Origin of the sequence: Cytobacillus oceanisediminis (assembly GCF_007830235.1) — a bacterium.
GTDB lineage: Bacteria > Bacillota > Bacilli > Bacillales > Cytobacillaceae > Cytobacillus > Cytobacillus oceanisediminis.
On sequence record NZ_VLKI01000005.1, the window covers coordinates 287,748 to 339,570 of the forward strand.

Annotated in this window: 53 protein-coding genes, 1 tRNA gene, 4 pseudogenes and 1 riboswitch (1 of these 59 running past the window's edge); of the genes and pseudogenes, 44 read left to right on the forward strand and 14 right to left on the reverse strand. The window is 38.0% G+C overall.

Annotated features, from left to right (window positions below; genetic code table 11):
* The 5 genes from miaA to IQ19_RS11660 form a co-directional block, all read left to right on the forward strand.
* Positions 1-201 carry the end of a tRNA (adenosine(37)-N6)-dimethylallyltransferase MiaA gene (gene miaA, locus IQ19_RS11640; RefSeq protein WP_144542577.1) on the forward strand. It extends 762 nt beyond the left edge of the window, so the window shows 201 of its 963 coding nt (coding positions 763-963); its start codon lies off the left edge, out of view; its stop codon occupies positions 199-201.
* 27 nt (positions 202-228) lie between these two features.
* Positions 229-462 (forward strand): RNA chaperone Hfq, encoded by a 234-nt coding sequence (hfq, locus tag IQ19_RS11645; RefSeq protein ID WP_026583335.1) that lies wholly within the window; start codon positions 229-231, stop codon positions 460-462.
* A 565-nt stretch (positions 463-1,027) separates the two neighbouring features.
* The gene (gene spoVK, locus IQ19_RS11650; protein ID WP_144542578.1) at positions 1,028-1,978 is read left to right on the forward strand and encodes a stage V sporulation protein K; all 951 of its coding nucleotides are present in this window, start codon (positions 1,028-1,030) and stop codon (positions 1,976-1,978) included.
* Between the two features lie 112 nt (positions 1,979-2,090).
* A complete protein-coding gene (locus IQ19_RS11655) occupies positions 2,091-2,324 on the forward strand; it encodes a glutaredoxin family protein (protein ID WP_144542579.1) in 234 nt (77 codons plus the stop codon).
* Between the two features lie 267 nt (positions 2,325-2,591).
* Entirely contained in the window at positions 2,592-3,023 is a 432-nt protein-coding gene (locus IQ19_RS11660; protein ID WP_144542580.1) for a VOC family protein, read from the forward strand.
* A gap of 47 nt (positions 3,024-3,070) precedes the next feature.
* Here IQ19_RS11660 and IQ19_RS11665 read toward each other — a convergent pair whose 3' ends face one another.
* Entirely contained in the window at positions 3,071-3,676 is a 606-nt protein-coding gene (locus tag IQ19_RS11665) for a trimeric intracellular cation channel family protein (RefSeq protein ID WP_144542581.1), read from the reverse strand.
* 573 nt (positions 3,677-4,249) lie between these two features.
* Here IQ19_RS11665 and hflX point away from each other — a divergent pair.
* The 4 genes from hflX to glnA all read left to right on the forward strand — a co-directional run bounded on the left by hflX (position 4,250) and on the right by glnA (position 8,974).
* Positions 4,250-5,506, forward strand: coding sequence for a GTPase HflX (gene hflX / locus IQ19_RS11670; RefSeq protein WP_144542582.1), 1,257 nt, complete (start codon positions 4,250-4,252; stop codon positions 5,504-5,506).
* Between the two features lie 13 nt (positions 5,507-5,519).
* Positions 5,520-6,791 carry a methionine gamma-lyase family protein gene (locus tag IQ19_RS11675; RefSeq protein WP_144542583.1) on the forward strand — a complete coding sequence of 424 codons (1,272 nt, stop codon included), beginning with the start codon at positions 5,520-5,522 and terminating at the stop codon, positions 6,789-6,791.
* Positions 6,792-7,189: 398 nt separating this feature from the next.
* On the forward strand, positions 7,190-7,597 hold the full coding sequence (locus tag IQ19_RS11680) for a MerR family transcriptional regulator (RefSeq protein ID WP_110065595.1): 408 nt from the start codon (positions 7,190-7,192) through the stop codon (positions 7,595-7,597).
* Positions 7,598-7,639: 42 nt separating this feature from the next.
* A complete protein-coding gene (gene glnA / locus IQ19_RS11685; RefSeq protein WP_144542584.1) occupies positions 7,640-8,974 on the forward strand; it encodes a type I glutamate--ammonia ligase in 1,335 nt (444 codons plus the stop codon).
* Positions 8,975-9,090: 116 nt separating this feature from the next.
* On the opposite strand, the pseudogene IQ19_RS11690 reads toward glnA, so the two are convergent.
* A pseudogene (locus tag IQ19_RS11690) lies at positions 9,091-9,461 on the reverse strand (tyrosine-type recombinase/integrase); the annotation flags it as partial.
* 350 nt (positions 9,462-9,811) lie between these two features.
* Between IQ19_RS11690 and IQ19_RS11695 the strand changes: the two are divergent.
* The 7 genes from IQ19_RS11695 (at position 9,812) to IQ19_RS28955 (ending at position 12,270) form a co-directional block, all read left to right on the forward strand.
* On the forward strand, positions 9,812-10,204 hold the full coding sequence (locus IQ19_RS11695) for an HK97-gp10 family putative phage morphogenesis protein (protein ID WP_144542585.1): 393 nt from the start codon (positions 9,812-9,814) through the stop codon (positions 10,202-10,204).
* Positions 10,205-10,513: a DUF3168 domain-containing protein gene (locus IQ19_RS11700; protein ID WP_144542586.1), complete on the forward strand. Its 309-nt coding sequence runs from the start codon at positions 10,205-10,207 to the stop codon at positions 10,511-10,513.
* Between the two features lie 82 nt (positions 10,514-10,595).
* The gene (locus IQ19_RS11705) at positions 10,596-11,117 is read left to right on the forward strand and encodes a major tail protein (RefSeq protein ID WP_144542587.1); all 522 of its coding nucleotides are present in this window, start codon (positions 10,596-10,598) and stop codon (positions 11,115-11,117) included.
* 83 nt (positions 11,118-11,200) lie between these two features.
* Positions 11,201-11,536 (forward strand): hypothetical protein, encoded by a 336-nt coding sequence (locus IQ19_RS11710; protein WP_144542588.1) that lies wholly within the window; start codon positions 11,201-11,203, stop codon positions 11,534-11,536.
* 35 nt (positions 11,537-11,571) lie between these two features.
* Positions 11,572-11,880, forward strand: a complete 309-nt coding sequence (gpG, locus tag IQ19_RS11715; RefSeq protein WP_199749448.1) for a phage tail assembly chaperone G — start codon at positions 11,572-11,574, stop codon at positions 11,878-11,880.
* A gap of 108 nt (positions 11,881-11,988) precedes the next feature.
* Positions 11,989-12,111, forward strand: a complete 123-nt coding sequence (gpGT, locus tag IQ19_RS29275) for a phage tail assembly chaperone GT (RefSeq protein WP_415801894.1) — start codon at positions 11,989-11,991, stop codon at positions 12,109-12,111.
* Positions 12,112-12,147: 36 nt separating this feature from the next.
* Positions 12,148-12,270, forward strand: coding sequence for a hypothetical protein (locus IQ19_RS28955; protein ID WP_277875326.1), 123 nt, complete (start codon positions 12,148-12,150; stop codon positions 12,268-12,270).
* 454 nt (positions 12,271-12,724) lie between these two features.
* On the opposite strand, the pseudogene IQ19_RS28460 reads toward IQ19_RS28955, so the two are convergent.
* A pseudogene (locus IQ19_RS28460) lies at positions 12,725-13,000 on the reverse strand (tyrosine-type recombinase/integrase); the annotation flags it as partial.
* A gap of 186 nt (positions 13,001-13,186) precedes the next feature.
* The gene (locus IQ19_RS11725; protein ID WP_144542589.1) at positions 13,187-13,999 is read right to left on the reverse strand and encodes an FkbM family methyltransferase; all 813 of its coding nucleotides are present in this window, start codon (positions 13,997-13,999) and stop codon (positions 13,187-13,189) included.
* Positions 14,000-14,465: 466 nt separating this feature from the next.
* On the opposite strand from IQ19_RS11725, the gene IQ19_RS28960 reads away from it, so the two are divergent.
* Both IQ19_RS28960 and IQ19_RS28965 read left to right on the forward strand, forming a co-directional pair.
* The gene (locus tag IQ19_RS28960) at positions 14,466-14,600 is read left to right on the forward strand and encodes a hypothetical protein (RefSeq protein ID WP_277875327.1); all 135 of its coding nucleotides are present in this window, start codon (positions 14,466-14,468) and stop codon (positions 14,598-14,600) included.
* A gap of 343 nt (positions 14,601-14,943) precedes the next feature.
* Positions 14,944-15,678: an exosporium glycoprotein BclB-related protein gene (locus IQ19_RS28965; protein WP_144542590.1), complete on the forward strand. Its 735-nt coding sequence runs from the start codon at positions 14,944-14,946 to the stop codon at positions 15,676-15,678.
* 803 nt (positions 15,679-16,481) lie between these two features.
* Positions 16,482-16,568, reverse strand: a riboswitch (cyclic di-GMP riboswitch).
* 146 nt (positions 16,569-16,714) lie between these two features.
* Here the strand turns inward: IQ19_RS28965 and IQ19_RS11735 are convergent.
* Together IQ19_RS11735 and lexA are read right to left on the reverse strand one after the other, a co-directional pair.
* On the reverse strand, positions 16,715-16,999 hold the full coding sequence (locus IQ19_RS11735) for a DUF4257 domain-containing protein (RefSeq protein WP_110067949.1): 285 nt from the start codon (positions 16,997-16,999) through the stop codon (positions 16,715-16,717).
* Between the two features lie 472 nt (positions 17,000-17,471).
* Complete coding sequence (gene lexA / locus IQ19_RS11745; protein WP_110067950.1) at positions 17,472-18,095, reverse strand: transcriptional repressor LexA; 624 nt, start codon at positions 18,093-18,095, stop codon at positions 17,472-17,474.
* Between the two features lie 157 nt (positions 18,096-18,252).
* Between lexA and yneA the strand changes: the two genes are divergently transcribed.
* The 10 genes from yneA to IQ19_RS11790 all read left to right on the forward strand — a co-directional run bounded on the left by yneA (position 18,253) and on the right by IQ19_RS11790 (position 28,844).
* Positions 18,253-18,585, forward strand: a complete 333-nt coding sequence (gene yneA / locus IQ19_RS11750) for a cell division suppressor protein YneA (RefSeq protein ID WP_144542592.1) — start codon at positions 18,253-18,255, stop codon at positions 18,583-18,585.
* 15 nt (positions 18,586-18,600) lie between these two features.
* Entirely contained in the window at positions 18,601-19,248 is a 648-nt protein-coding gene (locus IQ19_RS11755; RefSeq protein WP_144542593.1) for a YneB family resolvase-like protein, read from the forward strand.
* Between the two features lie 141 nt (positions 19,249-19,389).
* Positions 19,390-19,623, forward strand: coding sequence for a DUF896 domain-containing protein (locus tag IQ19_RS11760; protein ID WP_144542594.1), 234 nt, complete (start codon positions 19,390-19,392; stop codon positions 19,621-19,623).
* Between the two features lie 394 nt (positions 19,624-20,017).
* Complete coding sequence (gene tkt / locus IQ19_RS11765) at positions 20,018-22,024, forward strand: transketolase (protein ID WP_144542595.1); 2,007 nt, start codon at positions 20,018-20,020, stop codon at positions 22,022-22,024.
* 516 nt (positions 22,025-22,540) lie between these two features.
* Positions 22,541-22,672 carry a hypothetical protein gene (locus IQ19_RS28970; RefSeq protein ID WP_277875328.1) on the forward strand — a complete coding sequence of 44 codons (132 nt, stop codon included), beginning with the start codon at positions 22,541-22,543 and terminating at the stop codon, positions 22,670-22,672.
* A 292-nt stretch (positions 22,673-22,964) separates the two neighbouring features.
* A complete protein-coding gene (sirA, locus tag IQ19_RS11770; RefSeq protein ID WP_144542596.1) occupies positions 22,965-23,402 on the forward strand; it encodes a sporulation inhibitor of replication protein SirA in 438 nt (145 codons plus the stop codon).
* 86 nt (positions 23,403-23,488) lie between these two features.
* Positions 23,489-23,704, forward strand: a complete 216-nt coding sequence (locus IQ19_RS11775) for a YneF family protein (RefSeq protein ID WP_026583317.1) — start codon at positions 23,489-23,491, stop codon at positions 23,702-23,704.
* 1,043 nt (positions 23,705-24,747) lie between these two features.
* Positions 24,748-25,188: a DUF6376 family protein gene (locus tag IQ19_RS11780; protein ID WP_242020964.1), complete on the forward strand. Its 441-nt coding sequence runs from the start codon at positions 24,748-24,750 to the stop codon at positions 25,186-25,188.
* A gap of 109 nt (positions 25,189-25,297) precedes the next feature.
* Positions 25,298-27,046, forward strand: coding sequence for an ABC transporter transmembrane domain-containing protein (locus IQ19_RS11785; RefSeq protein WP_144542597.1), 1,749 nt, complete (start codon positions 25,298-25,300; stop codon positions 27,044-27,046).
* 4 nt (positions 27,047-27,050) lie between these two features.
* Positions 27,051-28,844 carry an ABC transporter ATP-binding protein gene (locus IQ19_RS11790; protein WP_144542598.1) on the forward strand — a complete coding sequence of 598 codons (1,794 nt, stop codon included), beginning with the start codon at positions 27,051-27,053 and terminating at the stop codon, positions 28,842-28,844.
* 77 nt (positions 28,845-28,921) lie between these two features.
* Here IQ19_RS11790 and IQ19_RS11795 read toward each other — a convergent pair whose 3' ends face one another.
* From IQ19_RS11795 to IQ19_RS11805, 3 genes are all read right to left on the reverse strand, one after another.
* A complete protein-coding gene (locus IQ19_RS11795) occupies positions 28,922-29,152 on the reverse strand; it encodes a hypothetical protein (RefSeq protein ID WP_144542599.1) in 231 nt (76 codons plus the stop codon).
* A 10-nt stretch (positions 29,153-29,162) separates the two neighbouring features.
* Entirely contained in the window at positions 29,163-29,531 is a 369-nt protein-coding gene (locus IQ19_RS11800) for a DUF4181 domain-containing protein (protein ID WP_144542600.1), read from the reverse strand.
* Between the two features lie 288 nt (positions 29,532-29,819).
* Positions 29,820-29,990 carry an aspartyl-phosphate phosphatase Spo0E family protein gene (locus IQ19_RS11805; RefSeq protein ID WP_144542601.1) on the reverse strand — a complete coding sequence of 57 codons (171 nt, stop codon included), beginning with the start codon at positions 29,988-29,990 and terminating at the stop codon, positions 29,820-29,822.
* 668 nt (positions 29,991-30,658) lie between these two features.
* On the opposite strand from IQ19_RS11805, the gene IQ19_RS11810 reads away from it, so the two are divergent.
* The 3 genes from IQ19_RS11810 to IQ19_RS11820 all read left to right on the forward strand — a co-directional run bounded on the left by IQ19_RS11810 (position 30,659) and on the right by IQ19_RS11820 (position 32,915).
* Positions 30,659-31,366: a cytochrome c biogenesis CcdA family protein gene (locus IQ19_RS11810; protein ID WP_144542602.1), complete on the forward strand. Its 708-nt coding sequence runs from the start codon at positions 30,659-30,661 to the stop codon at positions 31,364-31,366.
* A 295-nt stretch (positions 31,367-31,661) separates the two neighbouring features.
* A complete protein-coding gene (locus IQ19_RS11815) occupies positions 31,662-32,021 on the forward strand; it encodes a response regulator (RefSeq protein WP_144542603.1) in 360 nt (119 codons plus the stop codon).
* Between the two features lie 402 nt (positions 32,022-32,423).
* Positions 32,424-32,915: a CcdC family protein gene (locus IQ19_RS11820; protein WP_144542604.1), complete on the forward strand. Its 492-nt coding sequence runs from the start codon at positions 32,424-32,426 to the stop codon at positions 32,913-32,915.
* Positions 32,916-32,965: 50 nt separating this feature from the next.
* On the opposite strand, the gene IQ19_RS11825 is transcribed toward IQ19_RS11820, so the two are convergent.
* Both IQ19_RS11825 and IQ19_RS11830 read right to left on the reverse strand, forming a co-directional pair.
* Positions 32,966-33,460 (reverse strand): DinB family protein, encoded by a 495-nt coding sequence (locus IQ19_RS11825; protein WP_144542605.1) that lies wholly within the window; start codon positions 33,458-33,460, stop codon positions 32,966-32,968.
* A 295-nt stretch (positions 33,461-33,755) separates the two neighbouring features.
* Positions 33,756-34,184, reverse strand: coding sequence for a DUF2621 domain-containing protein (locus tag IQ19_RS11830; protein WP_144542606.1), 429 nt, complete (start codon positions 34,182-34,184; stop codon positions 33,756-33,758).
* Positions 34,185-34,307: 123 nt separating this feature from the next.
* Here IQ19_RS11830 and IQ19_RS27735 point away from each other — a divergent pair.
* The 6 genes from IQ19_RS27735 (at position 34,308) to IQ19_RS11855 (ending at position 41,562) form a co-directional block, all read left to right on the forward strand.
* Positions 34,308-34,404: transfer RNA gene (locus IQ19_RS27735), tRNA-Sec, on the forward strand.
* Positions 34,405-34,546: 142 nt separating this feature from the next.
* A complete protein-coding gene (locus IQ19_RS11835) occupies positions 34,547-35,518 on the forward strand; it encodes a tyrosine-type recombinase/integrase (protein WP_144542607.1) in 972 nt (323 codons plus the stop codon).
* A 615-nt stretch (positions 35,519-36,133) separates the two neighbouring features.
* Positions 36,134-38,080, forward strand: coding sequence for a hypothetical protein (locus IQ19_RS11840; RefSeq protein WP_144542608.1), 1,947 nt, complete (start codon positions 36,134-36,136; stop codon positions 38,078-38,080).
* A gap of 337 nt (positions 38,081-38,417) precedes the next feature.
* Positions 38,418-39,134, forward strand: a complete 717-nt coding sequence (locus IQ19_RS11845; RefSeq protein WP_144542609.1) for an HNH endonuclease family protein — start codon at positions 38,418-38,420, stop codon at positions 39,132-39,134.
* A gap of 489 nt (positions 39,135-39,623) precedes the next feature.
* Positions 39,624-41,327: an S-layer homology domain-containing protein gene (locus IQ19_RS11850; RefSeq protein ID WP_144542610.1), complete on the forward strand. Its 1,704-nt coding sequence runs from the start codon at positions 39,624-39,626 to the stop codon at positions 41,325-41,327.
* Positions 41,314-41,562 (forward strand): DUF3006 domain-containing protein, encoded by a 249-nt coding sequence (locus IQ19_RS11855; RefSeq protein WP_144542611.1) that lies wholly within the window; start codon positions 41,314-41,316, stop codon positions 41,560-41,562. Before IQ19_RS11850 ends, IQ19_RS11855 begins: the two co-directional genes overlap by 14 nt.
* A 33-nt stretch (positions 41,563-41,595) precedes the next feature.
* On the opposite strand, the gene IQ19_RS11860 is transcribed toward IQ19_RS11855, so the two are convergent.
* Positions 41,596-42,201, reverse strand: a complete 606-nt coding sequence (locus tag IQ19_RS11860; protein WP_144542612.1) for a restriction endonuclease — start codon at positions 42,199-42,201, stop codon at positions 41,596-41,598.
* Between the two features lie 294 nt (positions 42,202-42,495).
* Here IQ19_RS11860 and IQ19_RS11865 point away from each other — a divergent pair, with 294 nt between their 5' ends.
* From IQ19_RS11865 to IQ19_RS29280, 3 genes and pseudogenes are all read left to right on the forward strand, one after another.
* A complete protein-coding gene (locus IQ19_RS11865; protein WP_144542613.1) occupies positions 42,496-43,638 on the forward strand; it encodes a hypothetical protein in 1,143 nt (380 codons plus the stop codon).
* Between the two features lie 95 nt (positions 43,639-43,733).
* Entirely contained in the window at positions 43,734-44,078 is a 345-nt protein-coding gene (locus tag IQ19_RS11870) for an HNH endonuclease (RefSeq protein ID WP_242020965.1), read from the forward strand.
* 143 nt (positions 44,079-44,221) lie between these two features.
* A pseudogene (locus IQ19_RS29280) lies at positions 44,222-44,404 on the forward strand (DnaJ domain-containing protein); the annotation flags it as partial.
* 951 nt (positions 44,405-45,355) lie between these two features.
* On the opposite strand, the gene IQ19_RS11880 reads toward IQ19_RS29280, so the two are convergent.
* Both IQ19_RS11880 and IQ19_RS11885 read right to left on the reverse strand, forming a co-directional pair.
* Positions 45,356-46,081, reverse strand: coding sequence for a hypothetical protein (locus IQ19_RS11880; RefSeq protein WP_144542616.1), 726 nt, complete (start codon positions 46,079-46,081; stop codon positions 45,356-45,358).
* A 249-nt stretch (positions 46,082-46,330) separates the two neighbouring features.
* Complete coding sequence (locus tag IQ19_RS11885) at positions 46,331-46,543, reverse strand: hypothetical protein (RefSeq protein WP_144542617.1); 213 nt, start codon at positions 46,541-46,543, stop codon at positions 46,331-46,333.
* 260 nt (positions 46,544-46,803) lie between these two features.
* Here IQ19_RS11885 and IQ19_RS11890 point away from each other — a divergent pair, with 260 nt between their 5' ends.
* The 4 genes and pseudogenes from IQ19_RS11890 to IQ19_RS11905 form a co-directional block, all read left to right on the forward strand.
* On the forward strand, positions 46,804-48,774 hold the full coding sequence (locus IQ19_RS11890) for a DUF262 domain-containing protein (RefSeq protein WP_144542618.1): 1,971 nt from the start codon (positions 46,804-46,806) through the stop codon (positions 48,772-48,774).
* Positions 48,775-49,190: 416 nt separating this feature from the next.
* The gene (locus IQ19_RS29110; protein ID WP_144542619.1) at positions 49,191-50,486 is read left to right on the forward strand and encodes an HNH endonuclease; all 1,296 of its coding nucleotides are present in this window, start codon (positions 49,191-49,193) and stop codon (positions 50,484-50,486) included.
* A 75-nt stretch (positions 50,487-50,561) separates the two neighbouring features.
* Complete coding sequence (locus tag IQ19_RS11900) at positions 50,562-51,500, forward strand: hypothetical protein (protein ID WP_144542620.1); 939 nt, start codon at positions 50,562-50,564, stop codon at positions 51,498-51,500.
* 133 nt (positions 51,501-51,633) lie between these two features.
* Positions 51,634-51,823: pseudogene (locus IQ19_RS11905) on the forward strand (IS21 family transposase); the annotation flags it as partial.

Genomic DNA, 51,823 nt, shown 5'->3' on the forward strand with positions numbered 1-51,823 from the left:
GTTTCCCTTGAAGACGCCATAGGAAATCTGAAGCAAAATTCACGAAGATATGCAAAAAGGCAGCTAACCTGGTTTCGAAACAAGATGAATGTGGAATGGTTTGATATGTCCGATACAGCAGACCCTCTTGAGTTTGAAAAAAAATTCGCTGAAATTTCTTCTCATATTGAAGGAAAGCTGAAAATAAAATCGAATACATAATGATAGAGATAAAAGAGGAGGATTATTATGAAATCAGCAATCAATATTCAAGATCAGGTTCTAAACCAGCTACGCAAAGACAATACAAATTGTACCGTATTCCTATTAAATGGATTCCAAATTAGAGGCCAAATTAAAGGCTTTGATAATTTCACCGTTTTATTTGAGTCTGAAGGCAAGCAGCAGCTTGTTTATAAGCATGCAATTTCTACATTCGTTCCACAGCGCAATGTTCAGCTGGACTTGGATAACCAGCAATAATATACCCCGTATCAAAAAGAAAGCCTGCTTCGATGGAAGCGGGCTATTTTTATTTTTACAACTGCAGTTTAAGTCAAAAACTTTTAATGAAATGCTGATAGCTTGAATACATATAGATATGGGAATGTATAGCTGTTAAGAGGCGGACCTCTGTCCGGGCTCAAAGGCTTCATTTCACTTTATCCCGCATATTAACAGGCAGTAAGTCCCCCACTTAAGTGTTTGAGGCCAAAGATAATGCTAAGTGGGGGGATCAACTGCACATAAAAGCCCGATTAAAAGAACTCAGACTAAAGACGCCACATCCATGTGGCAACGTCTGAATGACCCGCATCCTGCGGGCCTCAACTAACCATCAGTGGGGAAAAACCTCTACTGATGGAAGTTTCACCTTATTTCTCGGGAAACCGCATGAAACGACATCCCCGTATCAATCGTTGCTGAAAAGAGCGGGAAATTGTCGTTAATTAGCCTTAAAACCGTAATCTGGCGGAAACATATAGGCTTTTTTCACAACGATTACTTCTAAGCGTATACTGTGCCTAAGAATGTGAGGTGATAGCTTTTGGACCAGCCGATTCGCTTGAAAAATAACGGACAAATCAGCATCGTCCTAAATTCACAGAAGCGAAAAACATACACAAAAGAACTTCCAGAATCTCAAGTGGTTCCAAAGGCCATTCCGCCTGAGCATGCAGCCCTGAAAGAAATTGAGGAAGAACTTGGTGCTCTTGTAGGAATGGAAGAGATGAAGAAGATGATCAAGGAAATTTATGCATGGATTTATGTTAATAAAAAGAGGGAAGAAGCCGGCCTGAAAGCAGGAAAACAAGCACTCCATATGATGTTTAAAGGAAATCCGGGAACTGGGAAAACAACGGTTGCCCGATTAATAGGAAGGCTTTTTCAAAAAATGAATGTATTATCAAAAGGGCACCTGATTGAAGCCGAGCGGGCAGATCTCGTCGGCGAATATATTGGGCATACGGCTCAAAAAACGAGGGACCTGGTGAAAAAAGCAATAGGGGGTATCCTTTTCATCGATGAAGCCTATTCTTTGGGCAGAGGCGGGGAAAAGGATTTCGGCAAGGAAGCAATCGACACACTTGTGAAACACATGGAGGACCGCCAGCATGAGTTCATCCTTATCTTAGCTGGGTATTCAAGGGAAATGGATTATTTCCTCACTTTAAATCCAGGTCTCCACTCCCGTTTTCCGCTGGTAGTTGATTTCCCGGACTACTCAATCGAGCAACTGTTGGAAATTGGACAGAGAATGCTGAAAGAGCGGGAATATACGTTAAGCCATGAGTCTGAAAAGAAGATGAGGGAGCATTTGCATTTTGTAAAAAATACTCTAAGTCCAAACAGCTTTTCAAATGGCCGCTATATCCGCAATATCATTGAAAAATCAATTCGGGCACAGGCAATGCGCCTGCTCATGCAAAACAGCTATGACCGCCACGATTTAATGACAATCAGAAGCAATGATTTAGTGTTTGAAGAAGATGAATAAGGGAACAAAGATCAATAAAAAGACAGTGTCATACAGTGTTGACATTGTTTTTTTATTGAGTTATTATACCATTAGGGGTATAAAAGAAGTGGTTTAGAGGAGGAATTTAATAATGAACGATATTACTGTTTACACAACTAATACATGTCCTTATTGCACAATGGTGAAAAACTTCCTGGATCAGCAAGGTTTATCTTACAAAGAGGTAAACGTCCAGCAAGACCAAAGAGCGGCGCAAAAGCTGGTTGAAACTACTGGCCAAATGGGCGTACCGCAAATCAATGTTAACGGCAAATGGGTACTTGGTTTTGACCCTAACAGCATTATGGCAAATGTAAAGCAATGATCGAAAGAGAAAGGCCTGTTCACAACGTGAGCAGGCCTTTTTTGTAGAGGTAATTGTGAACTATCAGAATAAACGGTGATAACTTGCGAACAACTGGCCCGAATTTACGAATAACAGGAAATTTAGCGAACAAATAGGCCAAACTTGCGAACAACTGGATGAATCTAGCGAATCACACGGAGGTGCAATCCCCAGATCTTCCTAAAAATAAAGGAAAAAATATTCTTAAGCCGAATACATACAAAAAACAATCCAGGAGGTATCAATATGGTTCCGCAAAGAGTTAGTTTAGTAACGGTAGGCGCATTTAATTTGCCTGCATTAAGAAGCTTTTATCAAAAGCTGGGCTGGGAAGAAACAAGCATCAGTTCGGATCAGTATGCTGTCTTTAAAACAGCGGGTGTCCTGCTGTCATTATTCCCGGTTGAGGAATTGGCTAAGGATGCAGGAGTTGAAATTAAGCCTTCATCAGGTACCTACAATAATATTACGCTGGCTATCAACGTAAATTCTCCCGAAGAAGTCGATTCCACAATGGAACTGATACGGGAAGCCGGCGGAAAAATTCTTCGTGAACCAAGTGACGCATTTTGGGGAGGGCGCACAGCTTATTTTACAGATCCGGAAAATAATTTATGGGAGCTGGCCTGGAATCCGGATTCCATTTTTGACGAACGGGGAGCAATGCTGTCTTTCTAAAATAAAATAAAAAGCATCGGCGCAAAGCCGATGCTTTAATCTAATCCTTATCTGATTCCCAGCCTCTTAACCGGAAGCTTCCATTTATATGTGTAGGATAAAACCCTTAACGCGGTAATAATGACAAACAATGAGTATAGCTCAGCTGAAGAAACCGCAATTCCCAGCCCGATGGCTGCGCCGCAAAGGATGGCCCAGACAGCATAAATCTCTGATTTCAGTACCAGCGGGTTTCTGCGTGCAAGCAGGTCGCGGATGATTCCGCCGCCGCTACCTGTTAGGACAGCAGCCACGATGACCGCGCTTAATGGATGGTTCATTTGAGTTGCGTACAGCGCTCCTTGAATGGCAAATGAGGATAACCCGATTGCATCAAAGAAATTGCCCCATCTTTGCCAGTGTTTAAGCAGGTTATTTGGGAAAAGCATTACTGCTGTGATGGACAAAAGAGCAATTTGAAAAAATAACCCCTGTTCCCAAAGGGCAGAGACCGGTACGCCTATTAATAAATTCCGGATGGCTCCCCCGCCGAAAGCGGTGACGATTCCGAGAATGTATATACCTAAAATATCGTATTCTTCTTCCATGGCCACGATTGCGCCGCTGACCGCGAAAGCAATGGTGCCAATCATACTTAAAACTTCCCAAGTCATAGCCATTTCTCCTCTTGATGAATATCTCGCACTCTATCTTATTTAAACCCTATTAATATAGGTAAATTCTTTTCAAACAATATGATTTTAACACGGAAAATTAGAAATACAACCCTTTTGTTCTGCATGTGTAAGCTTTTTTACAAAGAAGCCCCAAAAGGCTTTAGGAAAGCCGTAAAAATTAGTATTTACAAAATTTTTTTGATATGATGTTATCAATCAGAAAGCAGAAGCACAGCTGATCGGAACGATTGGCTTCCCGGCTTCTTTTTAATATCAAGCTTATAATTGAATTTAGATAACTGTCTAGCTTCAGGCCCCGTCGGCTCGAGGTCTTTAAGCCATTCGCTCCTGAAGGCAAAGAACGCCTTCTGTCAGCGTATGTCTTAAGCTTTAGGCTCGCAGGACAAGAAAGGCTGCGTCAGCAAATTCATCGCACGACCAAAAGCGTCAGCTTTTGGGAGGATGCGGGTCATGCAGACGTTGCCACAGGACGTGGCGATTTTAGTCTGCGCTCCTCGTTGGCGGGGCGCCTTGCGCTTTTCTAATACATGTATGAAAGAGGGATGCTGATTGGAACAAAAGCCAGAATACGAAAAAGTTATTCTTGTCGGCTGCCATACAGAAGAAGATGACCAGCGCTTTGAATATTCCATGGAAGAATTGGAGTCCTTAACGGAAACCGCCAATGGAAAAGTATTAGCTTCCATTACACAAAAAAGAGAACGGATTCATCTGTCTACATATATCGGCAAAGGGAAAGTGGAGGAACTGGCTGCTCTCCAGGAGGAATTGGAAGCAGATATCATCATTTTTAATGATGAGCTTTCACCAAGCCAGGTGCGAAATCTTTCGAATGAACTGGATGCCAGAATCATTGACCGCACTCAGCTGATTTTGGATATTTTTGCACAAAGGGCACGCTCCAAAGAGGGGAAGCTGCAGGTCGAACTTGCGCAGCTCCAGTATCTCCTGCCTCGTCTGTCCGGACAGGGTATCCAGCTTTCAAGGCTTGGAGGGGGAATTGGCACAAGAGGTCCGGGTGAGACGAAGTTGGAATCTGACCGCCGCCATATCCGCCGGCGCATTGATGATATTAAGACACAGCTAACTGTCATTGTTCAGCACCGCGACAGATACCGTGAAAGAAGGAAGAAAAATAAAGCCTTCCAAATTGCACTTGTCGGTTATACGAATGCAGGCAAATCAACCATTTTTAACAGACTTTCAGAAGCTGAGTCCTATGAGGAAAACCAGCTATTTGCGACACTTGACCCGATGACGCGCAAGCTGATTTTGCCTAGCGGGTTTATGACGCTTGTGACAGATACCGTTGGGTTTATTCAGGACCTGCCAACGACTTTGATCGCCGCCTTCCGTTCAACTCTTGAAGAGGTGAAGGAAGCGGATCTCCTTCTGCATGTCGTGGATATGTCGAATCCTGATTATTTCCAGCATGAGCAAACGGTCAATAAACTAATAGAAGATTTGGAAAATGATAAAATACCGCAATTGACAGTATATAATAAGAGAGATTTAAGGCACCCTGATTTTGTCCCGACAGCCAAGACGGAAACCATTCAAATCAGTGCCTTTGAGGTAGAGGACCGCAATGAGTTAAAACGGAAAATTGAGCAAATGATTCTGGGTATGATGAAGCACTACCATGTCGAAGTGCCTTCAACAGAAGGGAAGCTTCTTTCCCAGCTCAAGAATGAAACCATTTTGCGCGAATTGTCGTTCCATGAGGAAAAGGAATTGTATGTTTGCAAGGGCTATTACCTCGAGGATCACCAAATATCAGGGCCTTTAACGAAATATACCGTATAGTTAGGAGAACACCATGTTTCAACAGTTATCACAAGGGGAAAAGCTCCAGCCGATCGTCAGGGAAGTGGAGCAGCAAATTTCACATGTACTGCAAAGTATTGACCAGAGAATTGATGATAATCAATTCCGTGTCCTAAACAGTTTTCAATATTTTAAAGTAAGCGATTCTCATTTTACCCCATCGACTGGCTATGGATACGATGATATTGGCCGAGATACGCTTGAGGAGATATACGCGGAAGTGTTTGGAGGGGAAGCGGGCTTAGTCCGGCCGCAAATCATTTCTGGCACTCATGCCATTTCCATCGCCCTTTTTGGGGTTCTGCGACCAGGTGACGAATTGCTATATATCACTGGCAAGCCTTACGACACACTGGAAGAGATTGTCGGGATACGCGGAACAGGAAATGGCTCATTAAAAGAATTTGGCATCGGCTACAATAGTGTGCCGCTAATGGAAGAAGGAAGCATTGATTACCCAGCAGTGGAAAAAGCAATCAAGCCGAACACAAAAATGATTGGCATTCAGCGCTCCAAAGGGTATGCAACAAGGCCTTCTTTTACAATTGAACAAATCGAAGAGATGATAAGATTTGTAAAAGAAATTAAGCCTGACGCAGTAGTTTTTGTAGACAATTGCTATGGAGAGTTTGTAGAAGACCGGGAGCCATGCCATGTTGGGGCGGATCTGATGGCAGGGTCGCTTATTAAAAATCCAGGCGGTGGCATTGCCAAGACGGGCGGCTATATTGTCGGAAAAAAGGAATGGGTCGAGGCCTGCTCATACCGGATGACATCCCCGGGGATCGGGGCGGAAGCCGGCGCATCCCTATATAGCCTTCAGGAAATGTACCAGGGCTTTTTTCTGGCTCCGCATGTGGTTGGCCAGGCACTTAAAGGAGCGGTTTTTACAGCAGCGGTGCTTGAGCGCCTTGGTATGAATTCCTATCCAAAATGGAATAGCAAAAGAACCGATCTTATTCAGTCCGTTCAATTTGATGATAAAGATAAAATGGTGGCATTTTGCCAGGCGATCCAATTTGCCTCGCCTGTCAATTCCCATGTCACAGCTTACCCAGCATACATGCCGGGCTATGAAAATGATGTAATCATGGCTGCAGGTACATTTATCCAGGGAGCCAGCATTGAATTAACGGCTGACGGGCCAATCAGGCCGCCATATGTTGCGTATGTGCAGGGCGGGCTTACTTATTCCCATGTGAAAATGGCAGTCTGCATTGCTTTAAACCGTTTGCTGGAAAAAGGTTTAATTGAAATAGAATAGGTGAATATAAAGAAGGACAGCTACCTAGTTAGTTGTCCTTTTCTGTTTGAAGCTTGCTGTTTTGGTAATCTGTTGATTGGAGCGAAGGCACGAGCTCCTCGTAAATGCATTTGCATTTCCTTTGTGCGGTGTTTATTCAAGGATGCTTGTTCAAAGTCCTGCGGGAGAAGCGAGTCAAAGGGAGACCCAGCAGACGCGTAGCGTCGAGGAGGCTTCCGGACCGCTCGCGTTCGCTGATTGCCTATAGGGGGAAATCAACAGACAAGGTAAAAGAGCATAAAAAAACAAAAGCAAAAATTTTTTGAAAAAAACATGTAATAAAAGCTAACATCCAGTTGACAGATTATCTTACATTACATATAATAATCTCAAGAAGTAATAAAAAGGGGGAGAAATAGTTGACTGGAAGTGAAATTCGACGCTCCATGCCGCTTTTCCCAATTGGTACTGTCATGCAGCTAACCGATCTGACCGCTAGGCAGATTCGCTACTATGAAGAACACCAATTAATTTCTCCAGCTAGAACAGACGGAAATAGAAGACTTTTTTCCTTAAATGATATTGATGTCCTTTTAGAGATTAAAGATTTGATTGACCAGGGTGTCAATATGGCCGGGATCAAACAGCTATTTTTCGTAAAAGAACAGCAAGCAATATCAGAAAATATGAAGAAGCAAGAAGATAAAGCGAGACGCGATCTTTCTGATGAAGAAATTCGGAAACTCCTTCGCAAAGAAATTGTGCAGGCTGGCCGATTTAATCGTTCATCACTGCGTCAAGGCAACATGCACCGCTTTTTCCATTAATAAATAAAAAACACTCATGTAAATTTAAGGGAGGAAATACCATTGGCAAAGTTCACTAAAGACGATATTAAACGCATTGCAGAAGAAGAAAACGTAAAATTTGTCCGTTTACAGTTTACGGATATTCTAGGAACAATCAAAAACGTTGAAATTCCAATCAGCCAGCTTGAAAAAGCGCTTGATAACAAAATGATGTTTGACGGATCTTCCATCGAAGGCTTCGTACGTATTGAAGAATCAGATATGAATTTATATCCTGACCTTGATACATGGGTGGTATTCCCTTGGACAGCGGAAAAAGGAAAAGTTGCGCGTTTGATCTGTGATATCTACAATCCGGATGGAACTCCATTCCTTGGTGACCCTCGCAGTAACTTAAAACGTATTCTAGGTGAAATGGAAGAGTTAGGCTTCACAGATTTCAATCTTGGACCTGAACCAGAATTCTTTTTATTCAAGCTTGATCCTGCTGGAGAGCCAACTCTAGAGCTAAATGATAACGGAGGATATTTCGACCTTGCTCCAACAGACCTTGGTGAAAACTGCCGCCGCGATATCGTGCTTGAGCTTGAAGAAATGGGCTTTGAAATTGAAGCGTCCCACCATGAGGTTGCACCTGGACAGCATGAAATCGACTTTAAATATGCGGATGCCTTAACAGCTTGTGACCAAATCCAGACGTTCAAGCTTGTTGTTAAAACAATTGCCCGCAAGCATGGCCTGCATGCGACATTCATGCCAAAGCCATTATTCGGTGTAAACGGATCAGGTATGCACTGTAACGTTTCATTATTCAAGGATGGAAAAAATGCATTCTTCGAAGAAAATGGCGATTTGCAATTAAGTGATACTGCCCGTCAATTCATCGCAGGTATTGTAAATCATGCGACTGCGTTTACAGCAGTAACAAACCCAATCGTTAACTCATATAAGCGTTTGGTTCCTGGTTATGAAGCACCTTGCTATGTTGCATGGTCTGCTCAAAACCGTTCACCGCTAATCCGTATCCCGGCTTCCCGCGGCATTAGTACACGTGTTGAGGTCCGCAGTGTTGACCCTGCTGCAAACCCATACCTTGCAATGGCTGTATTATTAAAAGCTGGCCTTGATGGAATTAAGAACAAAATGACTCCTCCAGCACCAGTTGACCGCAACATCTATGTAATGAACAAGCAAGAGCGTGTAGAAGAAGGAATCAAGGATCTTCCAGCTACATTGGCAGCTGCCCTTGATGAACTTAAGAATGACGAAGTAATCGTTTCTGCTCTTGGGGATCACATCTTCGAACACTTCATTGAAGCAAAAGAAATCGAGTGGGATATGTTCCGTACGCAAGTGCATCCATGGGAGCGCGAGCAGTACATGAGCATGTACTAAAAAAGTAAACCCCTTGACACCATTGGTGTTGAGGGGTTTTTGTTTTCGGGCAGAAATTTTAAAAAAGTTATGTTTTTTGCTTTGGCCGAAAAATGCCCGATTTTAATGCAAAAAAATTATTCAAGGACATTTTTCATGTATTCCTCGAATTTACTCATTCTTTCAGTTTCAATCTTTTTACTAATAGGCGAATAAACATCTGCAGTTATTTGAATACTTCCATGCCCCATCTCTCTTGGATGTATTTCATGTCTGCCCCTGCTTCTAATTGGAGAACCGCATGAGTGTGTCTTAATGAGTGGATTGGTAAAGAGGGAAGATCACACTTCTTCAGTATCCTAGAAAATGAGTTAAATAAACTGAACTTTGGCATGTAATTTCCATCATTCCTACATAAAACTAAATTTAAATCAAAGTGATAATTATCATTTAATGCAGTCTTATTTTGATTCTGATATTTCTTGTGGAAGTTTAGATCGTTTGCCATTTAAATATAAGCCACCTAGGGTTAATTCCGGGGATTTGCGTACGCCAGTACGTTTTTACGAGTTCGCTCCTAATGATGGCCCTGAACCAGGGGAGAATGAAAAGAGATTATTAGTTGGGATATAATCATCCTGCGATTCACGTATTGTGATCGTCAAATCAGATAATGTCCCATTTGCTTTAGCTGTCTCTAAATCTCTTAACCAAACACTATCTAGATTTGCCCAAGCTTCATATAATGTATTTGTCTATTGATCATCCAATTTATCAAAATAAACGGTACAACGTCAAAAGTGTTCAGCCTAATATGCAAAACAAGGACTTTATCACTGTTGTTGCGGGGCTGACAGAATGAGCGTAAATGTTAGAGGACAAAGGGAACTGATAGCTGACCTGGAGCGTCGTTTAGGGAAAGAGCGGACGCAACAAATAAGTGACAGGGCTTTAAAAAAAGGAGCACAAGTCTTTGTCAGGGAGTTAAAGAGTCAATTTGAGGCCTTTAAAGATACAGGGGCATCCATTGAAGAAATAACTGTTTCGAATCCAATGTCGGTTGCTGGTGTTCGAACGATTAAAATCCACTGGCGAGGACCTAAAGGTAGATTTCGAATCATTCATTTAAATGAATGGGGAACAGTGAAAAATCCAAATCCACGAGGTAAAGGGGTTATAGCGAGGACAATGCGAAATGCTGAAAATGCATATCGTCAAGCCGTTATACAAGCTATAAGGGAGGGGGTTTAAGTGGATATGCTAGATAAAATTTATCAGGAATTAATAACTGACGAATATATTAAAGAGCAAGCTTCTGGACGAATCAAGTTTTATGAATATCTGGCTACTGGTAATGTGACCGGTCCATATATCGTTATTGATCCCTTAAGCCCTCCCATCCCTTCCGATTACGGAGATAATGAGCCTATTTCTGATGAATACCTTTACCAGGTGGATGTTTGGACCAAAAATCGAAAAACAACTAAAGAAATTGCCAAAAGAGTTCAGGCAGTCATGCGGTCACTTTGGTTATGGCATTTATGGTGGCGGTGTGGATGAATATGATAGAGATACCGGCATCTTTCGAGATGCCCGGCGTTATAGGGGAAAAGATTATTTAATTTAGAGGAGTGGAATGAGCATGGCAAAAGAAAAAGTTTATAGAGCATCCACAGGAGTAGATGAATTTTACTACGGTGAAATTGGGGATGGGATTACTGCAGCATATATCGAGAGAGTAAAGTTTTTACAAAATATCAATATAGAAATGCCACAAGAAGTGGTTCGTGCATATGGTGACAATAGGACCGCCGAAATGGCTGTTTCGAATGGTGACATTTCAGTCACTTCAGCGTTCCATAAAATCCCGATTGAAGATAAACAAAAGCTATTGGGTTTGGAAACAGTTGAAGGCCTTACTGCTATGGGGAGTACAGACAATCCATCATATGTAGCGGTAGTCTTTGCAAAGACATATGAAGATGGTTCAAAGGAGTATGTGGGTCTTCCGAAAGGATTATTTACTCGTCCCAACATTGCAGGACAAACAAAACAGGATGGAGTGGAATTTTCAAATGAAGAAATCTCTGCACAATTTATGGACCGTGAAGTAGAAGGTTTTTCAGATGAAAAATCTGTTGTCTTTGCTTACGACAAGAAATGAGAAACAAACAATCGTAATGCACTATTCCAAAAGATCTTTGGTATGCCATATCCAGGAACAGTGCCGGAAGGAGCGTAATGTAGATGGCTAAAAAGAAAATAGAAATCCCAGAAGAAAAAATTGAGGACTCAGTAGAGGAAAAACAAGTAGAACAATTAGAGGAAAAACAAGTAGAACAATTAGAGGAAAAACAAGTAGAGCAATTAGAGGAAAAACAAGTAGAACAATTAGAGGTTGAACCACCAAAGAAATATATTGTTGTCCATGATTTTAAGGATCTAAAAGATAATAATGCGATTTACATTAAAGGGGATATTTATCCCAAAGGTGATGATGTTGTCGTTGATGATCAGCGTATTAAAGAATTATCAACAACAAAAAACAAAATCGGAAAAGTACTAATTAAAGAGCAGGATTAACTCCCTGCTCTATTTTTTTTATAGGAGGAATTTTAGTGGTTAATTTAAAACGAAATATGATTGAGCTTGTTAAAGAAATTAAAGAGGGTGAGATTGTTACTGAAAAATATATCACTCCAGTGTTTATTCCATTCTCAGTAGTTTATGAAGCAATCGATATGACACAGGAAATTGATAAAAGCGAAGAAAATAAAACTACTGCCTCTGAAAAAGAGTTAATCGAAAAATTTCTTGATTTTGTTGCAAACAAGATTTACAAAGGTCAATTTACTAAAGAGGATCTGTTCAATGGTCTTCATGCTCCAGATGGAATCCGTGTGCTTCAAGAGCAAATCTATTTGTAGCTCAAGGACGTCAGAATGATGAAACAAAAAAGTTCCTGGCGAAGAAGATTTGAGTGATGCCGACCGCAAAAACAAAAAGAATATATGGACAAGTTAATTATGGCGCTAATGAAAGAGAGCAAGGACATAAGCGAAATTTTAAACATGCCATACCATTTTGTGGTTGAACTCCTTAAAGAGAGAAACAAACCAAGACAAGAAAAATCCTTAATTTCCGTATTTGGAGGTTAAGGATTTTTTTATTGAAATAGAGGGGAGGGTGAAAAAATGCAAAGAATTGAAGGTCTTTCAATTGGACTTGATTTAGATTCCACTTCCCTAAACCGTGGACTTACTGGTTTAAAGGGTAGGCTGAGAACCGTAAACAGTGAAATGAAAGCGAAGGTTTAGGAAAAGGTGTTAATGGAGTCATCGGCGGTGTCAACTGGGTCCTAGGGAAAGTAGGTATTAAAAACCTAGTTCCCTTTTGGACAGTTCCTCAATATGCCAAAGGAACAGACAATCATCCAGGTGGACCTGCAGTTGTAGGAGAAGAAGGAAGAGAGCTTGCTCATGTTCGGATGTTGGATATGCGATGCTTGGGGAGAAAGGAGCTCAATTCTTGAATCTGCCAAAAGGAACTTCTGTCCTCCCAAATAAGAAACAGAATATTTACTGAAAGGTTTCTTTCTGGGCTATGCAAACGGGACGGGGTGGTTGTCTAATGCTTGGAACAATACCAAAAAAGCAGCAAGCAAGATCATTTTACTGGGTCACTCTAGTTTGGTATTAAGGGTTTTTTTATTGTTTAGCCAAAAAAAGGTAATTTTTGGAATCTGATTTATGACCAAATTTTGACCAAACTTTAATCTAATATTTTACTCATACAGGCTTCATATTTGTTTTTGTGTCTTTTTCGATTTTTTACTGATATGTGCATAAACATCTGCTGTAACTAGAACGCTGCTATGACCTAACCTTTCCTGTACGTATATTTCATATCTTCTAACAAGACAACTGCATGTGTGTGCCTTAGTGAATAGATGGGCAGGAGAGGCAGACCAGCTTTTTTAAGAATACGTGAAAAGGCATTAAATAAAGTAGATTTTGGCATGACATTTCCGTCAGTTCTACAAAGCACTATGACTACCTTCTTCATATATCTTTCTATTAATTTAATCAAATTTTTGATATCTAAAACGAATTCATCTTAATCCGGTAAATTCTTTATTGTCAAGGAGGATGATCAAATCATTATCTAAAAAATACATGCTATCCCTTTTTCATAAGAGATGTGCTTGAATTTATGTTTTTAGCACTGGAGTTTCTATAATTTTCCTGTTAGGACAATGTCATAATAGCGAATTGCTGGTGAAAGCACATCAAAATCTGTGATTATTTTCTCCTTGGTAGTCGGGGAAGTTGTATGGGAAGGAAGTTTGCTTATCATACCTGTCTCTGAAAACTGAGCAATGATATTTTTTACATCCTTTTTTGAAGTGCCATGTCGAAGCAAAAGATAGGGACAATATTCAATAATGACCTTGGAATAATGATTCATTAGCGGCAAGCAGGTTTCAAGAATTTCAAAATCTGCTCCTTGCGTATCGATTTTAATCATATCAAAGAATTTTGGGGCCTTCTCCCCTAAACATTGTTTTAGAAACGGCACAACATTTATGGCCTGAACACGTGTTGGCAAGCTGCTAAAACTGTTCAGATCCGAATCTGACTGTAACGGCTTTGATGTACGATGGTCACCATAATTTTTGTTATTCTGATAGAACGAAATAAAATTCTGCTTCTTTCCTAAAGCATAATTGAAAGTATAAATATTCCTAACATTATTCAAAACAATATTGATATTCAATAATGAATAATTGATGGGGTCAGGCTCAAAGCAATAAATCGTTGATGCTGGTTCAAGTTTAGCTAAAATGATGGAAATGGCACCAATATTTGCTCCTGCATCAAGTATGTGACTCTCTGGCTGAATCATGGATCGTAAATAGCTTAAATTATTGGAATCAAAAACTCTTCCAGCCCGTAATTCCTGGCCAATGATTTTGTCCCCTTCATGTGTCATGAATTGAAATGGAATACCAGCATACAATACCTTTGCTATTGTAAAAGGCTTCAATGCATTCTCCTCCTAACTTATCCAAAATGGATTGCTATACCTGTAGCTAGAGCTTTTTAATAACCCCTATTTAACTTAAAAAGCAGTTTATGATTATGATGCTAAACTACGTCTATCGAAAGCTCTTGAAAGGAATAGGCTTTTCCCAAAATGCCTCTCTTTCCTCAAAATATTCAAGAAGAAGAGTATTGCTACACATTCCGTATATAATAGGTGTCTTTCCAGTACTTGGTGCTGCTTGAAAACTATGAAGATAGCAAGTTAAACTTGTTTTTTTATTGCAGGGCATGTACCGCTTCAGATTAAAAAAATTTATTATTTTAAACTATGATTCACTCATTCTGCGTGTAACTGATTTCTACCAAAGAGCTGAGAAAAGTTGGGGCAATAATATTAAACAAGCGGCCAAAGTTGGAAATGTATTTTATCCGATTGCAGGAAATCAGAGTTTTACAAGGTTTAACATGTGCAGTGTATCCACATCAGCGGCAGAGAGATTCAAAAGATATTGCTGCATATCAAGAAGGAGCTCGATGAAAGAAGTGGTTTAACAGAAATGTTTGAAGTGAGTCATGTGGATGAACTGCCAGCCAAACAATAACACTTCATTGGGGAGAATAGAGCTGTGAGAAGGAAATGAAAAAATGTTTTTTTCTAATATCTCCTTAAAATTAGTTTTGGGGAGAGTGGATAATTTTGCTTTTAAAAGGTAAATCACCTTTAATTAGTCGAATCTGTTTAACAAATTCCGTAAATCACTTACTTCATTCCAAGCAACCTCCCTCAATACACTTTGTTGTTATTAAAGAATTATTTTTTTGAGGAAGTTAGCGTTATGTCAGTGCAAAAAAGGGTTCTTAATTATGAAATTATTGGACAAAGATATAAGCAAATATAAAGGAAAAAAATATAATTATATTAGCTTTAAGTATGGAGGTGAAAATATGTCATATGAACACTATTGCTGTCTAGTTTGTCACAGCACCCCTTGTTGTTGTCCAAAGGGCATTCAAAAACTTCCGGGTTTTCATAGTAGTAAGGGACCTAAAGGAGAACGTGGTTTACGTGGAGTACAAGGCCCCCCAGGCCCTCGTGGAGTACAAGGCCCCCCAGGTCCTCGTGGAATTACAGGCCCACGCGGACCCCAAGGGTTACCTGGAATTGCGGGCTCTAGCGCAATAATTCCATATGCATCTGGTACTCCTGTTACTCTTACAGGGATATTGGGTGGAACAGTAAACACTGGAGCCCTCATTGGTTTTGGAATCAGTGCACCTTCAGTTAATATTAGCTCAGGAACCCTTACTCTTGGAGTGGGTGCTGGTAACATTCCAGATTTCGCATTTGTGGTTCCGCGTGCAGGAACGGTCACTTCAATATCTGGTTTCTTTAGTGTTACAGCAGGAGCAAATTTAGCTGAAACTGGAACAGTTATAGCACAATTATGGAGGGCACCTGCCGGCAGCAACACCTTTACACCAACAGGTGCTGAAGTCGAATTAGCACCATCTTTCGGTCCCGGGTTAGTAGGCGTTGGTGACACAGCATTTAATACCGCTGTAACTGCATTGCCTGTAACTGCAGGCCAAAAATTATTAATGGTTTTTTCTTTAGATTCAACTTCCACAGTAGCGGATGTCCTTATAGGGTTTGCAAGTGCTGGTGTGGCTATAAGTTAACGTAATAGTCCTTTGAAAATTCTTTAAACCTGCAAGTTCTATGTCTTAGGACTGTAACCTTAAAGCAAACTAAAAAGCTCCTCTGATTCGAGAGGAGCTTTTGTAATTTTACTTAACGGATATTGACCGAACGAAGACTTACTAAGTGTTGTGTATCCGCCGTTATTATTATCGTTTTTTAAATGTATACTCACAAAAAACCTCTAGAGATCTTCTTGTTTAGTCAAAGGATCTTTTATGTTTTCAATAATTCAAAACTCATTCTTAACACTTTTCACAGTGCCATTCAAAAGGGCAAATCGTCTTTTACTATCGTCTTTATCTATTTATCATCTTCATTGATATTATTTTCCTCATTCTAGATACCTTCTTAAAAATGGTATCCCACTCCCAGATATTTGGATTCACTTGTATGCCTTTATGGAGATCTGCAGAAAACATTAACTTCCAAAACTTCAACCTAGTAGATGAAATCAATAGAGCCTGCTAATCTGTTTATGAGCATTTACTAATAAATAATCAAACTTGGTGTATTGGTGACAGGGCTATTTTTATTAGAAAATAAAATCCATCATATTAGGTACTGATGGATTTGCAGTTCGGACAGGTTATAACCTTTTCCGGCTTAAATTTAATTTTTTTCAAATCTTTCTTAGTGAAGGTGGTAAAGGCATTGTATGTAAATCCGCATACACAGGTGTTTTGATCCTTTACGATGTGCACTAAATTCGACTCCTTGCTTAGTACTGTTGGATAAATCATTTTTCACCCTTCTTATAGTTGAATTAGGCAAATGGTGACCTAAATGCAGCCCGGCTGCCATGACTTTTGAACGTTTTAGGCCCGTGGCTTTGCGTCTCCCACTTTCGTGGAATTTGCCCAGTTGAAATAATATCATAAAATGGATGAAAAAACATACATTGCCGGTATTTGTAATAGAAACACAAAACAGTTTACAATGAGATTTGGTGAAACACAAAAAACCCCGTTCAATGAAGAACGAGGTTTTGTCTATATAAAATCTTTCTGCTCATCTCTATTCTTTATGCCTGATTTTTAAGAATTCGAGACATGTCAGCAGTGCATCTCCTCCAAATCCTGCAATAACAGAAAGGAGTACAACCCTTATGGTAGAATCAGGATCTGAAGAAACGACCAAAAAAACAGCCGCCAAAGCCCCCATGATAACTTCTTCCAAGACCCCCAGATAGATGAATTTCTTTGTCCTCCGAGGTTTTACCATTTTGCCTTCTTTCCGGATATGTCCAACAACACCGACCAGCCCACCAATCAACAAAGCGAAGGTAATGTTCAAAAACATTTGTTCTTCACACTCCTAAAGTCGAGATTTTGGACAAGCGACCTTAGGTTGATTCTCGGTGTATTACCATTATATAGGAATCTGGTATAAATTAGTATGCATAAAAATACCGAATTTTCTGAATAGTAAAATAGTTAAACATTACTGTAACTTCCTTCCAAATGAGAAGTAACTGTTACTATCGTATGATTTTATTCATAGCACCAGGTAATAAGAACTGTTCTTCTATGGGGTTCTGATCTAATTTCCGCTCCAGGCACTCAGCGAACGCGGGCGGTCCGGGAGCCTCCCGCAGGACCTTGAACCAGCTTCCTTGAATATACCCCGCACGAAGGAAATGCGAATGCATTTTCGAGCATCTCGTGCCTTCCACTCCTTTCAAAAGGGTGCTAAAATCAACGACAAGCTTTAACACAGCATTTTTAAAATGGCAAAAAAAGCAAACATAGGATGCTTGCTTTTTGAAAGTCTATTAATGGATATGGCGATATACACCAATTACCTTGCCCAGGATGGATACATTGCGAAGGATAATAGGTTCCATCGTAGAATTTTCAGGCTGGAGGCGTACATAATCTTTCTCTTTGAAAAATCGTTTAACTGTCGCTTCGTCTTCTTCAGTCATGGCAACAACTATATCTCCGTTATTAGCTGTGCTTTGCTGCTTAACGATCACATAGTCACCATCAAGAATGCCTGCCTCAATCATACTTTCTCCCATAATTTCAAGCATGAATACATGTTCGTCAGCTGGAGCCAGCCTTTCTGGAAGAGGGAAGTATTCCTCCACATTTTCAATCGCGGTAATCGGCTGGCCGGCAGTAACTTTACCAACGATCGGCACGTTTACTGCGCTAACCTTTGGAATGTGCGAAGACTCGTCCAAATCCAAAATCTCAATGGCGCGCGGCTTAGTAGGGTCCCTGCGGATTAAACCTTTGCTTTCGAGCCTTGCGAGATGGCCGTGGACAGTGGAGCTGGAAGCAAGTCCAACTGCTTCTCCAATCTCTCTAACCGAAGGCGGATAGCCTCTCAGTTTTACTTCTTCTTTAATAAATTCCAATATATCTTGCTGCCTTTTTGATAATTTCACCATCTTAAACGCACCTCGTATGATTTTCTTTGCCTTCATTATAGCATCAATTACCAGCTGATACAAACATAAGTTCGAATTTTCGTTGACATAAAACAAACGTTCGGTCTATAATAAAAATATCAAATGCGAACATACATTCTAACAGAGGTGTTAAATAATGATGAAGAAATTGTGGGATTCTTATTCTTATGCTATTATTCTATTCGTTTTAAGCTTGGCAGCATCTTTAATATTAGTTTTGCAAATGGAAACACCGGATAGCGAGAAGTTTGTAAAAGTCACTATATCAGAGGGTGACTCCCTTTGGGAAATCGCTGAAGATTTCTCAGCTGAACATTCACTTTCAGCCGATGAATTTATCAACTGGGTAGAACAAAACAATGGAATAGCTGGAGGAAGAATTTTTCCTGGTGATGAAATTGTTATCCCTGTTAAAGCTGCTGAAGGTCAGCCATATACCGAGCTTGCTAGTTCTGAACTGAATGAATAGTTATAAGGAGAAGTTATGAAAGCAATTATATACTGCAGGGTAAGCACAACAAAAGAAACGCAGGAAACCTCTCTTTCCAGGCAGGAAGAGGAGTTATTGAACCTGGCAAAAAAGCATGGATTTGAAGTGGAGAAAGTTATTCGCGAGCAGGCGAGCGGATATGATTTAGAAAGAGATGGAATACTGGAGCTTCTCGATTTAATAAAAGAAAAGGATATTAATGTAGTTCTGATCCAGGATGAGACGCGGCTTGGGCGCGGCAATGCCAAGATTGCCATTCTTCATTGTATTTTAAAAGAAGAGGTCCAGCTTTACAGCATTTCCAACAACGGACAGCTTCAGCTATCAGAATCGGACTCCATGGTATTGAGCATTGTCGGAATGGTAGAAGAATATCAAAGAAAGCTTCATAATATTAAAATCAAACGGGGCATGCAAAGAGCGGTAGATAAAGGGTACCGTCCCGAGAAAAATCTGAGCAATCAAGGAGCCAATGCCGGGAGAGAAAGGATCGAAGTCCCAATAGATGAAATTGTCCGGCTTCGAAAAAACGATCTCACCTTTGCCGAAATCGCAGCAACTTTAAGAGGATTTGGCTACAATATATCAAAAGCAACCGTACATAGAAGATATAAAGAATATGTTGATTCATTAGCAGAGTAGAGCACTTTTCTTGTCAAAAGTGCTCTTTTTTAGTATGATGGCATTTGAGTTTCAGTATTTTTAAAAGGTGAGACTTATAGCGTAACCAAACATTCGATTAGATTATCCAAAGGTAAACTTTTGATATAAAGGAGCTTAAGTATGCTGCCAAAAGAAAAACTTGCTCGAATCAACGCACTGGCAAAGAAGGCGAAAGAATCCCGTTTAACTGAAGAAGAGGCAAAGGAACAATCATCACTCCGCCGGGAATATTTGGAGACGTTCCGCTCTTCGATGCTGAACACGTTAAAAGGTGTGACGATCGTTGACCCTAAGGGCAATGACGTAACCCCTAAAAAACTGAAAGATCTTCAAGATAAAAACCGCCTTCATTAATATCATAAATTGCAAGGGATACACATTCAGTTGTATTCCTTCTTTTAATAGAAAGCAGAGATTTCCACCTTGGCATAGTTTGCCGGCTATCTCCGCTTTTCTTTACATATGCCGGGTCTTTTTGTGTCAAAATAGTAACAAACCGGCTTTTTATCGCTGTCTTACGGGCAGTAAGACCCCCACTTCAAGACTCAGAGTAATCGAAGGAGGATAAGTGGAAGTCAAACTGCCCGTAAAGGCCCGATTGGTTCAACTAACAATCAGTGGGGGATAAAGAACCCCCCACTGATTAAAGTTTCACTTTATGTCTTTTTCCTGACCCTATTGGTTGTGAAAAAAACAGACACCCGATAATATAAAAAGAGTAAGAATTACTCTCGAAAGGATGTATTGAATGTTTAATCAAACAGATGAACTATCCATCAGTTCCATTCGTACTTTATCAATCGACGCCATTGAAAAGGCGAATTCCGGCCATCCAGGCATGCCAATGGGAGCCGCGCCAATGGCTTATACACTTTGGACACGCTTCATGAACCACAATCCTAATAACCCAGAATGGTTCAACCGTGACCGTTTCGTCCTTTCAGCGGGACATGGCTCCATGTTATTGTATAGCCTCTTACATTTATCAGGCTATGATGTATCAATGGAAGATATTAAGCAGTTCAGACAATGGGGAAGCAAGACTCCTGGCCACCCGGAATTCGGGCACACTCCTGGTGTTGATGCAACAACTGGCCCATTAGGGCAGGGAATTGCAATGGCTGTTGGTATGGCAATGGCTGAACGCCACCTGGCTGCAACTTACAATAAGGACAATTTCAATTTGGTTGACCACTATACATATAGCATTTGCGGAGATGGAGACCTTATGGAAGGTGTTTCTGCGGAAGCTGCTTCACTTGCAGGCCACTTAAAGCTTGGAAGACTAGTTGTTCTTTATGATTCAAATGACATTTCACTTGATGGGGATTTGGATAAATCCTTCTCTGAAAGTGTAGAACAGCGCTTCAAATCTTATGGCTGGCAGTACATCCGGGTTGAAGACGGCAATGACCTTCACGAAATCGCTAAAGCGATCGAGGAAGCGAAACAAGACGAAAACCGTCCAACTATGATCGAAGTTAAAACTGTAATCGGCTACGGTTCACCAAACAAATCAGGTAAATCTGATGTACACGGAGCTCCGCTTGGTGCTGATGAACTTAAATTGACTAAAGAAGCTTACAAGTGGACTTTTGAAGAAGACTTCCATGTACCTGAAGAAGTATATGATCACTTCAAACAGCAAGTAGCTGAAAATGGTTCTAAAAAGCAGCAGGAATGGGAAGATCTTTTTGCTCAGTACAAAGAAAAATATCCTGAACTCGGCCAGCAGCTTGAGCAAGCAATTAACGGCGAGCTTACTGAAGGCTGGGATAAAGACATTCCTGTTTATGAAGAAGGAAAGAGCCTTGCAAGCCGCGCTTCCTCAGGGGAAGTATTAAATGCAATCGCACAAAACCTTCCTTCATTCTTTGGTGGATCTGCGGACCTTGCAGGATCCAACAAAACAATGATCAAAGGCACAGGCGACTTTACTCCGGAATCATTTGAAGGCCGCAATATCTGGTTCGGTGTCCGTGAATTTGCTATGGGTGCTGCATTAAATGGTATGGCGCTTCATGGCGGATTAAAAGTATTCGGAGGAACTTTCTTCGTATTCTCTGATTACCTTCGTCCGGCCATACGTTTGGCTGCACTTATGAATCTTCCTGTCACGTATGTATTTACACATGACAGTATTGCGGTTGGTGAAGACGGCCCTACACATGAGCCTGTTGAACAGCTTGCTGCATTGCGCGCAATGCCAAACCTTTCTGTAGTCCGCCCTGCTGATGGAAACGAAACAGCAGCTGCTTGGAAAACAGCAATCGAATCAACAAACAAGCCAACTGCTTTAGTATTGACTCGCCAAAACCTTCCTACATTAAAAGGAACAGATTCAGCGGCATACGAAGGCGTTAAGAAAGGTGCTTATGTTGTTTCACCGGCTTCAAATGATAAAGCAGATGTACTACTGCTTGCTGCTGGATCAGAAGTTAGCCTTGCTGTTGAAGCACAAAAGGCGCTTGAAGGTGAAGGAATCCATGCATCTGTTGTCAGCATGCCTGCTTGGGACCGCTTCGAAGCTCAATCCAAAGAGTACAAAGAAAGCGTCATTCCAAAGGCTGTGAAGAAGAGACTTGCCATCGAAATGGGATCTTCTCTTGGCTGGCACCGCTACGCTGGAGACGAAGGCGATGTTCTTGCCATCGATACATTCGGCGCATCTGCACCAGGCGAAAAGATCATGGAAGAATACGGCTTCACAGTAGATAACGTAGTTGCACGCGTAAAAGCATTGCTACAAGGATAACAAAATGACTTTAGAGGAAGAGCTGAGAGGCTCTTCCTTTTTTTGTTTTGGAAAGGGTGGGACGGCGAAGATGATTGGTGGATGGCAGCAAGTGTTTCAGCAAGGAATTGGCAAAAGTCAGAGAAGATCGTCGTAATGGATGGCGAACAATAGAGTGGGGAAAGTCGTCATAGAGGGTTTATGTTGACCTTATTGGATAAAAGAAAGGAAAAAACGGCGTCATAGAGGGTTTATGCAGACCTTATTGGATAGAAAAAAGGGAAAAACGACGTCATAGACCGTTCATGTCGACCTTATTGGATAGAAGAAAGGGAAAAACGACGTCATAGAGCATCCATGTCGACCTTATTGGATAGAAGAAAGGAAAAAACGTTGTCATAGAGGGTTTATGCAGACCTTATAGGATAGAAAAAAGGAAAAACGTCGTTATAGAGGGTTTATGTTGACCTTATTGGATAGAAGAAAGGAAAAAACGGCGTCATGAAGCGTTCATGTCGACTTTATTAGGTAGAAGATATGCAAAAACGTCTTCATGAAGAGTTTTTGACGGCCCAGAATGTGAATATGAATATGATAGAGTGGATTGTCGTCTTAGTAATTAAAAAGACCATTTTAGGATGTGAAAGAATGATTGCTTTTTCTGCATAAGGCCGAGCAGCATTTTAAATAATAGAAAGTACACATCAAATAATACCCCAAATACAGGATTTCCTGCCATTAAAACAGGGAAAAAGCTAATATAAAAGTAAATTTTCATGCACTCAATAAAGAAGTCGAAATAGCAGTAAAAAATGTTAATCTCCCACCAAGAATCCTCATAATGATCCGATTTCCACGCATTCGACAAAATTAGTGAAAGTTTTTGACATCTTCAGACAGATTCCTTATTTTTGTTTCCTTATAATTGAAAGAAATGGATAGTCCCGGAAGGAGGGGCCGAATGAGAGCTTATCAACTGTATTTAATAGAAGATGAATTTGCGTCCCATTATTTTGGAAGAGAGCGTATGTTTTTTCAGTTGTTTGAGGAGTTTGAGCATTCGTCCGGTGAAATGAAGTCTATTCTTTCGAAACAGATCGATTTTGTCACAAAAACAATCCCGGGGTTACGGTTACATCAATATATTCACCAGCAGCTTCAAAGGAAAAAGGACTTTTTCATAAAAAAAAGTGCATACTATATAGAAATGAATAAAAAAAGCAAGGCGAAGCTTGAAGTGTTTGATCGGTGTCTGGTTTTAGAAGCGGCAGGCAGCTATGAGGCTGAGACGGTATTTTTCGAGGTGCTGCGAAAAAGCGAGTCTTCCTTCCTGGCTGTTGATCTTCAGCATCACCGCTACGGGTGGCTAAAACCGATAAAAGAAAGAAAATTCGTCTAAAATAAGAGAAAAAATGAAGCAAATATTGTATAATAACCTTTGGTCTAGTACACTGTATGATAGACAACATGAAGGAGGAAGTATTTATGTGGATGTATATTCTAGTCGGTATACTGGCGCTTCTTGCTGGTGTAGCACTAGGATTTTTCATTGCTCGAAAATACATGATGAGCTACCTAGAGAAAAATCCGCCAATTAACGAACAAATGCTTAAAATGATGATGATGCAAATGGGCATGAAGCCATCACAAAAGAAGATCAACCAAATGATGAATGCCATGAACAAGCAGACTGGCAAGTAATCAGGGACAAACAATATGATATGTAAGGGTTTCTCTGTAATTGCTTTAACCCTCATCATTTAACAATTAGCCACTTTTTTTCTGTTGAAATTTAGCAGAGAAGAGTGGTTTTTTGTGTAATAAGAGGTTGTTTTAAAAGAGTATTTAAATCATTTTATAGCAAAAGGTCATTCCTATTGTCATTTCATTGCGGTTTAATGTATGTTTAATAATTTAGATATCTATACAGTATCTAAATTGCTTGGGCAAAGTGAGTTATCCACATCACAGCGATACTAACAGTCTTTAGCGGATTTTAAACTTAAGAAAAACAAAAATAAAAAAGAGAGAAAAGTTGGTGGACGCTTACTCACTCTCAGTCGAAACAATAATCTTGATTACGACGAGAATAATAACACATTGGTTACTTTTATTAAATAAAAATTAATGAAAAATATTCCATGGTTGTTAATCCTGATTTCAACAAATGGCTTATAAAGTTTGGAAGGAGATACATAATTAACATTTTAATACTTTTATGCGTTTTCGCTTTATCGTATTGAAATAATACTTTGAATAGTGTTATACTTTAATTGGTCGAACTATTCAAACAGTTGACCCCCTATAATTTTTTAGAGCTTAGAGTATTCTAGGCTCTCTTTTTATGGAGGGATTTTTATTTCATTACAATGTGAAACGGATTTAAAGTATATAGAAAGTAAGGGTTTAAAAGTTCTCATTTAACAACAGGATTAATCGATATGAGCAGATAAGAGGAATAGCAATCAGATATTGGTTTGGGTCTATAGAGAGTGATAATTATATAAAAGAGGAATTTCTTTTTGAGTAAATAATGAAGATGCAAATGGGCATGAAGCCATCACAAAAGAAGATCAATTGATGAATGCCATGAACAAGCAGACTGGCAAGTAATCATGGGCAAGTATCCCATCAACGGCCACTTTTCTGATAAAAACAGAAGGGGGTTTTTTTATGCATTCAATGAAACCTTCCTCAAAACCAACCGTAAATAAATTATGACAAATCATGAAAGGGAAGAACAAATGAAAAAAATACTGCTAACCGGGCTCCTTGCCATTTCAATGTTATTAAGCGGCTGTTCGTTTTTAGGGGAAGTGAATAATTCCATTGACTATGTAAACCAGGCAACTGAACATATCAATACACTAAATGACTTTGCGGAAGAGGCTCCGCAAATGCTTAAAGAGGCAGCGGAGGATCCAGCATTAAAACAAGAGCTTGAAGATCGTTTAGTTACTCTTAAACAGGATGTAGAAGAATTTATCGCATTAAAAGATATCCCAACATTAGCGGAAGATATCCATCAGGAATTAGTTAGTCAAAATGAGGCGCTTCTTGCAGAAATCAATAAAGTATTAGAGAATGGCAACCTTGTATTGGATAAACTGGAGAACTCAGAGCTTTTTAGCACAATAAACGAAGTAACCAGTTTAATAAACAGAATCGAAGCATTAGGACAATAAAGCATCCACGAGGGTGCTTTTTCTTTGCTAATAAAAATCTTCCTTATTTTTGAAATATTTGTTAAACTATTTAAGCTATTATTATGCTACGGTATTCGGAGGATAGGGTATGAAGGTCTTTTTGGATTTGATGTGGTTTTTTAAACAGGAGAAAAAGGCGTATGTAAACGGGATTATTCTGCTGTTATTTGTGGCGCTGCTGCAGCTGGTTCCGCCAAAGGTTGTCGGGATTGTGGTCGACTCAATTAAAAATGGAGAGCTGACAGCACAAACGCTATTGATGTGGATTGGGCTCCTGGCTGTTGTTGCGCTTATGATGTATGTGCTCCGTTATTATTGGAGGATCATGATTTTCGGATCGGCGGTTAAACTTTCCAAGTTATTGAGGAATAAGCTTTATCACCATTTTACAAAAATGTCGCAGTCTTTTTACCAGAAAAAGCGTGTCGGTGATTTGATGGCACACGCGACAAACGATCTCCAGGCTATTCAGCAGACTGCAGGAGCAGGGGTTCTCACATTTGTGGATTCACTGGCGACAGGCGGCTTCGTGATCATCGCCATGGCTACGACGATTAGCTGGAAGCTTACGCTTATCAGCTTGATTCCGATGCCATTCATGGCACTGCTTACGAGCTGGTATGGGACGCTTCTGCATAAACGATTCCACAAGGCGCAGGAGGCTTTTTCATCATTAAATGATAAAACGCAGGAGAGCGTATCCGGGATCAAAGTCATTAAAACATTTGGACAGGAAAAAGAGGATATTGAAGATTTTCGCAAACAATCTGAAGATGTGGTGCGAAAGAATATTTCGGTGGCCAAAGTAGATTCTTTATTTGACCCAACCATTTCAATCATTGTCGGGATCTCTTTCTTTTTATCCATTGCGTTCGGATCAAGATATGTATTGGCAGGAGAATTGACGATTGGGCAGCTTGTGTCGTTTACAACATATCTAGGGCTGCTCATTTGGCCGATGCTGGCATTTGGCTGGCTGTTCAATATCGTGGAGAGAGGCCGTGCTTCGTATGACCGTGTTTCCGCTTTACTTGCAGAAGAAGTCGATATTAAAAATGATCAGTCTGGAATCAATGAAGTTCCAAGCGGGAATATCGAATACAAAATTGAGGAGTTCGCTTATCCGGGAGAAAATAAAGCACTGCTGAAAGAAATTCACTTTAGGCTGCAAAGGGGCGAGACTCTCGGCATTGTCGGAAAAACAGGCGCTGGTAAAACAACCCTGCTGAAACTATTGATTCGAGAGTTTGAAGGCTATAAAGGGGAAATCCTTTTTGCAGAGCATCAAATTGACCGCTATAAAATGGAGAAGCTGAGGGAAGCCATTGGCTATGTACCGCAGGAGCATTTCCTGTTTTCTGCCACTGTTGCAGAAAATATTGCTTTTACAAGGCCGGATGCCGAGCTTGCAGAGGTCTATGCTGCAGCAAAGCTCGCCAATATCCATGAGGATATTCTCGAATTTACGGATGGATATCAAACGGTTGTCGGCGAGAGAGGGGTATCCCTTTCTGGCGGGCAAAAGCAGCGGATCTCCATTGCGAGAGCATTGCTCATGAATCCGGAGGTATTGATTTTGGATGACTCCCTTTCTGCTGTTGATGCCAAAACAGAGGAAGTGATTCTTACTTCATTACGAGTAGAGCGGGCTGGCAAAACAACAATTATTACCGCTCATCGCCTTAGTGCCATCCAGCATGCCAATCTCATTCTTGTGCTGGATGAAGGAAAGATCGTTCAGCGGGGTACGCATGATGATTTGATGGCTGAAGAGGGCTGGTATAAGAATATGTATCTGCGCCAGCAGCTGGAAGAGCTTGTGGAGCATGGGGGATAAGAAAATGGAAAAAACACCAGTTATGAAAGGAAAAGAGCAGCGAAAGGTCCTGTTCCGGCTGCTCTCTTATACTAAACCGCATAAGAAAACGATTCTGCTCGCTTTCAGTTTGCTCCTGGTAACTACGATAGGGGACATACTGGGGCCGATTCTGGTAAAAATCTTTATCGATGATTATTTAACACCTAGAAACATTGTGTTTGAGCCGTTATTTGCTTTGGGCGCTGCTTACCTTGGCATTCAAATCTTGAATGTGCTTGTTTCATATTTTCAGCTGTTGAAGTTTCAGGAAATCGCTTTGAAAATCATCCAGCAGCTGCGGGTTGATGTTTTTTCAAAAGTACAGTCACTGGGCTTGAAATACTTTGATAAAACACCGGCAGGAAGCATTGTTTCAAGGGTAACGAATGATACCGAAGCGATCAAAGATATGTTCGTGAGTGTATTGGTCACGTTCATTCAGGGGGCTTTCCTCCTGACAGGCATATTTGTGGCTATGTTTATTTTGAATGTTAAGCTTGCGTTGTTCTGTCTAGTGATACTGCCGATCCTATTTATGATCATGAGAACCTACCGGAAATATAGTTCGGTTTTTTATAAGGATTTAAGGGAAAGGCTGAGCCAGCTGAATGCGAAGCTGAGCGAATCACTGCAGGGGATGTCCATCATTCAGGTGTTCAGGCAGGAAAAAAGGCTGCGGAAGGAATTCGGCGATATTAATGAGCAGCATTACAACGCTGGGATGCGGAATATCAAAATGGATGGCCTATTATTGAGACCGGCTATCGACCTTGTCTATGTACTGGCACTCATCATAGTATTGAGCTTTTTTGGAATTTCCTCCTTTAATAGCCCAATAGAGATCGGTGTGCTTTATGCGTTTGTCAGCTATTTGGACCGTTTCTTTGAGCCGGTGAATCAGATTATGATGAGGCTTTCTATGTACCAGCAGGCCATCATCGCTGCTTCCAGAGCTTTTGCGCTATTGGATGAAAAGGAACTCGCACCTGCACAGGAGGAGAAGAACGCTGCCGAAATCAAAGATGGAGACATCGAGTTCAGAAACCTTAGCTTCTCCTATGACGGAAAACGGGATGTGCTGAAGAATATTTCTTTTACAGCCAAGCCGGGAGAAACAGTAGCGTTAGTCGGACATACGGGCAGTGGAAAAAGTTCAATTATCAACTTAATGATGCGTTTCTATGAATTTGAACGCGGAGATATCTTCATTGATGGAAAAAGCATTAAATCCTATCCAAAGGATGAACTCCGGACGAAAATGGGGCTCGTTCTTCAGGATCCTTTCCTCTTTTACGGAACGATCAAGGATAACATCAGGCTTCATAATGAGAATATGACAGATGATGAAATTGAAGCAGCAGCCCAGTTTGTTCAGGCGTATACATTCATTGATAAATTGGAAGACGGCTATGACCATCAAGTAGTGGAGCGGGGATCTACTTTATCAAGCGGACAAAGGCAGCTGATCGCCTTTGCGAGAACCATTGCCGCCAATCCGAAAATTCTGGTCTTGGACGAAGCGACTGCAAATATCGATACAGAAACGGAAGAAGCGATCCAAATCGCATTGGAAAAAATGCGGAAGGGCCGGACGACGATTGCGATTGCCCACCGCCTATCTACCATTCAGGATGCAGAATTGATTCTGGTTCTCCATCAGGGAGAAATCGTTGAAAGAGGGACGCATCAGGAGCTTCTCGCTAAACGCGGTTTGTATCATAAAATGTACTTGCTGCAGAATGGATCTGCTGAAAAAGTGGAGGATGCAGTTGGGTAAGCTGGATGAGCATCCTTAAAAATGCGATTACAAAGCATTAAATGAAACAAGCAGCCCGCTGGGAGGCTGCTTGTTTTTTACATCGTATTCATGAAACTCCAGACAACTACAATCATTACACCTATGGCAAAGAAAGCCTTGCTTTTGCTTTCTTTAAAATTTCTGAAAAACTCGATCATACACATGACGGAGAAAATAGACATAAAGGCGATTTTATTACTTAGCCCAAATTCAGGAAACAGACTAAAAGTGGATAGGCCAATTAACACAATAACTATTACAAGTTCACGGACAGATTGAGTCTGCATTTTTATCTCCTTAAGTTAGGAACTCAAACCCAAGGAATACAATAAATAGTGTAGCGATGGATAATACAGAGAGAAAATATAGCCTGGATTCTTTCTCGTATTTCCATTCCATAATCCCTCGAGCAGCAAAAATAATCAAAAATGATACAATAAGATAGCTTGGTCTATAATCATATTTAAAAACAAAACCTAATAAAAATAATCCGATTAATATTACTACGGTCAAACTGTTCTCAACAATTTTATGGAGTTTATTAATATAGGTAAATGTCATTTTTTCTTTGTCTTTAGGTTCTTGAATATTATATTTCTTTTTGATTGCTGAATAAATGGGCAAATAAATCAAGAAAACAATAAAAACAAAAATATAAATGGCCAAATTAAATTCTTCCTTTTACTTTATTTTTCAAATTATAACATTTTTGGAAGCGGTTCTTCTGCTTAAAATAAAAATATACGGGCAATTTCCCAAGATATCTTTTCCCAAAATAAACGCCTAAGTATTTTCTTGACAATATGATACCTACATTACCCTTATCCCTAAATATATTTACCAATTCCACTGTACATGCCTCTTCAGCAGGTGTTTAAACGGCAGAGAGAATGAATTAAAGAAGAGGCGTGCTACATAAAAAAACAGCCCGTTTTAAATAAACATGGCTGTTTTTTATTGGGTTTGCACTTTTTTAATAAAGATTCGATTGTATTCATTTAATAGGGCATCAAGTTCCTGGCTGTACTGGATTGCCGCCGAAGAGTTTAAGCCGCTTTTCATGGCCACTTGAATTAACTCCGTTCTCTTCTGTTCGATCAATGAAAGCAATTCTTGTTTACACATGGCCAATAATTCCTCTCTGGTGGTTTCTCGTCGCATTATGTAAAATTCAGCTGCCAATTAGGTTCCATGTCAAATGCTGAAAGATAATAACAGAATTTGTTAAGATATACTATAGTATATCGAATTATGGTAATAAATTCAAAAGAAACTTCCTTTAAAGTTTAATAACATTTACATTAAAAAAACATGTTTTATGTTGAAAATTAATATGGTTTATTATAGAGCTTGTTTGGGGATATTTCCAGAGATGTCAAGGATTTTCCAGTTAATACTTGTTTTTACTTAAAAAATGTCTCTGTTACTTTGGCCTGTTGATTTCCGCTGCAGGTACTCAGCGAACGCGGGCGGTCAGGGAGCCTCCTCGGCGCTATGCGCCTGTGGGGTCTCCCTTTGATCCGCACTCCCGCAGGACTTTGAATAAGCATCCACGAGTAAACACCGCACGAAGGAAATGCGAATGCATTTCCAAGGATCTCGCACCTTCCGCTCCAATCAACAGGGTGCCTGGAATCATTATTTGAGTTCATCACTACATTTAAAAATCGAGCTCAATTGTATACTTCTTGGAGTATTTATTTGACACAAAACGTTCACATTCTATCCATTATCTTTTCAGCATGGTATTTGTTAGAATAAATAGGAACGAATGAGTATCAGGAGTTGTGGATATGACAGATTTAAATGTATTTATTGCATTGGGGGCAGGATTTTTAAGTTTTATCTCACCTTGCTGCCTGCCATTATATCCGGCGTTTTTATCGTATATTACAGGAATGTCCGTCGGGGAGATTAAAGAAGAGAATGCCATGCTGCAAAGACGGAGCATGCTGCATACATTATTCTTCCTGCTTGGTTTTTCGGCGATCTTTATTGCGATTGGATTTGGAACCACTTTTATCGGACGCTTCTTTAATGAATATCAGGATGTGATCCGCCAGCTTGGAGCCATTTTTATCTTCTTCTTCGGGCTGGTTGTAGTGGGAGTGATCAAGCCGGAATTCTTAATGAAGGAAAGACGTTTCGAGTTTAAAAACCGTCCTGCTGGATTTCTTGGATCGATTTTAATCGGGATGGCATTTGCGGCCGGCTGGACACCGTGTACAGGGCCGATTCTTGGAGCGGTAATATCTCTTGCTGCAGCTAATCCAGGATCAGCTATGGTCTATATGATTGCTTATATTCTTGGCTTCGGAATTCCATTCTTTGTGCTTTCCTTCTTCGTCGGAAAGCTGCAGTGGATCAAGCGAAACAGCGTCAAGATTATGAAAATTGGCGGTGTGTTAATGATGATCATGGGTGTTGTCCTGTTCTTTGACTGGATGACTAAGATTATCGCGATTTTATCACCTTTATTCGGCGGATTTACTGGTTTTTAAAAAATGGGCAGCACATTCAAAATTGGGAATGTGCTGCTTTTTTTGATATAAGTAAAAAGGGCTACTAGTCAAAAGAGTGCTGGTCGAAATTTGTCGCACTTTTTAAATTGAAATTTGTCTGATAGTTCGATATATTGTAGTATGTGTTCTTTCAGCGTGGATAATTGTATTTATGTGGAAATATTGCTATTTTACTATTCAGGGAGTTTATTGTTTTATAATTTTGGGTATTTTTAACTATGATAGAAGTATAATAGAGATAGAGCTTCCAATGCAGTACAAGGGGGAAACAGCGGTGGCAAGAATTTTAATAGTCGATGATGCAAAGTTTATGAGAGTCACTCTGGGCAGTATTCTAGAAAAAGCCGACCATGAGATTGTAGGAGAAGGGGAGAACGGCAAAGAAGCTGTACAGCTATATAGGGATCACCTTCCAGATCTTGTGATGATGGACATCACCATGCCGGAAATGACTGGACTTGAGGCCATGAAGGAAATAAAAAAAGATCATCCAAATGCGAAGATTATCATGTGCTCTGCCATGGGCCAGCAGAAGGTAGTGGTCGAGTCCATTGAAGCGGGTGCAAAGGATTTTATTGTAAAGCCTTTTGATGAGGGGCGAGTACTAGAAGCAGTTAATCGGGTATTAAGCTAAGAGCTGACTCAGGTACCCTGGACATAAGGATGTGTCCGGGTATCAGATGGAGTTGGCTTTTTTTTATTAATGGCCTGTTAAATTTGCCTGTTGATTTCAGCACGAGGCACTCCCTTTCCGCTGGCGGTCCCACGCTCCTCGTCGCTTTGCTCCTGCGGGGTCTCCCTTTGCCGCACTCCCGCAGGACGTTGAATAAGCATCCTAATAAACACCGCACGAAGAAAATGCGAATGCATTTTGGAGGAGTTCGTGCCTTCTGCTCCAATCAACAGGGTGCTAAAAAACAACAATAAGCTTTAACAGAGCTTAATTAATAGTGGACATTTTCAAAAATCGTATCTAAACCAAGCCTTTTAATATATAATAAGTAAAGTAATCTAATGAAACAGAGGATGAAATCGAATGGATTTTGTATTAATTTCATCAATCGGCGCCGTGTTTATGGCAATCTTCGTGATGTTCATCCGCATGAAGGCAGCCAAGAAGCCGGCTTCCGCCAAGAAAATCATCTTGCCGCCGATTTTCATGAGCACAGGTGCGCTCATGTTTGTCGTCCCCTATTTTCGAGTGACTCCAATGGAGATCCTGGAAGCTGCCTCAGTTGGAATGCTGTTCTCCATCCTGCTGATCAAAACATCTTCCTTTGAAATCAGGGACAACGAAATCTACCTGAAACGTTCAAAAGCATTTGCTTTTATATTGATAGGATTGCTTGTCGTACGGATTATTGGAAAAATGGTGCTTAGTTCAACGATCGACTATGGTGAGCTGAGCGGCATGTTCTGGATTCTTGCATTTGCCATGATTGTGCCTTGGAGGATTGCGATGTATATGAATTATCGCAAGCTGCATCAGGAGCTTTATGGAGCGGGGAGCCCGAAGACGACAATATAATACTGAAAGCCGCCGGGCATGGGTTCGGCGGCTTTTTGTGTATGGAAGTTTTAGTGGACGCCATTCTGGGCATCCCAAATCCCATTTTTCTTGCGGATTTCGACTATTTGCCCGATATGGTAGGCATTATGGATGGTAATGTTGCCAATGACAGATGACCAGGGGTCAGTCCGGTCCTGGTATGCTGAAGCGAGCAGCTTTTCATCGTCGCATGCATCTAATGCAAGCCTCCATTCAGATAAAACATCTTGCAGTGATGCTACGGCAGATTGCCATTCTTCTTCATTGGCAGGGGCACTACTGTTAAAGGTTTCATCATTGGTGATGTGTCCTTCTTCAAGCGGCTGTTCTTTGAACCTTTTTAAGTACCGGTCATTCCAAAAAGTAAGATGATTGACGATTTGCCAGATAGAATTAGCTGTTCCGGATTTTATGGTTGCTTGTTTTGCTGTGAGGCCATGGACGGCTGCAGTGAGAGGGACAAACCAGTTGGGTTCATCCAGGCAGGCGGCTAGTTGGTTTAATAATACTTCTTTTGTGGTCATTTTATTTCTCCTTTGGGTAAAATATTTACTCTTAATGTCTATTCGCTTAATTCAAAGACTATCCTTTTAAAATTGGTTTTGTTATTAAATCTTGTGTGTGTGGATTTCCGTTCCAGACACTCGCTTTCCGCGGGGCTACCGGGAGCCTCCTCGGCGCATTCGCGCCTGTGGGGTCTCCCTTGGTACGCTACTCCTGCAGGAGTCGAGTGCCTTCCACTCCAATCCACACCTGCCTTATATTCATTTAGCGATAATACAACCTAAATAAAAAACCATTCCGGGAATCCGAAATGGCTTAAAATAAGTGTTCGTATGGAGTCATATTGATCTGTTTTTCCGTTAATTTATTACGGAGAAATTTATGATCCCGTTTTGGAGTGGCTAGAATATACCCTCGAATCAGGAGATCCTGATCGATTTGATCTGCCTTTTCCTTTAAGGCAAGTTCGCCAATCTTTCCGGCAATCTTCATTCTCGCCACATCCCTGAACAGCTCAGGCACTGGACTAACCAGATCCTCCAGTAAATCCTTTTCCTCCTGCTGCCAAAGATGGCGCGTTTCATTCACATAATGCTCTTCCCAATCCAAATCTGATTTGCCATCTTCTTTCGGCATCCGCTTCAAAAACTTCCGGAACATAAAAAAGCCGCCGATCGCGAAGAAAGAAATCAGAACCACAACCCAGAATAAGATAAACCACAAAAACCAGCCTTCAAGTTGCATTTATTTCACCTACACACATAATTTCATGTCCCTATTATAATCCTTGTCCACCTTTTCGACAAGAAAGGAAGCATTTGTCTTGAAAGCAGCCACATTTGCCCTTATAATAAAAAGAGTCTTTACGGGGCTGATTGGGGTGCTGGTGCCCTCCACGGTCTTCAAAACCGCTTGTGACCTGCGTGCCAGGTCAGCTGGGTTCGATTCCCAGGCGGTCCCGCCAAATAAGGTTTTTTATTATCTAAGGTAAATGATTAGTCCAACGGTTTATTTGTTATTTTTACATAAGACCGTTGTAGACCGTTAGTAAAGACCGTTAGATAAATTTGTCTATAGCCTTCTACAAATAAGTAGGAGGTTTTTTTATGTCAAAAAAACAAGTAAAGAGAATGTATTTTAAAAAAAATATCGGTAATAACTCAGGTAAAGTTAAGTTAAATGAAATTCCAATTACAACTTTATTTGAATACTTCATTTCAGATAAAAAAATTGAAGGGCTTGCTTCTAGAACATTAGATGATTACTACACTCACTTCAGTTATTTAATGGATTATCTTCAATCTGAGCTAGTAAACACGGAGTTCAAAACTTCAATTTTTAAAGGTTATATTGCATACATGTTAGATGAAAAGCAATTAAATCCAGTGACTGTTAATGTTAGGATACGAACAATAAGAGCGTTTTTACGCTATTGCTATATGCAAAACTATATAAAAGACCCTATTCATGAGCAATTTAAACCTGTCAAAACAATTGAGGACACTTTGGAGTCTTTTACTCCTGAAGAAGTTAAAAAGTTAATTTCAGTGATTGATGATAAAACATATAAAGGATTTCGTGATAAGGTCATTATTTTTGTGCTTATAGATACACTAGTTAGGTGTTCAGAGCTTGTAAACATTAAAAGAAAAAACGTTGATATAAGGTCAGGGCACATAACATTAGAGTCTATTGATACAAAATCGAAAAAGACTAGAGTAGTACCTATATCAACTAAGACGATTAAGTTACTAAAGGAGTATCTGTCCATTACTGAGGACTTTGATTCTGAAATGTTATTCTTAACCTATGAAGGCACAACCTTATCAGATAATACAGTACGGAAAAATCTAGCTGAGTATGGGCAAATAGCCAAAATTAACAAAAGAGTTTCTCCCCATACATTTAGACATACGGGAGCGTTATTCTATATCTTAAATGGCGGGGACCCATTCAGCCTTCAAAAGATACTTGGGCATACAGATATGTCTATGGTCAGGAAATATATTCAGATGACCAATACCGACGTTAAAAAGCAGCATAATATATACTCCCCTTTGAATAAGGTATTTAAATAAAAAAATATAGCCCCTCTTATTTGTTAAGGGGGGCTAGTTTACAGATAAATAAATCTAAAGACTAGCGAACCTGAGTTGAATAGTTGCCTCGAAGAAAGGCCTGTATTACTTTTTCAATACGATTTTCTTTCTGAATTCTCCATAACCTAATCAACTCATATTTTGGCCCCTTCATTACAAATAGGAATATCCTCATTATTAACCCATCCATATATTTCTTGAATACTACTCTTGCCAAATCTAACAAGTGAGTATTCAGGGGAATAGATACTTTTAGTTATCCTTTTACTAAAATTTTCTTTGCCGAAACTCCTTATTCAATGCTCTTATTGAAAAGAAATTTATTATACCCTTGATTTTGTATATAGAGAGGGGATTTATGGATAAATATTATACGTTGGGTCAAAACAGAGTGGGGGGGTGGTTAACACCTTTGTTCGAACATTATATTTGACTCAAGGTCATAGCACACCCTCTATGAGAATTTTAGAAAAAATATAATTAATCCATTGACACTGGATTATTGTATGTGATATGATGATAGATTATTTATTCATTGACAAAGGTTGCTGTGCATGATAAGATATGAAAAAAATAACAGTTTGGAGGGGCTATATGAGTTACCATTACATACATGAAGTTATTGATGAAGAAGATATTTTATATAAACACAAAAAATTACTTGAAGAGTTTTATTCAACAGATGATGGTAAAGCATCACAAAAAGAGACAGAAGAAATGCTAAAGGAAATCTTGCTCCAGGAAAGAAAAGAAAAGGAACTAAAATACGAAGAGGATATTATTACCTTTCCTAGCCCATTTGAACATGACCCATATGCAGTAGAGTATAAAAACAAATATACTACCAAAATAGAAACACTAGAAAAAAGACTGCTTGATTGGGAAACTGGTTACAAAGTATTTAATGTTATTAATATGGAAGCTGGTTTGGGAAAATCCCTCAATACAAATAGAATTATAAAAGAACATGTTAATGAGTTTTTACCAGATAGGCTACCTAGAAAATTTCTTATAGTTAAAAAGTTTAATAAAGATATTGAAGAAACAGTCAATTATATTCAAAAATCTCCTAATGAAGATATGATACTTGGTATAACAAGTGAGAATTGGAGTTGTTACTGGAGTAAGAGGTTAGATGAATTAGAAGAAAAAAGAGTATTAGTTATTAGTCATAAAAGATACATGGACTTATGCTTAAATGATGAGTTCAGAAATGCTTTTACAAGGGGAAGACACACATTAATTATTGATGAAAAGTTAAACTTCCCAGTATATAGTTTTACTGCAAACACTTATAAAAAAGTGCAGCAGCATATACCTCCTGAATTAGATGCGGAATTTCTTCGTGTATCTACACCTTTCCTAGAAACTATAAAGAATTCGAAATTGTCTTTTGATATTAATGTTTGTGTACCTGTAGAGGAAATTAAGGTAAATACAGAAGAAATATCTGCTTTTCGAAGTTTGATACAAAATAACAAATTTTCTATAAATAATATCATGGAGATAGAAAACTATATTGATACACTCTATACCTTAGTAGATAAGAATAATACAGTTATTTACCATGCTGATAGGCTATGTACTTATGACTCCAGAATAAAACTTTGGGGATTAAAGAATAATATTATCTTAGATGCTAGTGCAGACATTGATTATACATATAAACTTAATAAAAATGTAAAGTTAAAGAAGCAGTCAGGAATAGTAAAACATAATAATTCTACTGCGTATAGGGTGAATTTTAACTCTGGAAAACAGTCCATTAATAAGAATAAAGAAAATTTTTTTAAATCTATTTCGAGTTTAATTACTAGGAATAAGCAAAATGAAGATAAGGTTTTAATAGTGTGTTTAAAATCTCATATATATGAGCTTCAGACTGCACTAGAACGTGAGGGAATGCTGTCAATAGGCTTAGGAGATGATTATAAAAATGAAAAAGTTGCAATAAATTGGTTTGGTAATTTAATTGGAAAAAATAATTATAAGGATTTTAGTCAATGTTGGATTATTGGTACTCCCAACATACCTATTGAAGCTCATCTAATAAATTACCTTCAAAATAGTATTAGTGGGGCTAAAATAGAAGGACCAGTTCATATTAAGAAAGGAAGATTTAAGGAGGATAAGTATAAATTACTTCAGGTATCCCACTTAGCTTGTGAAATATATCAAAGTATTAAGCGGATTCAACGAAATATAATGCCAAATGCAAAATACTATATTGTAAATTCAGATGAAGAAGTCTTTCAATTGGCAACAAATAAAATGAAAAATCTGAAAATTGGGAAAATTGTAGAGTTAGGTATTCAGAAAGATGATAAACGAAAAAAGACTAAAGAGAATAAGGTATTAAATTTAGTAAACTATATAAAAAATCTTACTCCAGGAGTCTATCCCAAGAAACAGGTTAGGGAGGTTTTGAACTTAAGCTCAAATAATTTTAGTAGATACCTTAACCCCGAAATCATTGAAATTAAGGAATTAATTGATAGTGGGAAGCTTATTATAGAAAAACAAAAATTGATAATCAAATGATTTTTTTACTCTTCACTAAATGATTTTTATTTATGGAAGTACTGAGGAGATTTGGAAAAAAGTATCTGATAGAGAGTTGGAGTGCTAGTAAGTTGCTTGCAACTTACTAGCCAGCGAACGCTTTGCTTGCAAAGGGTGAGCCAAAAGCACCGAACGAAGTGAGGTGGGAAATACAGTTAAAAGGAATGTAAATGATTATATTGGTAATAGAATCCTTATGACTAAGTATCATATCATACTAAATTGAAGTTTAATTGAATAGGAGATGTTTCAAATTAATACAGAGGTATCTGGAATTACTAAAAAATGTACAGAAGCAAGTTGTAGAAGAAAGAATGTGGAGCTGCCTTTAGAGAATTTTTATAAACATAAAGGCTCAAAGTATGGAAGACGTGCTATCTGTAAAGAGTGCTATCACATTAGGTATGGAGAAAAAATAAAAAAGGGAAGCAGAAATAGAAAATATTTTCTTCAACTATCACCTAATCCATTTGAAAAGGAACATAAAGAGAAGGCTTTAAAAGACTATAAAAATCAATGTGTATTGTTAGGTTCTACTGAAAATATAGAGATTGACCATTTCGTCCCTTTAAGTTGGAGTAAGATAGCTATTAAATATTGTATTGGTGGAAACTTATATAAGAATATGCTGCCGCTAAGCAGATATTTAAATCAGTCAAAGTCCTCGCGAAATCCATTTTATTGGATAAAATTTGCAAGTAATAAGTATAAAATAAACATGGAAAAGTGGGAAGAAGCTGTAGAATACATAGCAGAGAAGCACGAAATGGCTACAATTGACTTTAAGCTAGCTGTAAACAATTGTTATGTTGAAGTTAAAATAAAAAGAAAAATAAAATATCTGAATTCAAAGTTGATTGGTTTACGTAATATAAATCATCTGAATTTAAGGTCTTTTTTGGAACAGGGTATAAATTTAAAGGTTGCAATTGATGTTTATGGAAGTAAAAATGCTAAAGAATTTTTCTCTAAAGGAGAAACAGAGAAATATATTAGGAATCTAAAGAATCTGATGTCCAAAGAGCTAAATTGAGAGAAAATCAGCTAATATTATGGTAAAGGAAAGGATAGGTGCGATACTATCCTTTTTATGTGAAAAAATCAAAGTAATGCACTTTTACAACCTTGTTATTGTACTCGAAACGATAAGATAATATGCTTAAGGTATGCCTTGCTCGTAGGCACTTTATTAAAGTTAAGTATTATTAATCTAAAAGAACGAACTATGACTTTATAGTTAGGTATAATACATAAGATAAACGATAAAGTCTAATTTGATAAAATCTCAATTTTATTTATTATTCATTAAGTTTCATAGTAAATGGTTAATTAGTTTTTACAGAATTTGTACATAATAAGTAATTACCTTTAGCTAATATGTGTAGAAATTAGGGTGTGGAGAATGTAACCTTTTTTTTGAAAGAATGAGAAAAATTATGCAGAAAATGAATCTTTAATATTACTAGAAACTATTAAGTTACTCCTTTATAATTAAAATGGAAAATAAAGGAGGTTATTTATATTGAAAAAACTATTTAGCTTGTTTTTTGTTTTTGTACTTGTTTTTTCTGGTTTTTCGCAAAGTACATACGCGCAAGGATTTAAAGACCTTACCTCAGACCACCGATTCTTTGAAGAGATTAACTATCTCGTAGACGGAGATATCATTACAGGCTTTCCAGATGGTACATTTAGACCCAATGTTACAGTCACTCGAGCGCAAGCAGCAATAATGATTGGACGTGCATTAGATTTAGATGGAACTCAAAGAGACACAAAATTTAAGGATGTTAACTCAGATGTGAAAGCTTCTGGCTATATTGATTCAGCGGTTCAAAAAGGGATAATTTTAGGCTTTCCTGATAACACGTTTAGACCGGATGCACCTGTAACCCGTGGACAAATGGCAATCTTCTTAGCTCGGGCATTTGATTTAACAGAGGAATTACAGGTATCTTTTTCTGATGTAAGTTCAGGCATGTCTGCTTACGTTTATATTAAGAGAATTTTAGCCGATGGCATCACAGCAGGCTATCCTGATAATACATTTAGAACTGATTCAAAACTTTCAAGAGGAGATTTCTCTGCTTTTCTTGCTAGAGCGTTAGATGTTAAATTTAAAGTAACTGTTCCAGGTCAAGAAATGGAAGTTCATTTTATTGATGTAGGTCAAGGGGATAGTATTTATATAAAAACGCCAAATGGGAAAAACATTTTGGTTGATGGTGGTAAACAGTTAAGCAACTTAAAAGTTCCTACCTATTTGATGGAAGCCGGTGTATCATCAATTGACCTCTTGGTTGCTACACACCCTGATGCAGACCATATTGGTGGATTAGTTCAAGTTTTAAAGACTCTTCCTGTTAAACAAGTATTAGATAGCGGTGCTACTCATACATCTCAAACTTTCTTGGAATATTTATCAATCATAGATGAGAAAAATATTCCTTTTAAGGTAGCAAAAGAGGGAGAGTTTATCGATATAGATTCTGCTCTTAAGATACAGGTGCTGAACACTTATGAAGATGGCGAAGACAATAATGAAGGTTCAGTGGTATTGAAGGTATCATATAATGAGATCGACTTTTTGCTGACAGGGGATGCTGATTATTCAGCTGAGCATGAAATGATTAATAAATACAACGTAGAAGCAGAAGTGCTTAAGGTTAGTCATCATGGTTCAAATACTACTTCTTCACTTTCATTTTTAGAAGAAGTATCACCCGAAGTTTCTGTACTTTCATATGGAGAGGAAAATCAGTATGGACATCCACATTCTGAAGTAATTGATAGATTGTTGTCTGTAGGTTCAGAGGTATATTCTACTGTTACTTCTGGAAATATAGTTGTTGATACAAATGGTATAACATATGAAGTACATGGAACCCCTGATTCCCTTCCAGGGGACCCACAAGAACCATCTGGAAAGGCTAGTATTTTAAATGTTGACTTGGATAAAGAGATTGTTACAATAAAAAATAATGATTCAATAGATATTGATATGACTGGATGGAAGCTTGTGAGTGTTGAGGGTAATCAAACTTATGATTTCCCAGAAGGTTATGTGCTAAAATCAGGTGCAACTGTGTATGTAACATCAGGAAACAATGCACAAGACCAACCACCAACATACTTAAAATGGACAGGAGCATATATCTGGAACAATGATGGGGATGCTGCGGAATTATATAATGCAGAAGGTGTGAAGGTAAGTGAAGTCAAATAAGTACACTATAGACCGATTTGAAGGCGACTTAGCAGTTTTGTTACTTAGAGATGATGAAACTATCGTAAAGGTTATCTCCAATGAGGAACTGGGGAATCTATATAATGAAGGTGATATTTTGGAGATAACTTTTGATAAATACGACAGAGTAGAAAGTGTATACTATCTAAAAGATGAAACTGAATACGCTCGATGGAAAGCTTTAGAATTGCTCAAAAAACTAAAGAATAAATAAAGAATGCCCTTCTTGATAAGAAGGGCTTTTTACTTATATATATTCAGGGATAACTTGCTTAATTTCCTGCTCAGCATTTTCTAATCCAGCTAGCCAAATTTCAACTAGTCTAACACCATCAACAAGTTCAATATTTAATTCCTCTGCATATTCTCTTGCATACTTGGTAAAAGAACCTGTGGTAACTACATACCCTCCAATTGCCCCTTGCTTAATCATGTTTGAGTGGATTACTGCAATTGGACCGAATGGTACGTCTTCTTTATAGCATTTTACCTGACCTAAATACTTCCCTTCCTTAGTATCATGCTCAAAATCTACACCAAAGTCACCAGTTGGTGGTGATACCCATGTATTCCCTCCTCTTGCTTTCTCAAATACTTCTGCTACAAACGATTCAAATGTAAAAGGGTCTTGTTTAATGAAAACTGAATTTGCTTTAATTGAGTTATTATTATCCTCTTGCTCTTTCCTGAATCTAAGGTATAACCCCATTGCTAATGTTCTTTTCATTTCTTCACTCGAGTCAATATGACTAGCTAATAATGCAGTTTTATAATTGTTTTTTCTTTTTAACATTTGAAAATGAATCCATGAAGTTATTAATACAACGCCTATCATGATTTCAACCAATAACATTAATATCTCCTCCTTGTAGTAACGGTATTGGTATTTTAATTACTAAATATTCACATTCCTATGTAAAAATTTAAACGCCCTCTGGAGTATATAGTATAGAATGAATGCTGAATTATGAAGTGCTGGCATACATAAAAAAGAAGAGTTCCTCCTAAACATCATTAAGAACATAAAGGATAACACTTCTCTGATAAACGATTGGTTATTTTTTCAACTTTTGGCGTAATTGTCGATATGAATCTATTGTATAATTAATCCACTATGGTAAATATTTGAATTAAGGGGGAAGGTTTAGTGGCGAAAATATTAACGGAACGTGAAGTTTCAGAGATAATGTCACAGCTTTCAGTTGAACAAAGGAAGTTTATTTTAGAAAACAGCAAGCAAAGCAAGAAGGCAAAATGGCTTGAAGTGCTAGCAATCTTCAAAGGTATTGATATCCAAAATACCATGACCTTGGAAGAAGTCGAAAGTTACATTGACGATTGGGTTTTAGTGGATATATTGGATAGCGGATACGGCAATAAGAATTATCAATGCGAATGTGGCAATCCACTTCGTTACCAATACATCGTCATGAACAAGAAAAAGCAAATGACTTTCGGGTTTGGGAAAACCTGTTTATCGAACCATACAAATCTTTCTACGGAACTGGTAAAGGACATTTTAAATGGCTTCCATAAAATCGACTTGGAAAGGGATGAAATCCTTTTGAAAGTTTTCAAAGGGGAGCTATTCAATCTAAAACCATATCTAAATTTAGAAAATATCCCTCAAGTGATTATTGAACAGGTTAATTTGGGATTACCACTACTGAATAAACAAATCTACCAACTGGAAGAGATGAAGCAGGAGTACGACAAAAGAAAATGTCATGAACGTATCTTGGATGGCTTGAAATCCGAAGCAAGATTAGCATTTGAAGGATTTCCAAAACCTGTTCAACAAGAAATGCTCAGAAAAATGGTGAACAACGAATATATAAGAAATGTTCCGACAGGGTTTCAAGACGATGAAATTGAATGGCTTTTGTCCTTAGGGCTTCCTTTACTCGAAAAGCATCAGAGGAAGATTTTTACCTATTATCAAAAACAGAAACTTGAAAAGGAAATGCAACAACAATTGGAGTTAGAAGAGTATTATGCGCCATATAGAGAAAAGAACATTACACGAATTAATAGTGGAATAGCGACTCATATAAGTCCTATTTCCGTAATAGATTATCAAACCCTTAAAGAACGTCATTCAACCACCCTGAAAGCCATACACGCACATCAGGATAGATTATCTACTGGAAACAAAAAGGAATGGGAAAGAATCATTAGCATGATAAGACAGTTAAAAGAAGGCGGGGAGTTTGATTATTCCAGTTTTAAGTTAAATATCAATATGATATGTTTTCAACTGCACATTGAACGAGATTATTATCTTTATTAGTAAGCGGGCAGCTCCTCTCGCAGAATTCCATACAATACTGATAGAAGGAAATTTAGAGGGAGAGGAAAAGGGTTATCGGCAGAATGAGGAGGGAAATGTTTGTAAAGTCTAGGATTGGTCAAACAATATTTAAAAAAGCATTATTAGAGAAAGAAGAGAAATGTAAGATATGCGGAGTAACAGATGTGAGATTTCTTATGGCGAGTCATAAAAAGCCTCGGAGTCAATCTAATAATAGAGAGCGGTTAGATGTAAATAATGGTCTTTTACTCTGCCCAAATCATGATGCTTTAATTGACAAGGGGTATATTAGTTTTGATGGTGATGGAACAATATTGGTTTCAGAAAGTATAGATATGGATACAAAGGTTTTTCTTAATATCTATGAGAAACAACAACATTATATGGAGTGGCATAGGGAGTACAAATATAAAAAATAATACTATTATTAAAATATAATGGAATGTGTGTAATAGAAGTTGTTCAAGTAGGAAGAAACAAATTACAGAAGGACCCAAAATAAAAAATGGTATTAATTAGAACAAACTTCTGTTTTTAATGACCAGTGAGGTGCCATGGAAAAATGAAGAATATTATTGATTATTACGAGGTTCTAGGTGTTTCATATTATGCAACTTCTGAAGAGATAAAAAATGCCTATAGAAGAAAAGTTAAAGAAGTTCATCCTGACAAAGACCGAGGGAATGCAGAAGAGTTTAAGTTTGTAAAAGAAGCATATGACGTTTTGAGTAATGAAGAAAAGAGAAGGCTATTTAATGATATCCTCTTTAAGGCAACTAACTTTAACGTACTATCTAAAGTTTCCTACACACAGGAAGAACCTAAAGAAAAACATCCACCGCAACCAAATATACGACAAACGAATAGTAATGCAAAAAAGTGGAAAATCCTTGCTATAGTTTTATTGGTATTTTCTATCGGTATCATTTCTATAGGGGTTTGGGGTTTATATTATTATGAAAGACAGATAGCGGAAGTTGATGGTGAAAAAAATACAATTATCCAAAGATTGACTGAAGCAGAAAATGATAATAGTGTTTTAGATAAAAGGCTAGAGGATGTCACAAAAGAAAATATGAGACTCAATGAGGAAAATGTAGAGTTAAGTAATGAGTTATCAGGTGTTCTAATTGAAAAGGAAATTAATAGTAATTTAGCTTCTAATACAAATACTGAGGAAGTATTATCAACTAACGTAGAAGAGATTGAAGGTGTCTTTACTCAAGGTTCCACTAAAGAACACGTGAAAAAAATAATGGGTACGCCATCTAGTCTCAATAAAATGCCTTTAGGTGGTGAGACTTGGTGGTATGGAGGGGCAGCTTACATAAACTTTGATGCAAACGGTCTTGTAGAGGGCTGGACCGATATTAGCGGAGATGTGTTGAAGGTGCAGTAACGATGTATAAAATTTATCCTAAAGACCTCCAAATTAGCTAAAATGGTTTTAGTTATATAAAAACATAAAAAAGAACCTCTTAGAAGGTTCTTTACTTTATTATGAAATACTTTTGGCAACGAGGTTATCAGATATTAGGTAACTTTAATATGAATTTCATTAAAAATCTTATTCAAGTAACGGGCAGAATACTAGAAGAAAGATTTTTCTAAGAAGGGTGTTTTGCACAAAACCCCTAGGTGGATTAACTAGAAAAAACAACCCGGACTTATAATGTGTGTATGAACCAAAAAAACGTTAGTCGACTGGAGGGAACATGCCTTCATATTTACCATAGCGGTGAATAGACGCTAGAATGTCCTTTTTATTGGAGAAATCCATTTCTGTTATTGTTTGACCACGTAATTTCCATATGACAGCTGGTTCTTCATAATTCATACCAGGCTCGCGTGCATTATATAAATTAATCGTGTAGTAGAAATCGTTTTGGTAATTCTCATCTGTTGGGCTAAATTCTCTAATTAAACCACTTACTTTTAAATAATGAATTAAATCAATAATTTCCATTCTTGGGTCGTATGTTGGGTCAAGCTCTAAATCTATAATAAACCCGTCACCATAATCTCTAATAACCTTTCCATTTTTAGTTTCAAAAGTAAACCTATAATCTTTGCTATCATTGGAGGCAACCATCTCACCAAACTTAGAAATAGACTCTTTAGAGTATTCATAGTAATAGCGATCAGCTCCGAATATCGCTTCTACTGCCACAATGAAACTCTTTGTACTTGGTAATGACTCCACATCATGGAAATGGTAAGCAATGATTTGTTTCCCGTTCTCATCTGTACCTTCAACTGATTTCGTACCCGGTTCATGTTCATTATTGTCCGTTTTTTGGGCGTTTGTTTCCGTTTCGCTCGTTCCACCCTTGGTACCGGACGAAACATTCTCCTGTTCTCTATCCTGTCCACAGGCTACCAAAAATAAGGTCATACACCCTATTATCCAAACCTTCTTCATTTCCCCTGCTCCAATCGATTTTTTTATAGTTACATCAAGAAAATTTTAGCATATAGGGTGTATTTGCACAAAACCCTGAAAAGTTGGATTAACAAAAAACAATCCTTGTCAAAATATATACAAATCTTTTGCCAATCCTTATTTAACTTATGGTAAAATTTTGATAAAAAAGGGTATTAACAAGAAAGGGGCTACCGTATAGAGCTGTAAGAATCAAAAAACCTTCTCGGTAGAGAAGGATTATTTCAATTAATGCATAATCGTATGGTTAAACTGTTTTAACCATCTTTGATTTCTCCTTATTATCTCTTCGTACAAACCTTGGTCTTCAACTTCCTCTAGTGTTAGATAGCTGCAATCAGTATGTAAAATGCCTTTAAAAGTTCCATCCAGGACTACTTCTTGACCCACTTTCATTTCTTCCAAACAAATAGGACAATGCGGTATGACTTTCTTCTCCATATAAACACCCCCATGCATATATTTAGCTCTATAGTATAAAAGTCCTTGTGTCTAATTTGTGAAATATAAACTTCTCTAAAGTACTTTTATTATCTAACTATTATAAAAGAGCTAATTTATGAACGTTAAAGAAAGAAAAATATGGTATAATTCCTAGTTAAGGTGTAGAAAAAATTTTGTGTTTTAGATTTTATCTCCTATTAAAAAATTCTTTTATATGATAGAAAAAAATGATATTGAAGGAGGAGGATTTTTAATTAATGAAAGCAACAGAGTCTATTATTCAGCCGATGATTGAAGGAACAAAACAATATGTAATTCCACTTTTCCAAAGAACATATAGTTGGTCAACTTCACAGTGGAAACAATTATGGGATGATATTTTAGAGATTCGTATTACTCATGAACACAGAAGCCACTTCATTGGTTCCATAGTAAGTATGTCGATGGATTCAGAGCCACACGAAGTCCAAAAATACATAGTTATAGACGGACAACAAAGGCTTACAACTTTATCTATTCTGTTAATTGCTATAAGAGATGCAGCGAGAGAAAGTGGTGATAAGGAACTAGCTGAAGAAATTCATGAAAACTTATTGGTGAATAAATGGAAAACAGGAGATAGCTTCTATAAACTTCTTCCCACACAAGTAGATAGACAGATATATAAATATCTAATAGATGCATCCGAACAAAATTATGAAAAATCAGGTATTAAACAAGCCTATGATTATTTCAGAAACAAAATTAGTAAGACAGAAATTGATTTTAAGGAATTTAAGACATTGCTCTCAACCAGGCTTTCACTCGTAAGCATTGTTCTTGCATCTGATGATAATCCTTATTTAGTATTTGAAAGTCTAAATGCAAAAGGTAGACCTTTAACTCAAGCTGACCTAATCCGAAATTTTTTCTTTATGAGAATCAGCAGCGATAAACATGAAGAGGTTTATCAGGAGTATTGGAAACCGATGCAGGATTACTATCAAGACTCTCTAACTGAATATATAAGGCACTTTTTAGCGAGAAAAGGAAAAATTGTTAGAAGTTCAGAAGTGTATTTAGAACTAAAAGAATCAGTTAGTTCTGGGGATATAATTGAGCATGTTAAAGAGCTACACAGGTTGTCAGAGTATTATAGATGTATACTAAATCCTGATTTAATTGATGATTTAAAGCTTAGAAGTGCATTGAACAAGATAAACAGAATTGAGGCAAAAACTTCTTATCCATTTCTATTGAATATGTTTACCCTATATAGAGAAGGAAAGCTTTTATCGGAGGAGTTTGTAAATATTGTAAGCGTAATAGAGAACTATTTAATAAGAAGGTTTGTTTGCGATATTGCCACAAATGAATTAAATAAGATTTTCCTTTCGCTAATTCAGAAGGTTAATGGTTTTTCTACAAAAGAGCTTCTTGAAGAGGTTAAAGCTTTTCTACAAAACAAAGGTTATCCTAAAGACCAAGAATTTAGAGACAAGTTACTTACAACCCGTTTGTATGGGAGCGGTGATAGAGCAAGGAAGACAAAGTTTATACTTGAATCTATTGAAGAGTCGTACCGGCATAAGGAAAAAATAAATTATGGTAATCTGACAATTGAACATATAATGCCCCAAACACTTTCGGATTCTTGGAAAATTTCTTTAGGTGAGGAATGGGAAAACATTCTCGATGAATATTTGCATGTTTTAGGAAACCTTACCCTTACTGCTTATAATTCTGAAATGTCAAATGAAACTTTTCAAAAGAAACGAAAGAATTTGGGTGAAAGTCATTTGGAAATAAATAAAACCTTTCGGAACTTGAACAATTGGGGGATTGATGAAATAAAAGCAAGAACGAACTTATTAGCTGATAAGTGTTTGCAGGTGTGGAGTTATTTTGGCTCTCACAATAATGAAATAAAAGACGTTAAAGGCACTTCCCCTAGATTGTTAACTATTCTTGGTAAGAACCTTGAGGTTTCTACTTGGAGAGAGGTATGGATTACGACCCTTAATGAAGTTATTCAATTAAAAGAAGGAAACTTTTTTGTTATTCAGGAAAAGTATCCCAACCTGTTCTCTTCTGATATTAATAAATTCAAAAGAAGAAGCGTACTGAAAAATGATATATATGTTAATGTTGATTTTAGTGCAAGGGATATATACAGGTTAAGTCTTAAGATATTAGAGATTATTGGAGTCCCAAAGGAAGAATGGAATGTAGAATTTGTTGTAAATTAATTTTAATATAGTAGGTCACCATGTACCAATTTTATTTATACTTTGGATTATTTGATAGTAGCTTTTCTCCTCCTTTAATTCAAACACATATCAGTTTACTATGGTTATAACGTCCATGATAGACGTAGATGAGTTGGCACAAGGCTTATATTATAAGAAAAAGCTATTAATGATTTAAGTAAAACAATCAAATCACATTTAAATTTTAAATGCTCTTACCGAGTAAACGCTCTATAAATCGAGATACATTCAATACTATAGAAAGCTCTGAAGTGGATGAACTTTGGAGTTTTTTTGTTATGAAATTAAATATAGTAGGTTATCCAAAAATAGTAATTTATAAGGTATAATTTTCCTATTGGTATCTAAGTATTCTTTTTTTCTTTATAAATAGGTATAAATGGAGGTGGAAATTCGTGGATTTACTTATGTATAATAATAGTTTTGCTAATAAAGAATATATGAAGAAGAGAGTTAAAGAAACTGAGTATTATATTTTAACTACGAAACTGAGAGAAGGTAGATATAAATTAACCATACTAAGAAACCATTCAATAATCAACGAAAGCTATCATAATGGTCTGACAGCTGCTAAATACAGTGCATTTGAATGGTTAATTTCCATTGACCCTTCAATTTTTGAGTTGAATAAAGTATCAATGGTTCATTATAAAGAGGACAGACCCAATGGAGAACCATGGGTAAAGGATACAAATATTGAGCTGCGTAAAAATTTTGAGGCTTATTTTAAGAATAAAATCACTAGCCAAAATGCTAGACTCCCTATGTCAAGAGAATCCACCCAAGAGTCTAAGACCTGGATATTTCAAGGGAATCCTAAGATATTCGATATTGATAACTATGTTAATAATCATAAAATCATTTGGTGGTCATTAAGGCAAGAGCATTACATTGACAGAATCCAAAAAGATGACGAAGTCTATTTGTGGAGGTCAGATGGTGCGCAAAAAGGGACTGGTGGAATATTAGCAAAGTGTAGAGTTAAAAGTTTACCCATAAAGAAAATTGATGATGAAAGTTTTAAGGCATATTGGCACACAAATGATTGGGAAAACTCATATCTTGTTGTAGAGTTAGAAGTTCTGGATGTTAGACCTGAAGATGGATTTATTAGTAGAATAACTCTTTTAAAGCATCCTGTTTTAAATGAATTATTAATCCTAAGGCTAAGACAGCAGACGAATTATTTGCTACCTGTAGAGCAAGCAATGGCACTTCAAAAGTTATGGGATTCTAGTAAAGGCAGCTTACAAGATGTTGCAACCTTAAATGCTATTGGAAAGCTATCAAATAATGACATAACAGACACAGAGAAAGAGCAAATTATTAAATCTAGAATCGGTCAATCAGCATTCAAAAATGAGCTTTTAGCAAATGAGGGAAAATGTACATTATGTGGAGTTTCAGATGAGCGTTTTCTTATAGCGAGTCATATAAAGCCTTGGAGTCAATCTAATAATCAAGAGCGGTTAGATGTAAATAACGGTTTGTTGCTTTGTCCTAATCATGATGCGTTGTTTGATAAGGGATATATTAGTTTTGATGGTGATGGAATAATTTTGGTTTCTGAGAGTCTAGATGTGGCTACAAAGGTTTTTCTTAATATTAATGGCACTATGAATATTGATATAAATGAGAGACAACAACATTATATGGAGTGGCATAGGGTTAATATTTATAAGCCAAGGTAGTTCGATGATAGGAAAAGGAAAAATTTATGTAAGAAAGAAGGAAAAGTAAAATATAATTTGAAAGGAGACAATATAGTGAATAAAATATTATACTTTCCCTCGATTTCAATTCCTAAAAGCCAATGGCTAATGGGGTCATTGTTCTATTGGGATAAGGTAGGGTCTATCGTGCCTTTAGAGTTCCTAAATAAGCCAAATCTTTTAGGCGAGCATACGAGAAAATTAGTAGAGGCTGAGTTGATAGAGCAGGTAGTACCAGAACAGCATTTATGGAATGTGCCTAATTTCGAAGATGCATTCTTAGAGTTTATTGATAATAACCCTGTATTTTGCTCTATCTCTAAGTTGGGAAGGTTAGGGTTAATAGGTCAGGATGGAGTAATTAGAACAACAACAGAAATACATATGGGGAAGCTTAGAAGCCTTGGTCATCAGCTAGAACAAAGAGGATTGGCAACTAAGGGGAGAGGGTCTTGGTACACTGTAGAGAGTTATACGGCATCTAATTTTATGACATATCTAGCAACAGTATTAGGAACACTTACAGAATATAGACCTCTTACTGATAGTTATAATGAGTTATCATATTTCCTTCCTAATGTAAGGAAAAAGAATACCCGAGATTTACTAAAAGAACAACTTCGGGCTAGAATCATTGAAAAAGTATTACCTGTTCCTTCTTCTGTAGAAGACCCGTATGATATTTATCGATTTAAGGAAAAGCATTATGATAAGCTAACAAGATTTCGTAGATACGTAGAAGAGTTTATCCTCAATCTTGAACTCCTTCCAGAAAATCAAATTGATGAAAGAATACAGTTGTTTTCTGAAAATTCAGGATATGAGATTAGAGATATTTCAGATACAATGAAAACGTTTAAATGGAGAATGATAAGTTATGCTACATTTTGTTCAATAGCCTCTCCAGCCTTGAGTTTAGTGAAAGGGATTTCTGAGGATAGTAATTTAGATACGGTAAATGCAACCGTTGGGTTATTGTTTATGGCATCATAAAAATGTAGGTTATGGCATTTAATTTGTGCAGGCCCCGAGGGGCCTGCACAAATTAAAAAAGGCCACTTGTCAACATTCCCAAATACACATACACTTCCTGTTGGGTACAAAACGTGCAGGAGGTATTAAGGAGATGTTGGCTGTGGCCGAGATTAATTATATCAGACATGAAGTTAACTTTAAAGGCTGCGGATATTCCAGTGTGGCTAAAAAAATGGGGAGAGATCCCAGAACCGTTAAGAAGTATGCAGAGATGGAGGACTTCAACGAAAAACCTAAAAAGAAACTAACTAGGACTGCTCCTGTGATAGGACCAGTGAAAG

Excerpts from the sequence above, each read along its gene's own strand:
- IQ19_RS11705 (WP_144542587.1), top strand. The coding sequence starts at position 10,596 with ATGGCAAAAGAAAAAGTTTATAGAGCATCCACAGGAGTAGATGAATTT.
- IQ19_RS11810 (WP_144542602.1), top strand. The coding sequence starts at position 30,659 with ATGACAGATTTAAATGTATTTATTGCATTGGGGGCAGGATTTTTAAGT.
- IQ19_RS11795 (WP_144542599.1), bottom strand. The coding sequence starts at position 29,152 with ATGCAGACTCAATCTGTCCGTGAACTTGTAATAGTTATTGTGTTAATT.
- IQ19_RS11665 (WP_144542581.1), bottom strand. The coding sequence starts at position 3,676 with ATGACTTGGGAAGTTTTAAGTATGATTGGCACCATTGCTTTCGCGGTC.
- IQ19_RS28965 (WP_144542590.1), top strand. The coding sequence starts at position 14,944 with ATGTCATATGAACACTATTGCTGTCTAGTTTGTCACAGCACCCCTTGT.
- lexA (WP_110067950.1), bottom strand. The coding sequence starts at position 18,095 with ATGGTGAAATTATCAAAAAGGCAGCAAGATATATTGGAATTTATTAAA.
- IQ19_RS11675 (WP_144542583.1), top strand. The coding sequence starts at position 5,520 with ATGTTTCAACAGTTATCACAAGGGGAAAAGCTCCAGCCGATCGTCAGG.
- IQ19_RS11660 (WP_144542580.1), top strand. The coding sequence starts at position 2,592 with ATGGTTCCGCAAAGAGTTAGTTTAGTAACGGTAGGCGCATTTAATTTG.
- sirA (WP_144542596.1), top strand. The coding sequence starts at position 22,965 with ATGAGAGCTTATCAACTGTATTTAATAGAAGATGAATTTGCGTCCCAT.
- IQ19_RS11835 (WP_144542607.1), top strand. The coding sequence starts at position 34,547 with ATGTCAAAAAAACAAGTAAAGAGAATGTATTTTAAAAAAAATATCGGT.
- IQ19_RS28970 (WP_277875328.1), top strand. The coding sequence starts at position 22,541 with ATGCAAAAACGTCTTCATGAAGAGTTTTTGACGGCCCAGAATGTGAAT.
- tkt (WP_144542595.1), top strand. The coding sequence starts at position 20,018 with ATGTTTAATCAAACAGATGAACTATCCATCAGTTCCATTCGTACTTTA.
- IQ19_RS11805 (WP_144542601.1), bottom strand. The coding sequence starts at position 29,990 with ATGTGTAAACAAGAATTGCTTTCATTGATCGAACAGAAGAGAACGGAG.
- IQ19_RS11710 (WP_144542588.1), top strand. The coding sequence starts at position 11,201 with ATGGCTAAAAAGAAAATAGAAATCCCAGAAGAAAAAATTGAGGACTCA.
- IQ19_RS11780 (WP_242020964.1), top strand. The coding sequence starts at position 24,748 with ATGAAAAAAATACTGCTAACCGGGCTCCTTGCCATTTCAATGTTATTA.
- IQ19_RS11885 (WP_144542617.1), bottom strand. The coding sequence starts at position 46,543 with ATGGAGAAGAAAGTCATACCGCATTGTCCTATTTGTTTGGAAGAAATG.
- IQ19_RS11790 (WP_144542598.1), top strand. The coding sequence starts at position 27,051 with ATGGAAAAAACACCAGTTATGAAAGGAAAAGAGCAGCGAAAGGTCCTG.
- IQ19_RS11695 (WP_144542585.1), top strand. The coding sequence starts at position 9,812 with ATGAGCGTAAATGTTAGAGGACAAAGGGAACTGATAGCTGACCTGGAG.
- IQ19_RS11880 (WP_144542616.1), bottom strand. The coding sequence starts at position 46,081 with ATGAAGAAGGTTTGGATAATAGGGTGTATGACCTTATTTTTGGTAGCC.
- IQ19_RS11860 (WP_144542612.1), bottom strand. The coding sequence starts at position 42,201 with ATGTTATTGGTTGAAATCATGATAGGCGTTGTATTAATAACTTCATGG.
- IQ19_RS28955 (WP_277875326.1), top strand. The coding sequence starts at position 12,148 with ATGCAAAGAATTGAAGGTCTTTCAATTGGACTTGATTTAGATTCCACT.
- IQ19_RS11760 (WP_144542594.1), top strand. The coding sequence starts at position 19,390 with ATGCTGCCAAAAGAAAAACTTGCTCGAATCAACGCACTGGCAAAGAAG.
- IQ19_RS11655 (WP_144542579.1), top strand. The coding sequence starts at position 2,091 with ATGAACGATATTACTGTTTACACAACTAATACATGTCCTTATTGCACA.
- IQ19_RS11840 (WP_144542608.1), top strand. The coding sequence starts at position 36,134 with ATGAGTTACCATTACATACATGAAGTTATTGATGAAGAAGATATTTTA.
- hfq (WP_026583335.1), top strand. The coding sequence starts at position 229 with ATGAAATCAGCAATCAATATTCAAGATCAGGTTCTAAACCAGCTACGC.
- IQ19_RS11735 (WP_110067949.1), bottom strand. The coding sequence starts at position 16,999 with ATGTTTTTGAACATTACCTTCGCTTTGTTGATTGGTGGGCTGGTCGGT.
- IQ19_RS11820 (WP_144542604.1), top strand. The coding sequence starts at position 32,424 with ATGGATTTTGTATTAATTTCATCAATCGGCGCCGTGTTTATGGCAATC.
- IQ19_RS11890 (WP_144542618.1), top strand. The coding sequence starts at position 46,804 with ATGAAAGCAACAGAGTCTATTATTCAGCCGATGATTGAAGGAACAAAA.
- IQ19_RS11755 (WP_144542593.1), top strand. The coding sequence starts at position 18,601 with ATGAAAGCAATTATATACTGCAGGGTAAGCACAACAAAAGAAACGCAG.
- IQ19_RS11830 (WP_144542606.1), bottom strand. The coding sequence starts at position 34,184 with ATGCAACTTGAAGGCTGGTTTTTGTGGTTTATCTTATTCTGGGTTGTG.
- yneA (WP_144542592.1), top strand. The coding sequence starts at position 18,253 with ATGATGAAGAAATTGTGGGATTCTTATTCTTATGCTATTATTCTATTC.
- gpGT (WP_415801894.1), top strand. The coding sequence starts at position 11,989 with ATGAAAGAGAGCAAGGACATAAGCGAAATTTTAAACATGCCATACCAT.
- IQ19_RS11775 (WP_026583317.1), top strand. The coding sequence starts at position 23,489 with ATGTGGATGTATATTCTAGTCGGTATACTGGCGCTTCTTGCTGGTGTA.
- IQ19_RS11870 (WP_242020965.1), top strand. The coding sequence starts at position 43,734 with ATGTTTGTAAAGTCTAGGATTGGTCAAACAATATTTAAAAAAGCATTA.
- IQ19_RS11785 (WP_144542597.1), top strand. The coding sequence starts at position 25,298 with ATGAAGGTCTTTTTGGATTTGATGTGGTTTTTTAAACAGGAGAAAAAG.
- IQ19_RS11825 (WP_144542605.1), bottom strand. The coding sequence starts at position 33,460 with ATGACCACAAAAGAAGTATTATTAAACCAACTAGCCGCCTGCCTGGAT.